Annotated in this window: 50 protein-coding genes; 22 read left to right on the top strand and 28 right to left on the bottom strand. The window is 63.5% G+C overall.

Features of this window, described 5'->3' with window-relative positions; translation table 11 throughout:
* The 6 genes from VFW93_RS12045 to VFW93_RS12020 all read left to right on the top strand — a co-directional run.
* A partial coding sequence (locus VFW93_RS12045; RefSeq protein WP_329694231.1) for an ABC transporter ATP-binding protein occupies window positions 1-579 on the top strand: 579 nt, incomplete at its 5' end.
* A 29-nt stretch (window positions 580-608) separates the two neighbouring features.
* The gene (cobO, locus tag VFW93_RS12040) at window positions 609-1,178 is read left to right on the top strand and encodes a cob(I)yrinic acid a,c-diamide adenosyltransferase (protein WP_329694230.1); all 570 of its coding nucleotides are present in this window, start codon (window positions 609-611) and stop codon (window positions 1,176-1,178) included.
* Window positions 1,179-1,190: 12 nt separating this feature from the next.
* Window positions 1,191-2,717, top strand: a complete 1,527-nt coding sequence (locus VFW93_RS12035) for a cobyric acid synthase (RefSeq protein ID WP_329694229.1) — start codon at window positions 1,191-1,193, stop codon at window positions 2,715-2,717.
* A 38-nt stretch (window positions 2,718-2,755) separates the two neighbouring features.
* Window positions 2,756-3,826, top strand: a complete 1,071-nt coding sequence (gene cobT / locus VFW93_RS12030) for a nicotinate-nucleotide--dimethylbenzimidazole phosphoribosyltransferase (protein WP_329694228.1) — start codon at window positions 2,756-2,758, stop codon at window positions 3,824-3,826.
* 7 nt (window positions 3,827-3,833) lie between these two features.
* Window positions 3,834-4,703: an adenosylcobinamide-GDP ribazoletransferase gene (locus VFW93_RS12025; protein WP_329694227.1), complete on the top strand. Its 870-nt coding sequence runs from the start codon at window positions 3,834-3,836 to the stop codon at window positions 4,701-4,703.
* Window positions 4,703-5,398: a histidine phosphatase family protein gene (locus tag VFW93_RS12020; protein WP_329694226.1), complete on the top strand. Its 696-nt coding sequence runs from the start codon at window positions 4,703-4,705 to the stop codon at window positions 5,396-5,398. The genes VFW93_RS12025 and VFW93_RS12020 overlap by 1 nt, the downstream gene beginning before the upstream one ends.
* On the opposite strand, the gene clsB is transcribed toward VFW93_RS12020, so the two are convergent.
* The 3 genes from clsB to nudB form a co-directional block, all read right to left on the bottom strand.
* On the bottom strand, window positions 5,306-6,625 hold the full coding sequence (gene clsB, locus VFW93_RS12015; protein ID WP_329694225.1) for a cardiolipin synthase ClsB: 1,320 nt from the start codon (window positions 6,623-6,625) through the stop codon (window positions 5,306-5,308). The genes VFW93_RS12020 and clsB overlap by 93 nt on opposite strands.
* Window positions 6,626-6,631: 6 nt before the next feature.
* Window positions 6,632-7,441, bottom strand: a complete 810-nt coding sequence (locus VFW93_RS12010) for an endonuclease/exonuclease/phosphatase family protein (RefSeq protein WP_329694235.1) — start codon at window positions 7,439-7,441, stop codon at window positions 6,632-6,634.
* 132 nt (window positions 7,442-7,573) lie between these two features.
* Window positions 7,574-8,047: a dihydroneopterin triphosphate diphosphatase gene (gene nudB / locus VFW93_RS12005; RefSeq protein ID WP_329694224.1), complete on the bottom strand. Its 474-nt coding sequence runs from the start codon at window positions 8,045-8,047 to the stop codon at window positions 7,574-7,576.
* 148 nt (window positions 8,048-8,195) lie between these two features.
* Here nudB and VFW93_RS12000 point away from each other — a divergent pair, with 148 nt between their 5' ends.
* The gene (locus VFW93_RS12000) at window positions 8,196-9,665 is read left to right on the top strand and encodes a methyl-accepting chemotaxis protein (RefSeq protein WP_329694223.1); all 1,470 of its coding nucleotides are present in this window, start codon (window positions 8,196-8,198) and stop codon (window positions 9,663-9,665) included.
* A 14-nt stretch (window positions 9,666-9,679) separates the two neighbouring features.
* On the opposite strand, the gene VFW93_RS11995 is transcribed toward VFW93_RS12000, so the two are convergent.
* A complete protein-coding gene (locus tag VFW93_RS11995; RefSeq protein WP_329694222.1) occupies window positions 9,680-10,504 on the bottom strand; it encodes a CsgG/HfaB family protein in 825 nt (274 codons plus the stop codon).
* Window positions 10,505-10,708: 204 nt separating this feature from the next.
* On the opposite strand from VFW93_RS11995, the gene VFW93_RS11990 reads away from it, so the two are divergent.
* Window positions 10,709-11,278: a hypothetical protein gene (locus VFW93_RS11990; RefSeq protein ID WP_329694221.1), complete on the top strand. Its 570-nt coding sequence runs from the start codon at window positions 10,709-10,711 to the stop codon at window positions 11,276-11,278.
* A 99-nt stretch (window positions 11,279-11,377) separates the two neighbouring features.
* Here VFW93_RS11990 and aspS read toward each other — a convergent pair whose 3' ends face one another.
* From aspS to VFW93_RS11960, 6 genes are all read right to left on the bottom strand, one after another.
* Entirely contained in the window at window positions 11,378-13,177 is a 1,800-nt protein-coding gene (gene aspS / locus VFW93_RS11985; protein WP_329694220.1) for an aspartate--tRNA ligase, read from the bottom strand.
* Window positions 13,178-13,249: 72 nt separating this feature from the next.
* Complete coding sequence (locus VFW93_RS11980; RefSeq protein WP_329694219.1) at window positions 13,250-13,912, bottom strand: DUF502 domain-containing protein; 663 nt, start codon at window positions 13,910-13,912, stop codon at window positions 13,250-13,252.
* Between the two features lie 35 nt (window positions 13,913-13,947).
* On the bottom strand, window positions 13,948-14,277 hold the full coding sequence (locus VFW93_RS11975; protein ID WP_329694218.1) for an FmdB family zinc ribbon protein: 330 nt from the start codon (window positions 14,275-14,277) through the stop codon (window positions 13,948-13,950).
* A 138-nt stretch (window positions 14,278-14,415) separates the two neighbouring features.
* Complete coding sequence (locus tag VFW93_RS11970; RefSeq protein ID WP_329694217.1) at window positions 14,416-15,864, bottom strand: sodium:solute symporter family protein; 1,449 nt, start codon at window positions 15,862-15,864, stop codon at window positions 14,416-14,418.
* A gap of 155 nt (window positions 15,865-16,019) precedes the next feature.
* Entirely contained in the window at window positions 16,020-17,582 is a 1,563-nt protein-coding gene (ubiB, locus tag VFW93_RS11965; RefSeq protein WP_329694216.1) for a ubiquinone biosynthesis regulatory protein kinase UbiB, read from the bottom strand.
* Window positions 17,583-17,599: 17 nt separating this feature from the next.
* The gene (locus VFW93_RS11960; RefSeq protein ID WP_329694215.1) at window positions 17,600-18,181 is read right to left on the bottom strand and encodes a hypothetical protein; all 582 of its coding nucleotides are present in this window, start codon (window positions 18,179-18,181) and stop codon (window positions 17,600-17,602) included.
* Window positions 18,182-18,395: 214 nt separating this feature from the next.
* On the opposite strand from VFW93_RS11960, the gene VFW93_RS11955 reads away from it, so the two are divergent.
* The 4 genes from VFW93_RS11955 to VFW93_RS11940 are packed head-to-tail and all read left to right on the top strand — an operon-like array spanning window position 18,396 to window position 23,672.
* Window positions 18,396-19,790: an undecaprenyl-phosphate glucose phosphotransferase gene (locus VFW93_RS11955; protein ID WP_329694214.1), complete on the top strand. Its 1,395-nt coding sequence runs from the start codon at window positions 18,396-18,398 to the stop codon at window positions 19,788-19,790.
* Window positions 19,791-19,822: 32 nt separating this feature from the next.
* Complete coding sequence (locus tag VFW93_RS11950; protein ID WP_329694213.1) at window positions 19,823-21,118, top strand: hypothetical protein; 1,296 nt, start codon at window positions 19,823-19,825, stop codon at window positions 21,116-21,118.
* Window positions 21,119-21,136: 18 nt separating this feature from the next.
* Window positions 21,137-22,168, top strand: coding sequence for a UDP-glucose 4-epimerase GalE (gene galE / locus VFW93_RS11945; RefSeq protein WP_329694212.1), 1,032 nt, complete (start codon window positions 21,137-21,139; stop codon window positions 22,166-22,168).
* Between the two features lie 49 nt (window positions 22,169-22,217).
* Entirely contained in the window at window positions 22,218-23,672 is a 1,455-nt protein-coding gene (locus VFW93_RS11940) for a mannose-1-phosphate guanylyltransferase/mannose-6-phosphate isomerase (RefSeq protein ID WP_329694211.1), read from the top strand.
* A gap of 86 nt (window positions 23,673-23,758) precedes the next feature.
* Here the strand turns inward: VFW93_RS11940 and VFW93_RS11935 are convergent, their stop codons facing one another.
* The 3 genes from VFW93_RS11935 to VFW93_RS11925 form a co-directional block, all read right to left on the bottom strand.
* The gene (locus VFW93_RS11935; protein ID WP_329694234.1) at window positions 23,759-24,460 is read right to left on the bottom strand and encodes an HAD-IA family hydrolase; all 702 of its coding nucleotides are present in this window, start codon (window positions 24,458-24,460) and stop codon (window positions 23,759-23,761) included.
* On the bottom strand, window positions 24,460-25,167 hold the full coding sequence (gene ubiG / locus VFW93_RS11930) for a bifunctional 2-polyprenyl-6-hydroxyphenol methylase/3-demethylubiquinol 3-O-methyltransferase UbiG (RefSeq protein ID WP_329694233.1): 708 nt from the start codon (window positions 25,165-25,167) through the stop codon (window positions 24,460-24,462). The genes VFW93_RS11935 and ubiG overlap by 1 nt, the downstream gene beginning before the upstream one ends.
* A gap of 132 nt (window positions 25,168-25,299) precedes the next feature.
* Window positions 25,300-27,285: a sigma-54-dependent Fis family transcriptional regulator gene (locus VFW93_RS11925; protein WP_329694210.1), complete on the bottom strand. Its 1,986-nt coding sequence runs from the start codon at window positions 27,283-27,285 to the stop codon at window positions 25,300-25,302.
* Between the two features lie 331 nt (window positions 27,286-27,616).
* On the opposite strand from VFW93_RS11925, the gene adh reads away from it, so the two are divergent.
* Both adh and VFW93_RS11915 read left to right on the top strand, forming a co-directional pair.
* Window positions 27,617-29,137, top strand: coding sequence for an aldehyde dehydrogenase (gene adh, locus VFW93_RS11920; RefSeq protein WP_329694209.1), 1,521 nt, complete (start codon window positions 27,617-27,619; stop codon window positions 29,135-29,137).
* A gap of 268 nt (window positions 29,138-29,405) precedes the next feature.
* Window positions 29,406-29,759 carry an ArsC family reductase gene (locus VFW93_RS11915; RefSeq protein WP_329694208.1) on the top strand — a complete coding sequence of 118 codons (354 nt, stop codon included), beginning with the start codon at window positions 29,406-29,408 and terminating at the stop codon, window positions 29,757-29,759.
* Between the two features lie 28 nt (window positions 29,760-29,787).
* On the opposite strand, the gene VFW93_RS11910 is transcribed toward VFW93_RS11915, so the two are convergent.
* Both VFW93_RS11910 and VFW93_RS11905 read right to left on the bottom strand, forming a co-directional pair.
* Window positions 29,788-30,693: a triacylglycerol lipase gene (locus tag VFW93_RS11910; RefSeq protein ID WP_329694207.1), complete on the bottom strand. Its 906-nt coding sequence runs from the start codon at window positions 30,691-30,693 to the stop codon at window positions 29,788-29,790.
* An 86-nt stretch (window positions 30,694-30,779) separates the two neighbouring features.
* Window positions 30,780-31,928, bottom strand: a complete 1,149-nt coding sequence (locus VFW93_RS11905; protein ID WP_329694206.1) for a DNA alkylation repair protein — start codon at window positions 31,926-31,928, stop codon at window positions 30,780-30,782.
* A gap of 91 nt (window positions 31,929-32,019) precedes the next feature.
* Here VFW93_RS11905 and VFW93_RS11900 point away from each other — a divergent pair, with 91 nt between their 5' ends.
* The gene (locus VFW93_RS11900) at window positions 32,020-33,429 is read left to right on the top strand and encodes a hypothetical protein (protein ID WP_329694205.1); all 1,410 of its coding nucleotides are present in this window, start codon (window positions 32,020-32,022) and stop codon (window positions 33,427-33,429) included.
* A 34-nt stretch (window positions 33,430-33,463) separates the two neighbouring features.
* Here the strand turns inward: VFW93_RS11900 and acnA are convergent, their stop codons facing one another.
* Window positions 33,464-36,187, bottom strand: a complete 2,724-nt coding sequence (acnA, locus tag VFW93_RS11895; RefSeq protein WP_329694204.1) for an aconitate hydratase AcnA — start codon at window positions 36,185-36,187, stop codon at window positions 33,464-33,466.
* Window positions 36,188-36,381: 194 nt separating this feature from the next.
* Between acnA and VFW93_RS11890 the strand changes: the two genes are divergently transcribed.
* Window positions 36,382-37,341 (top strand): bile acid:sodium symporter family protein, encoded by a 960-nt coding sequence (locus tag VFW93_RS11890; RefSeq protein WP_329694232.1) that lies wholly within the window; start codon window positions 36,382-36,384, stop codon window positions 37,339-37,341.
* A gap of 1 nt (window position 37,342) precedes the next feature.
* Here VFW93_RS11890 and VFW93_RS11885 read toward each other — a convergent pair whose 3' ends face one another.
* A complete protein-coding gene (locus VFW93_RS11885; protein WP_329694203.1) occupies window positions 37,343-38,902 on the bottom strand; it encodes a methyl-accepting chemotaxis protein in 1,560 nt (519 codons plus the stop codon).
* Window positions 38,903-39,025: 123 nt separating this feature from the next.
* Here VFW93_RS11885 and VFW93_RS11880 point away from each other — a divergent pair, with 123 nt between their 5' ends.
* On the top strand, window positions 39,026-39,724 hold the full coding sequence (locus VFW93_RS11880) for an RluA family pseudouridine synthase (protein WP_329694202.1): 699 nt from the start codon (window positions 39,026-39,028) through the stop codon (window positions 39,722-39,724).
* Between the two features lie 18 nt (window positions 39,725-39,742).
* On the opposite strand, the gene VFW93_RS11875 is transcribed toward VFW93_RS11880, so the two are convergent.
* From VFW93_RS11875 to VFW93_RS11865, 3 genes are read right to left on the bottom strand one after another with little or no spacing between them, the layout of a single operon-like run.
* Window positions 39,743-40,243, bottom strand: a complete 501-nt coding sequence (locus VFW93_RS11875; RefSeq protein ID WP_329694201.1) for a cytochrome b/b6 domain-containing protein — start codon at window positions 40,241-40,243, stop codon at window positions 39,743-39,745.
* Entirely contained in the window at window positions 40,243-40,515 is a 273-nt protein-coding gene (locus tag VFW93_RS11870) for a PepSY domain-containing protein (protein WP_329694200.1), read from the bottom strand. The genes VFW93_RS11875 and VFW93_RS11870 overlap by 1 nt, the downstream gene beginning before the upstream one ends.
* A gap of 26 nt (window positions 40,516-40,541) precedes the next feature.
* Complete coding sequence (locus tag VFW93_RS11865) at window positions 40,542-43,958, bottom strand: response regulator (protein ID WP_329694199.1); 3,417 nt, start codon at window positions 43,956-43,958, stop codon at window positions 40,542-40,544.
* A gap of 261 nt (window positions 43,959-44,219) precedes the next feature.
* On the opposite strand from VFW93_RS11865, the gene VFW93_RS11860 reads away from it, so the two are divergent.
* From VFW93_RS11860 to VFW93_RS11850, 3 genes are all read left to right on the top strand, one after another.
* Window positions 44,220-45,341, top strand: a complete 1,122-nt coding sequence (locus VFW93_RS11860) for a beta-ketoacyl-ACP synthase III (RefSeq protein ID WP_329694198.1) — start codon at window positions 44,220-44,222, stop codon at window positions 45,339-45,341.
* A gap of 132 nt (window positions 45,342-45,473) precedes the next feature.
* On the top strand, window positions 45,474-46,928 hold the full coding sequence (sbcB, locus tag VFW93_RS11855) for an exodeoxyribonuclease I (RefSeq protein WP_329694197.1): 1,455 nt from the start codon (window positions 45,474-45,476) through the stop codon (window positions 46,926-46,928).
* A gap of 23 nt (window positions 46,929-46,951) precedes the next feature.
* Window positions 46,952-47,575: a M48 family metallopeptidase gene (locus VFW93_RS11850; RefSeq protein ID WP_329694196.1), complete on the top strand. Its 624-nt coding sequence runs from the start codon at window positions 46,952-46,954 to the stop codon at window positions 47,573-47,575.
* On the opposite strand, the gene VFW93_RS11845 is transcribed toward VFW93_RS11850, so the two are convergent.
* Complete coding sequence (locus VFW93_RS11845) at window positions 47,572-48,354, bottom strand: alpha/beta hydrolase (RefSeq protein ID WP_329694195.1); 783 nt, start codon at window positions 48,352-48,354, stop codon at window positions 47,572-47,574. The two genes, VFW93_RS11850 and VFW93_RS11845, sit on opposite strands and share 4 nt — an antisense overlap.
* 116 nt (window positions 48,355-48,470) lie before the next feature.
* Here VFW93_RS11845 and VFW93_RS11840 point away from each other — a divergent pair, with 116 nt between their 5' ends.
* Window positions 48,471-48,989: a helix-turn-helix domain-containing protein gene (locus VFW93_RS11840; RefSeq protein WP_329694194.1), complete on the top strand. Its 519-nt coding sequence runs from the start codon at window positions 48,471-48,473 to the stop codon at window positions 48,987-48,989.
* A 12-nt stretch (window positions 48,990-49,001) separates the two neighbouring features.
* Here VFW93_RS11840 and VFW93_RS11835 read toward each other — a convergent pair whose 3' ends face one another.
* Genes VFW93_RS11835 through VFW93_RS11810 form a run of 6 tightly spaced genes read right to left on the bottom strand, consistent with a single transcriptional unit; the run spans window position 49,002 to window position 52,128 of the window.
* A complete protein-coding gene (locus tag VFW93_RS11835; RefSeq protein ID WP_329694193.1) occupies window positions 49,002-49,478 on the bottom strand; it encodes a DUF2269 domain-containing protein in 477 nt (158 codons plus the stop codon).
* The gene (locus tag VFW93_RS11830; protein WP_329694192.1) at window positions 49,475-49,843 is read right to left on the bottom strand and encodes a DoxX-like family protein; all 369 of its coding nucleotides are present in this window, start codon (window positions 49,841-49,843) and stop codon (window positions 49,475-49,477) included. Before VFW93_RS11830 ends, VFW93_RS11835 begins: the two co-directional genes overlap by 4 nt.
* Window positions 49,834-50,721: an NAD-dependent epimerase/dehydratase family protein gene (locus tag VFW93_RS11825; protein WP_329694191.1), complete on the bottom strand. Its 888-nt coding sequence runs from the start codon at window positions 50,719-50,721 to the stop codon at window positions 49,834-49,836. The genes VFW93_RS11830 and VFW93_RS11825 overlap by 10 nt, the downstream gene beginning before the upstream one ends.
* On the bottom strand, window positions 50,718-51,065 hold the full coding sequence (locus VFW93_RS11820; protein WP_329694190.1) for a hypothetical protein: 348 nt from the start codon (window positions 51,063-51,065) through the stop codon (window positions 50,718-50,720). Before VFW93_RS11820 ends, VFW93_RS11825 begins: the two co-directional genes overlap by 4 nt.
* A gap of 32 nt (window positions 51,066-51,097) precedes the next feature.
* Window positions 51,098-51,547 (bottom strand): DUF393 domain-containing protein, encoded by a 450-nt coding sequence (locus VFW93_RS11815; RefSeq protein ID WP_329694189.1) that lies wholly within the window; start codon window positions 51,545-51,547, stop codon window positions 51,098-51,100.
* A 59-nt stretch (window positions 51,548-51,606) separates the two neighbouring features.
* Window positions 51,607-52,128 (bottom strand): GbsR/MarR family transcriptional regulator, encoded by a 522-nt coding sequence (locus VFW93_RS11810; protein ID WP_329694188.1) that lies wholly within the window; start codon window positions 52,126-52,128, stop codon window positions 51,607-51,609.
* A gap of 123 nt (window positions 52,129-52,251) precedes the next feature.
* Here VFW93_RS11810 and VFW93_RS11805 point away from each other — a divergent pair, with 123 nt between their 5' ends.
* Complete coding sequence (locus VFW93_RS11805) at window positions 52,252-53,280, top strand: GGDEF domain-containing protein (protein ID WP_329694187.1); 1,029 nt, start codon at window positions 52,252-52,254, stop codon at window positions 53,278-53,280.
* Window positions 53,281-53,308: 28 nt separating this feature from the next.
* On the opposite strand, the gene VFW93_RS11800 is transcribed toward VFW93_RS11805, so the two are convergent.
* On the bottom strand, window positions 53,309-55,022 hold a 1,714-nt coding region (locus VFW93_RS11800; RefSeq protein ID WP_329694186.1), incomplete at its 5' end, for a penicillin-binding protein 1A.

Below are 55,022 nucleotides of genomic sequence, written 5' to 3'. Positions count from 1 at the left end.
CCGCTGCATCAATGGCCGGGCCGGGCCCGTGCGCAGCATCTGGCCTGGTTGGGGCAGGATGTATCGGGTGACCCGGCCATGGCCGTGCGCGATGTGGTCGCTTTGGGCCGCCTGCCGCATCAAGGCTGGCTGGGTCTGGCGGGCATGCGGGCGGCGGATCTGGGCGCGGTGTCTCAGGCCATGCAGGATACCGATACGGCCTGGGCAGCTGATCGGCGTATGGCGGCCCTGTCTGGTGGCGAGCGTCAACGTGTGCTGCTGGCGCGGGCCCTGGCCGTGCAGGCGCCGGTGATGCTGCTCGACGAGCCCGTGTCCCACCTGGATGCACCCCATCAGCGATTGCTGGCCCGTGTACTGCGCCGCGAAGCCGACAAGGGCCGATGCGTGATCAGCGTGCTGCATGAGTTGCCGCTGGCGCTGGCGGCCGACCGGATCGCCGTCATGCAGGCCGGCCGCATGGTGGCGCATGGCCATCGCGATGACCCGCACGTCCACCGCGCCATTGAACAAGTTTTTGAACAGGCCGTCACCATCGTGCGTGCCGATACGCGCTGGGTCGTGCTGCCCAGTTTTGGATGACGCCATCGCGCCAAGGAACACCATTCATCATGGATATTCAGAATCCCCCCACAGAAGCACCGCAACAGCGCGAACGTGCTGAACGACGTGGCCTGTTGATCGTCAACACGGGCGATGGCAAAGGCAAGAGCACGGCCGCGTTTGGCCTGGCCCTGCGAGCCCATGGTCGTGGCAAGTCCGTGAAGATCTACCAGTTCATGAAGGTGCCCAGCGCACGCTTCGGCGAACACCGTGCTTTCGAGCAACTGGGTGTACCCATTGAAGGTCTGGGCGATGGCTTCAGCTGGAAGAGCAAAGATCTGGAGCACTCGGCCGAACTGGCCCGCCAGGGTTGGGCGCGTGCCGCCGAGGCCATCCGCAGTGGCGATCACTTCCTGGTCGTGCTTGATGAGATGACCTACCCCTTGATCTATGGCTGGGTGCCCTTGCAAGAGGTGGTGGACACCTTGCGCAATCGGCCCGGCGAGGTGCATGTGGTCATCACCGGTCGTGATTGCCCGGCCGAGATCGTGGCCATTGCCGACACCGTCAGCGAAGTCCGCAAGATCAAGCACGCCTATGAGGCCGGCATTCCCGCACAGCGCGGCATTGAAGACTGAGCAGGCCAGACCATGACACATGCTCGCGCCGTGATGGTGCTGGGGACCAGCAGTGGCGCGGGCAAGAGCTGGCTGGCCACGGCCTTGTGCCGCTGGTACGCCCGCCAGGGCCTGAAGGTGGCGCCCTTCAAGGCGCAGAACATGAGCAACAACGCGCGTGTGGTGCCGGGGCCGGGTAGTGGGCTGGGCGAGATTGGCTCGGCCCAGTACTTTCAAGCACAGGCTGCCAGGGCCACGCCCGACGTGCGCATGAACCCTGTGCTGCTCAAGCCCGAGCATGACACGGCCAGCCAGGTGGTGGTGATGGGCCAGGTGCGCCGCGATTACTCGACCATGCCCTGGCGCTCGCGCAGCGAGTTGTTGTGGCCGCATGCGCAAGAGGCCCTGGCCTCGCTGATGAGCGAGCACGATGTGGTGGTGATCGAGGGCGCTGGCTCACCCGCCGAGATCAACCTGCACGACAACGACTTCGTCAACATGCGCACGGCCCTGGCCGCCAACGCAGCCTGCCTGCTGGTGACAGACATCGACCGCGGTGGCGCCTTTGCCCATCTGTATGGCACCCACCAGTTGCTGCCCCAGGCCGAACGCGCCTTGATCCGCGGCTTCGTGCTCAACCGCTTCAGGGGTGATGCCGCCTTGCTGGCCCCCGGTCCGGATCAGTTGCAGGCGCTGACGGGCGTGCCCACGATGGCCGTCATCCCCATGCAGCGCGGGCATGGCTTGCCCGAAGAAGACGGGCTGTATGAGGACGCGGGCGGTCTGGGTTCGGCCACCTCGGGTACGGCCACCCGCCGCATCGCCATCGTGGCTTATCCGCGCATCAGCAACCTCGACGAGTTACAGCCGCTTCGCAACCTGCCGGATGTCAAGCTGGTGTGGGCACGCCAGCCGCGTGACCTCGATGGCGCGGACTGGATCATCCTGCCCGGCTCCAAACACACGCGTGCCGATCTGCAGTGGCTGCATGATCAAGGCCTGGCAGCTGTGATTCAAGCCCACGCTGCGCAAGGCCGACCAGTGTTGGGCATATGTGGTGGCCTGCAGATGCTGGGTGACGAGGTGCAGGACCTGGATGGCATCGAGGGTGCGGGTGTCACATCACCTACGCCCACCAGCGTCGCTGGCCTGAAGCTCTTGCCCTTGCACACCCGCTTCGATGCAAGCAAGGCGCTGCGATCCACCCGCGCGATCTGGCGTACCAGCCGCGAGCCCGGCCGCTTTGGTGATCACAAGGTGTGGTCGGCCTTGCATGGCCACGTCATCGACGGCTATGAAATCCACCACGGCCGCACAAGCTGGGCAGACACAGCCCGGGCGCCCGACGCCATCCTGGTGGATGACGCGGGCCAAGCCATGGGCTGGCAGCGTGGCGCCGTGCTGGGTGTCTACCTGCATGGCCTGTTCGAGTCCAGCGCAGTCATGCAGGCCCTGTTCGGCCAGCAGGCCCGCACTCTCGACGGCGTTTTTGATGGTCTGGCCGATGTGCTGGATCAGACCTTTGCGCCCGGTTCCCTGATGCAGTTGCTGCAGCCCTGAAGCCGAGCCTGTTCCGCTTACCCCCTTCCAATCTGTTCATGTCCTTTGCCATCCCGACCATCGTTGACCTGTCCCAAGCTGAACTGACGGACCGACTTCAGCACCTCATAGACCACAAGACCAAGCCCTTGGGGGCCTTGGGCCAGATTGAATCCCTGGCGCGGCAGATCGGTCTGGTGCTGGGCAACGTGCAGCCGGTCCTGCAGTCGCCTCAGATGATCGTGTTTGCGGGCGACCATGGCCTGGCCGCGCGTGGTGTGTCAGCCTATCCAAGTGACGTGACCTGGCAGATGGTCGAGAACTTCCTGGCCGGCGGTGCTGCGGTCAGCGCGCTGGCTCGCCAGCATGGCCTGGCCCTGAACGTGGTGGATGCGGGCGTGGCCCATGACTTCAGCCCACGTGCCGGCTTGCAGATCCGCAAGATCGCGCCTGGCACGGCGGACTGCACCACTGAGCAGGCCATGAGCGCGGCGCAATGTGAGCAGGCCTTGCAAGCAGGTCAGGATGTGGTGCGTGGCTTGCCCGGCAACGTGATCCTGATGGGCGAGATGGGCATTGGCAATACATCGAGCGCGGCCTTGCTCATGGCTCGCCTGACCGGCGAGCCCATTGCGGCATGCACGGGCCGTGGCACCGGGCTGGACGATGCCGCCCTGGCACGCAAGCTGGACGTGTTGCGTGCGGCCCTGGCTCGCCATGTGGATGCCGTGGCGCCGCTGGAGGTGCTGGCCGCCTTTGGCGGCTTCGAGATCGCCATGATGGTGGGTGCCGTGTTGCAGGCCGCCAGCGAGCGTCGCGTGATCGTGGTGGATGGCTTCATTGCCAGCAGCGCCGTGCTCGTTGCCGCCGCCTTGCAGCCACTGGTCTTGCAGCGTTGCGTGTTCGCCCATCAATCCGATGAGTCCGGGCATGCACTGATGTTGCGCTACCTGCGTGTCAAGCCCTTGCTCAGGCTCGATCTGCGACTGGGTGAAGGCTCTGGCGCTGCCTTGGCGTGGCCTTTGCTGGAGTCTGCCTGCCGCATCCTGCGCGAGATGGCCAGCTTCGACGCAGCGGGCGTCAGCAGTTCGGATCAGGATGCCGGGCTTCGCGCTTCAGACAAGGCATGATGCGCGCATGAAAGCCTTGCTGCATGAACTCCGCCTGATGCTGATTGCCCTGCAGTTCCTGACGCGGGTGCCAGTGCCAGCCTGGGTGGGGTTCGAGCCCGCCTGGTTGCAGGGCTGCATGCGCTATTTCCCCTTGATCGGTGCCTTGGTGGGGCTGGCTGGCGCCCTGGTGCTGGCGGCCACTGCGTTCTGGTGGCCACCGCTGGTGGCCGTGGTGCTGAGCATGGCTTTCACCGTGTGGCTGACGGGCGGCTTTCACGAAGACGGGCTGGCAGATACCTGCGATGCCCTGGGTGGCTCGGTCAGTCGCGACCGCGCCTTGACCATCATGAAGGACTCTCGCATCGGCTCTTACGGTTCGCTGGGGCTGATCCTGGTGTTGATGCTGAAGGCGTCAGTCCTGGCTTCTCTGGCCTCGCCCTTGTTCAATGAGCTCGACAGTGCCGAGTCCAGCCATGTGCGGCAGGTGCTGCTGGCCTGGACCATGATGGCGATGATCTGGTGTCATGCGGCCTCACGCCTGGTGCCAGTCTGCCTGACCCGCGTCCTGCCTTACGCCGGGGACCTGGATCACGCCAAGGCCAAGCCGCTGGCCATGCAGGTGTCCTGGGCGAACGTGAGTGCCGCATGGCTGGTCACCGGCCTGGTCGCCGGTGCGATGGTGTTCTGGTGGAGCTACACGGCCTGGCCCGTGGGCACCCTGTTGTCGGCTTTGCTGAAGTCGTCTGTGGTGATGTTGCTGGGCGCCGCGGTCTGTGCACGTTGGTTCAACAAACGCCTGGGCGGCTTCACCGGCGACACGCTGGGCGCCAGCCAGCAGCTCACCGAGGTCATGGGGCTGCTGGCCTGGCTGGCAGTCGTGCACCCGGTGGCCTGATGGCCGAGACCACTGACATGTCATCGCATCAGGCGCTGTGCCAGGTCTGGCGTCATCCGCGCCCGCGGGGCGTTGCCGGCCGCTGCATTGGCCGCACCGATGTGCCTGTGGATCGGCGCAAGGCCAAACGTCTGGCCCATCGCATCAGGCAGCAGGCGCGGCGACATGGATGGCCACGTGTGGTGCACACATCGCCGCTTCAGCGTTGTGCCCTGGTCGGGCAGATCCTGCGCTCATGGGGCTGGCGCCATCTGGTGGACGAAGCCCTGCTTGAAATGGACTTTGGCCGATGGGATGGCCAGCGCTGGGCCGATATTCATCAGCCGCAGGTGGACGCCTGGTGCGCGGACTTTCTGCACCATCCACCTGGCGGTGCAGAGGCCCTGGCCGATGTGTTCCGGCGGGTGGCGCAATGGGTGGATCGCATCGGTCTGGACACGCAGGGTGACAACCATGTGCCACGCCTGGTGGTGGGGCATGCAGGCTGGATGCTGAGCTTGCAGTGGCAGCTCGAGCGTGGTGGGGCGCCCACGCTGGCCAGCCAATGGCCCGCGCCCCCGGGTTATGGGCAATGCCTGACGCTTGGGTGGCCTGCCTTGGCTTCAGTAGCGCCCGGCTGCGCCGGCCAGCCTGAGATAGGCCTTGGCCAGTTGCCGCACGAACATGCGGCGAAGGCGGGTGAACCAGCGCGATGAGCTGTCGGCTGATGCCAGGATCTCGCGGCTGTGCCCGAAGTCTTCGCTGAGCGCTTGAGACAGGCTGCGAACAAAGGCCCTGTCCTTGATGATCAGATTGGCCTCCAGGTTCAGCACCATGGACAAGGGGTCCAGATTGGATGAGCCCACGGTGGCCCATTCGTCGTCCACGCTCAGCACCTTGGCATGCAGGAAAGCCGGCTGGTATTCGAAAATGCGCACGCCATGCTGTTGCAACTCGCCATACAGCACGCGCGCTGCCAGGCCGGCGATCCGGAAGTCGAGCTTGCCTTGCAGCAGCAGGCGTACCTGTACCCCTCGTGCGGCGGCGGCCCGCAAGGCCAGCCTGAGTGCCCGGCGCGGGTAGAAGTAGGGCGTGACAATGTCGATGCGCTGGCGTGCCTGATGGATCGCCTGCAAGGCCGATTGCTCGATGGTGCGGCGTTGACGCAGGTTGTCTCTCAGCACGAAGGCGCTGCGCATGGGGGCGTGCAGTGCGGCCGCATGCGCCAGCTTGCCTTGCTCCCTGGGGTTCAGTCGCATGCGCGCCTGCTGCACCCAGTGCTTCAGGCGCTTGAGCTTGTGCTTGTCGGCCATGAGGTGGCTGAGGTCGTCTCGCCAGTCTCGACCGAACTGGGCACGTGTCCACACGGCTTTGATCGTGTGCAGCACGGGTGTGATCACGGGCCCCTGCACCTGCACCGCATAGTCCAGCCGTGGGCGTTCCGACCAGCCGTGGGTCAGGTCGAAGTGGTCGTCGATCAGGTTGATGCCACCCACGAAGGCGTGCGTCTCGTCCACCACGCACAGCTTCATGTGCATGCGACGCCATTGGCTGGTGTCCAGCAGTCCCCAGATGCGGTGCATGGGCCGGTAGATGGCCAGTTTCACGCCCGCCTTCTCGAGTTCCTGCCACAGCTCGTCTGGGGCCTCGCGTGAGCCGAATCCATCCACCACCAGGTGCACATGCACGCCTCGACGAGCCGCGCGCTTGAGCGCCTGCAGCACGCTGCCACTTTGCCCCAGCGGCGACACCATGTACAGCGCCAGCCACACACTGCGACTGGCGTGATCAATGCACTCGCTCAGGGCGGGAAAGAGTGCCTTGCCGCCTCGCAGCAGGGTGACCTGGTTGCCACCTGTGAAGACCGGCTTGCGCTGGGCATACCAGGCCAGCCGTTTCATCGACTCATCCGCGTCAACTTCCGGGGATGGTGTGTGCAGCATGGTCAATCAGGAAGCCAGGTCCAGCTCCACCACCAGCGGCAAATGGTCGGACAGGCGCGCCCAGGCCCCGCCGCGCGGCACCATGATCGACTGGCACTGCATGCCGCGTGTGTAGACGCGATCCAGCGCCAGGACCGGCACGATGGAGGGGAAGGTGGGGGTGCGCTCGTCGCTGCCCGTGGACGCACGCGTCAGGCCCTCGGCCTCCAGGATGTGGTCGAGCTTCTCGTTCCAGTCGTTGAAGTCGCCCGCGATCACGACAGGTGTGTGAGCCGGAATGTGCTCGCGCACCAGTTGGGCCAGGCGTTCGGCCTGGCGCACCCGGCTCGCGTGGATCAGGCCCAGGTGCACGACCACGACATGGATCTCCACGCCCCGCCAGTGCACCGAGACGTGCAGGAAGCCCCGCTGTTCGAAGCGGTGATCCGACACATCGTGGTGGCCGATGTGGCCCAGTGGCCAGCGCGCCAGCAAGGCATTGCCGTGCTCGCCGTTTTTCGTCACGGCGTTGGTGCGGTATGCCACCTCGTAGCCCTCGGGTGCCAGGTATTCCGCCTGCGGCACATTGGGCCAGCACAGGGGGCCGAAATCGGTTTTCGAGAAGTGCTGCGCATCGGTGTGATGGAAGCGCCGCACCTCCTGCAGGCAGACGATGTCGGCGTCCATGGCCTCCACGGCCAGCCCGAGATTGTGGATTTCCAGCCGCTTGGTGGGGCCGACGCCCCGCACACCCTTGTGGATGTTGTACGTGGCCACGCGAAGGCTTTTGGAAGACAGCGTGGACGGCGGCAGCAGCGATGACTGGAGGGGATTCAGCACGGCAATGTTCGACGGCGATGCAAGGGCAACCCTATGGTGTCAAAGATAACCGCATCTGCGGGGGGCAGAGTGAGGTTTCAAGCGGGGGCTTTCCCCGTCAGCTTGCCGGTTTGACCTGGCTCAGAAGCGTCAGCCCTGGCCGAGGCGCTGCGCCAGTTGCAGGATGGCCTCCGCGTTCGACGGTGAAAAACAACGGTCTGCGGCCTCCCGCCAGGGCAACCAGGCGTACTGCGTGTGTTCCCGAGGCGCCAGGGTGACCGGGATGCCCCGGGGCACGCACAAGCCGAATACCCGCTCGGTGTTGTGCGTGACGCCGGGCGCATAGCGGTGGCGCCAGACCGGGTAGATCTCGTAGATGTTTTCCACCGCCCAGTCGCTCAAGGCGCTCAAGGGCACCTCTGGCGAGCCCACGTCGATGCCCGTCTCCTCCTGAACCTCTCGGATGGCCGTGTCCGACCAGGGCTCATCCAACGCGTCCTTGGAGCCGGTCACGCTCTGCCAGAAGCCGGGCTGTTTGGCCCGCTCGATCAGCAGCACGTCCAGCTCCGGTGTGTAGATGACGACCAGGACGGATAAGGGGATCTTGTAGGACGGAGCGGACATGGTTGAAGTGTGACATGGCACACGAACGGAGGCGCCAAACGGCGAGGTAAGTCCTCAAGTCACGCGCGAATCCGGACGATCAAACGTATGGGGTGCCATGTGGCATCTCACGCAACACCTGTTTGCCGAGAAGGTAGCCGTTCAGGTCATGACGTCCTATTCTGCTTTTGCACTGGTTTCATCGCTGGCCTTGCTGACCGTCAGCTTGGCCTTTCTCGCCCTGTGGCGGGTGCTCAAGCAGGCCTACTGGGGCCAGTTTGCGCTGGTCTCCTTGATCGCTGGTACGGTTTACGCACTGGACATCTTCACGCGCCCTGTCGGCGATCGCCCGAATCTGCTGGCCAGCACCCTGGGTTTGAGCTGTATCTGCATTGTCATGTGGGCCATCGCCCGACAGCAGGCGTTCGGGCCCCGATACAGCCGTTGGCTGCTGTTCAGCCACGGTGCCGTGGCGTTGACCGGTCTGACCCTGGTGGCGCTGGGGCAAGTCACGCGGCTGCAGCTTTTTTCTCTTTACGTGCTCATCTATCTCAACCAGATGGCCGTGATCCTGCTCGCGGGCGGCGTCAACTGGCGCACGGTGCCTCTGGCAGCGTGCCTGGCCATCTTCCCCGTCACCGTGACCTACGTCTGGCTGATGCAGGTGGATGTCATGTACTTGCGCTACCTGGTTGGCCTCATGACCTTTCTGGTGTGCATGTGCATCCTGGTCGAGGGCATGCTGGACGCGCATACCCGGCTTGGCCAGACCGTTTCCCAGCTGGATTCCGCCAAGGATGAGCTTCAATCTTTGCTCGATACCATGCTGGCAGGTTCGACCAAGGTGGCCGATGCCGGTCAGGAGGTATCGCGCAGCGCTCAGGAACTGGCCATGCGCACCGATCAGCAGACCTACAACATCAGCACCGTGGCCGATGTGATCAGCGGGGTGGCCGATCAGGTCGAGAACACGACGGCCAATGTGATTGCCGTGGACGAACAGTGCAACCAGTTGCGCGAACGTGTACTGGCGGGCGACGAAGTGGTCAATGAAGCCGTGGCGTCCATTCAGCTCATCAGCCAGCGCTCATCGGAGATGAGTGAGGCCATTGCCCTGATCGAGTCGGTTGCCTTCCAGACCAATATCCTGGCGCTCAATGCTGCGATCGAGGCAGCCCGCGCCGGCGCCGCAGGCAGAGGCTTCGCCGTGGTGGCTACCGAGGTGCGGGCCTTGTCCAGGCGTACCGCCGAATCTGCGCAACAGGTCAAGCAGTTGATCGAGCGCACCGCCGGGCAGGTAGACGATGGCGTGGCGCGCATTCAAAGCGTCAAGCAGCGTCTGGGTGACATGACGGCGGATGTGGAGGCCGTGACTGGTCGCACCCAGCAGGTTGCCTCGGATGCCCTGACGCAAAGCCAGTCCTTGGCAGAGGTGAAGTCCAGGCTGGAAGAACTCAAGCAACTGACGGACGCGAACGCCCAACTGGTGGCCACGTCGGTGATGGCTGCCGATGGCATGAATGACAGTGCCAGTGCCCTGCGCAGCATGGTCGCGCAAGGCCGGGGCGACCTGGCCTCTGCTCCGATAGAGCATGAAGCCGTGCCGGTCGCACCCAAAGAGGCCGTCGAGTTCTTCTGATCGCGGCGTGTGGTTCAGGGACGTGCGCCGTGCTTGACCGCCACGGCCGGAGGCAGTGACTTGGCCTGCAGCTCGCGCACCTGCACCACCAGCTTGTTATGCGCATCCAGGAAGGCGGCGGCAATCACCTTGCCCTCGTTGGTGTTGCTCCAACCCAGCCCGGCGGCGCCACCCAGCTTGCTGGCAATCAGCCCACCCAGGCCCAGGTCGGTCGTGCGCGCCGAGCCGGTGGCTGCTGCCAGCTGCTCGGTGGTTTCGTTGTCGGTCAGCAGCAGGGCCACCTGGGCTTCCTTCAGCTTGACCTGCTCCAGCAGGCCGGCCAGCCCGGCGATGTCGCGCAGCACCGGGATGCTCGACAGGACGCCGGCGATGCCACGACCAGCCTCCTGCTCGCTGAAGGTCAGGCTGGGGATGACGGTGTATTGCGCCTCATAACCTTTGCCTTTGTGCACGGTGCTGTCGGCACGCACGATGCCGGCTTCCTTCAACTGGCTCTCCTGCATGGTGCTGCGCAGTCCGGCGGCGCGGTCGACCACGCGGAAGCAACCGCTTTGCTGCGCCAGCAGCTTGATCAGCGGCACGGGCGTGGCGGGCAACTGGTAATGGCTGCTCATGGTGTAGCCGTCAGGATTTTCGGCCAATGCCAGGGTGGCCACCGGGCTGTCGCATCGCACGAGCGAGGCATCGGCACCTTGCGCACCCTTGGGGCCCGCGGAGCCGCTGACCATGGAGCCGCCCTTGCCCAGCTCGGTGGAGGACTGGGGCGTCTTGTCGCCGCAACCCGTCAGGCAAGCAGACAGCAAGGACAACAGCAGGGTAGTGGCAAGTGTGAGTCGCATGGTGAGGAATCCTGATTTCAATCGACGTGGCCCGTGGGCTCGCCGAGTGTACAAAACGCTGGCCTCGTCGCAAGCGCCCTCATGGGTGGGATGCAGGCTTGGCCACGTGTGACTTTGGTGTGTTGACGCCTTCTGATGCCAGATCGTCCAATTTGCCCCAATCACAACTGTGCACCGAATGCAGCAGGAAAGGCAGGCATCAAGATGGCGAAGGACCGAGTTGTATTTGTGCCCTGGAACGACAACCAGGCAGGCAAGTTCGGCACCGATGGCGACTGGAGTAATCGCCAGAAGGACAACACGCACCACAAGCGCACCTGGACGACCTACTTTCTCAATACCGCCGGCAAGCCACTGGCGGATGTGGGCATGGGCATGTCAGCGCGCATTCACATTTTTGGCCATGGCGTGCCCCCTGGGCAGGACAATACCAAGACCTATCCCGATGTGGACACGGCCGCGCCAGTGACGGTCGAGGAACTCGCCGACATGCTGGTGGAGAAGGGTCTCAAGAAGAAGTATCTGGGCACGATCGTCTGCGACATCTGCTACAGCGCCTTGGGTACGCCGTCGTTTGCCAAGCAACTGGCACGAGAGTTGTACAAGCGCGGCTATGTCTGCGCGGTCATGGGGCACCAGGGCGCCATCTTCCCGGTCTACTTCCGCTATGACTCGGTGAAGGACAACAAGTACGAACACCGTATTGTCGAGAAGCTCGATGGCAGCCTGGTGAAGTCCAAACATGCTCAGGAGCGGTTCTGGGGCTTCACCTGATCCGGCTTGACCGTTCACGAGTCCAGTCGCCAAAAAAAAGCCACCTGCGATGGGTGGCTTTTTTTGTGGGGCCTCTCAGCCCCGGTGCGGCTTGATCGATCAGGCTGCAGGCGTGGCCGCCGCCGCGTTGCGCAGGCGGATGTGCAGTTCACGCAGTTGCTTCTCGTCGACGTTGGACGGTGCGCCGGTCAGCAGGCACTGGGCACGTTGCGTCTTGGGGAAGGCGATCACGTCACGGATGGACTCGGCCTTGGTCATCAGCGTGACCAGTCGGTCCAGACCGAAGGCCAGGCCACCGTGGGGAGGCGCACCGTATTGCAGCGCATCCAGCAGGAAGCCGAACTTGACCTTGGCGTCTTCGTCGGTGATGTTCAGGGCCTTGAAGACCTTGGACTGCACCTCGGCGCGGTGGATACGGATCGAGCCGCCACCCAGTTCCCAACCGTTCAGCACCATGTCATAGGCCTTGGCGATGCACTTGCCGGGATCGGTGTCCATGTAGTCTTCGTGACCATCCTTGGGGGCCGTGAAGGGGTGGTGCACGGCGTTCCAGCGCTCCGACTCGTCGTCGTACTCGAACATCGGGAAGTCCACCACCCACAGCGGGGCCCAGCGGTCTTCGAACAGGCCGGCCTTCTTGCCGAACTCCGAATGGCCCACCTTCAGGCGCAGCGCGCCGATGGCATCGTTGACGATCTTTTCCTTGTCGGCGCCGAAGAAGATCAGGTCGCCGTCCTTGGCGCCCGTGCGCTCCAGGATCTTGGCAATGGCGGCGTCGTGCAGGTTCTTGACGATGGGCGATTGCAGGCCGTCACGGCCCTTGGCCACTTCGTTGACCTTGATCCAGGCCAGGCCCTTGGCACCGTAGATCTTGACGAACTCGGTGTAGGCGTCGATTTCACCGCGGGACATGGTGCCGCCGCCGGGCACGCACAGGGCCACCACACGGCCGCCCTTGGTTGTGGCAGGCGTCGAGAAGACCTTGAAGTCCACATCGGCCATCACGTCTGTCAGTTCGGTGAACTCCAGCTTGACGCGCAGGTCAGGCTTGTCCGAACCGAAGCGGTGCATGGCGTCGGCGTACTTCATGACAGGGTAGGCACCCAGGTCCACGTTCAGGGCCTTCATGAAGACGTGGCGGATCATGCCTTCGAACATGTCACGGATTTCCTGCTCGGTCAGGAAGCTCGTTTCAATATCGATCTGGGTGAATTCAGGCTGGCGATCAGCGCGCAGGTCTTCGTCGCGGAAGCACTTGGTGATCTGGTAGTAGCGGTCGAAGCCCGCCACCATCAGCAGCTGCTTGAACAGCTGGGGCGACTGGGGCAGGGCGAAGAACTGGCCGTCGTGCACACGCGAAGGCACGAGGTAGTCGCGGGCGCCTTCCGGGGTGGATTTGGTCAGCATCGGGGTTTCGATGTCGACAAAGCCGTTTTCGTCCAGGAACTTGCGCGCTTCCATGGCCACGCGGTAGCGCAGCATCAGGTTCTTCTGCATGTAGGGACGACGCAGGTCCAGCACGCGGTGCGTCAGGCGGGTCGTCTCGGACAGGTTCTCGTCGTCGATCTGGAAGGGGGGTGTCACGGAAGCATTCAGCACTTCCAGGGTGTGGCCCAACACTTCGATCTTGCCGCTGGTCAGGCCGGCGTTTTCGGTACCGGCAGGGCGGGCGCGCACGACGCCGGTCACCTTCAGGCAGAACTCGTTGCGCACGTCTTCGGCGATCTTGAAGGAATCGGCACGGTCGGGGTCGAACACCACCTGCACCAGACCTTCACGGTCACGCATGTCGATGAAGATCACGCCGCCGTGGTCGCGGCGACGGTGGGCCCAGCCCATCAGCGTCACGGTCTGGCCCATCAGCGCTTCGCTGACCAGACCACAGTAAGTGGTGCGCATTGTTGGTTTTCTCCGAGATGAGGATCACGTGGCCCGCACATTTTGCGCAGGCCCGAAACCCTCCATTGTCGTTCAGGATTGGGTCGTTGGCGTGACCGGAGGCAAACTGCCCGTCGAAGCCGAGGGTGGCGGGGCCACCACGCCCATGGAAATGATGTACTTGAGCGCCTCGTCGACCGACATCTGCAGCTCCACCACATCCGCGCGCGGCACCATCAGCATGAAGCCGGATGTCGGGTTGGGCGTGGTGGGCACATACAGGGTCAGCATGTCGTGGGGCAGGTTGTCGGCCACTTCGCCATTGGGCTTGCCGGTGACAAAAGCAATGGTCCAGGCGCCCGCACGGGGGTATTGCACCAGCACGGCCTGACGGAAGGCCTGGCCGCTGCTGGAAAACAGCGTGTCCGACACCTGCTTGACCGATGAGTAGATGCTCTTGACGATGGGGATGTTGGAGAACATCCGGTTCGACTGGTTGAGCAACCACTGGCCGGCCATGTTGGTGACGGCCACGCCGGTCAGCCACAGGGCGGTGACAACGATGATCACGCTCAGGCCAGGCACCTCCCGCAATTGCTGCAGCAGGGGGCGCGCGCTTTCCGGCAGAACCGTTTGCGCTGCCACGACCAGGGTGGCAAACACGCCGTCGAGCGTGCCGACCACGTGCATCAGCACCCAGATCGTGATGGCCAGGGGCAACCAGACCAGCAGGCCGGTAAGGATGTATTTCTTCACGTGGTGCCTTGTGTGGGGTGCTTGGGGGCGAAATGTCAGTGGCAGGCGCAGGACGAGCCGCAGCCGCCAGCAGCCGTGTCGCCACCTGAAGAGCTGCTGTCGGACGAAGCCGCCGAGGCTGCGCTCGACTCAGTGGTGGCAGCCGCAGCTGCGCCGGTCGCAGGGGCGCTGGTGCCACCCGAGCCGCCACGGAAATCCGTGACGTACCAGCCCGAACCCTTGAGCTGGAAGCCGGCGGCAGTGATCTGTTTCTTGAAGGACTCGGCGCCACAGGACGGGCAGGTGGTCAGAACCGGGTCGGAAATCTTTTGCAAGACGTCCTTGGCATGGCCGCAGGACTCGCAGCGGTAGGCGTAAATCGGCATGTGAAAACCTCGGGCAATCCCGTAAAGACGCCATTCTAGATGGGGCGCCAGTGTGGCGTTTCAAGATCTGTGCAAGTCCTGCCCCGCAGATACGGGTTTCGGGCCCGTTCGAGCGGCGCAGAACCAAGGTGCCAGGGATCAGGCCATGTGGGCCTGGCGGGTGCGCTTGTCAGGAATGATCTGGGGCACCAGGGAGCCCAGCACCATGCCGATCAAGGCCGCAATCAGGCCGGCGAGCTGGCCGGGGAAGGCTTCGCCCCAGGCGCTGTTGGCCAGGAAGGCCCCCCAGACGCCGATGCCGCCCGCGATCGACAGGATGGCACCTTGCGTGGTGGCACGCGTCCAGTAAAGACCGAAAGTCAGCGGCACGAAGGCACCTACCAGTGTCACTTGGTAGGCAGACGACACCATGTCATAGATGGCCGTGCCCTGCATCTTGATGGCGTAGGTCAGTACCAGGCCGGTGAAAATGAAGATCGTGATCCGCAGGGACAGCAGCACTTGCTTGTCGCTCATGCCTGGGTGGATGTTTTTGAGGATGTTTTCGACAAAACTGGTCGACGGCGCCAGCAGCGTGGCGGACGAGGTGGATTTGATGGCCGAGACCAGTGCGCCGAAGAAGAAGATCTGCGCGATCAAGGGCATCTTGGAGAGGATGAGCGTGGGCAGGACCTTCTGCGGGTCATTGGCCAGCAATGCCTTGGTTTCGGCCGGCATGATGATCAGCGAGGACGCCACGATGAACATGGGCACGAAGGCAAAGGCGAGGTAGCTGAATCCGCCGATGATGGCACCCTTGCGTGCGGTGTCGCTGTCCTTGGCTGACATCACGCGCTGGAACACGTCCTGCTGCGGAATGGAGCCCAGCATCATGGTGACGGCCGCGGCGATGAAGGCGATCCAGCCATCGGGCGTGTGTTCGGGCAGGATCTTGAACCAGTCGTTGGCCACCGCCATGTCCAGCACCTTGTCGGCACCACCTGCCTGCTGGCTCGCCATCACGGCGATCAGCGACAGGCCCACCACCAGCACGATCATCTGGATGAAGTCCGTCCAGGCCACGGCCAACATCCCGCCGATCAGCACATAGATCAGCACCAGGGTGGTGCCAATGACCATGCCGATCCACGGTTCGATCGCGCCACCCGACAGCACGGAGAAAACCAGGCCCAGTGCGGTGATCTGCGCGGCCACCCAGCCCAGATAGCTCAGGATGATGGCGATCGAGCAGAACACTTCGACACCCTCGCCGAAACGATGGCGGTAGAAGTCGCCGATCGTCAGCAGGCTCATCTTGTAGAGGCGCGAGGCGAAGAAGGCGCCCACCAGCACCAGGCACATCGAGGCGCCAAACGGGTCTTCCACCACCGCATTGAGGCCGCCTTGCACGAACTTGGCCGGGATGCCCATCACCGTCTCGGCGCCGAACCAGGTGGCGAAGGTGGTGGTGATGACCATGGCCAGGGGCAGGCTGCGACCGGCGACAGCGAAGTCCGCTGTGTTCTTGATGCGGGTGCCCGCGTAAATGCCGATCCCCATCGTGCCCAGGAGATAGAGGATCACAAACGCAAGCAACGTGGTGTTCATGTCAGCAGTCTTCCGCTCGATGTGGTGGCGAGTTGGTCAATGCAAGGTGTGTGCGCAGTTGCGCGCGGGGCGCAGTTTAGTGCGAGTCAGGCGAGGCTTTACGCAAGGGGGTGTAACCGTGCGGCACCCCCCTCAGGCTGGGGGTGGGGTCGCGATCAGATCACACCCATGGCATACAGCCGGGTGATCAGTTGTGCCGCCAGCAAGCCCATCACGAAGCCGACAGCCACCCAGAGCATGGCCGCCAGCGTGCGGTTGGTGCGACGTTGTTCCAGCAGCATGGCGTGCAGATCGCGTCGCAAGGCCGAGTCGCCCTGTTCCAGGTTCTTGTGGATCAGGCGCGGCAGTTCTGGCAGCAGCTTGGCGTAGCGAGGGGCTTCGCGCTTGAGGCGCTCGAACAGGCCCCGCACGCCAACCTGCTCGTGCATCCAGCGTTCCAGGAAAGGCTTGGCCGTGCTCCACAGGTCCAGATCCGGGTCCAGTTCGCGACCCAGCCCCTCGACGTTGAGCAGCGTTTTTTGCAGCAGCACCAGCTGGGGCTGGATTTCAACGTTGAAGCGCCGCGAGATCTGGAACAGGCGCAGGAGCACCTGGCCCAGCGAGATTTCCTTGATCGGGCGATCGAAGTAGGGCTCGCACACGGTGCGCACGGCGCCTTCGAGTTCGTCGATGCGCGTGTTGGGGGGCACCCATCCGCTCTCGATGTGCAGTTCAGCCACACGCTTGTAGTCGCGGTGGAAGAAGGCCACGAAGTTTTGCGCCAGGTAGTCCTTGTCGACCTCGGTGAGCGTGCCGATGATGCCGAAGTCCAGGGCGATATAGCGCCCGAAGCTCACCGGATCCAGGCTGACCTGGATGTTGCCGGGGTGCATGTCGGCATGGAAGAAGCCATCTCGGAACACCTGCGTGAAGAAGATCGTGACCCCGTCACGCGCCAGCTTCTTGATGTCGACACCGGCTTCCCGCAGGCGCTGCATCTGGCTGATGGGCACGCCCTTCATGCGCTCCATCACCATCACGGTGGGCGTGCAGTAGTCCCAGATCATTTCGGGCACCAGCACCAGATCCAGCCCATGCATGTTGCGCCGCAGCTGCGCCGCGTTGGCGGCTTCGCGCACCAGATCGAGTTCGTCGTGCAGGTACTTGTCGAATTCTGCGACCACCTCGCGGGGCTTGAGGCGACGACCATCTGCCCACAGGCGCTCGACCCAGCTCGCCAGCGTGCGCATCAGGGCCAGATCGTCGTCGATGACATTGAGCATGCCGGGGCGCAGCACCTTGACGGCGACTTCGCGCCCGTCGTGCAACACGGCAAAGTGCACCTGGGCTACCGAGGCCGAGGCGACCGGGTCGGCATCGAATTGCTTGAACACCGCAGAGATGGGGCGCCCCAGCGCCTTTTCCACCAGGCGGACGGATTCGTCGCTGGGGAAGGGCGGGACACGGTCCTGCAGTCGGGCCAGTTCATCGGCCACATCCGGTGGCAGCAGGTCGCGTCGGGTGGACAGCATCTGCCCGAACTTCACGAAGATGGGCCCGAGGTGCTCCAGTGCCTCGCGCAGACGTTGACCGCGCGGGGCGTTCAGGCGCCTGCCGAAAGACAGCACGCGCGCCAGCGCGCTCAGGCCAGGGCGGCGCAGGCTGTCCAGAAAGAGGCCATCCAGGCCGTACCGCAGCGCGATCAGGCCAATGTAGGCTGGGCGAAACAGTGCACGCATCCGCGGTCAGCCGTTCTTCAGCGAGTGGCGCCAGGGCGGCTGCCTGGCTGAGGGCGCCAGCGTTGCAGGCTTTGCTTGATGCTCTCTCCGACGGTGCGCAGCAGTTCTGCCGGGGTGTTGCCCAGCCAGCGTGCGATGTCGTCCTGCACGTCCCAGCGCAGATTTTTCATCATCCAGGAGGCGACTTCTGCCAGCGCGGCATCACCTTCGATGTTCACCTCCGGGCGTTCGCCACGCAGGGCCTGGCGGGCCATGGTGAGCGGGTCGGCCAGGCGAACCGTGATGATCAGGCCGCTTGAAGGTGTGACACTTGTATCAGCTTGCGTGGCACCTGCCGCACCTTCCACCGCCTCGAACAGGCCCGCGGGGGTGATCACGAAGCGCCAGGGGGCGGGTTGCCATGCACCATTTTGGCCACCGGTCAGGAAGGCGGGCAGCGGCGGCTTGAACGACGACTCCCAGCGGAGATCGATCGTCCGCCCGGCGTGCGCCTGCAATTTGGCCGTGGCCACGGGTTCGCTCGACACGATGTGGTTGAGCAACAGAGTCAGCCTCGGCAAGGCGAGCTGACCGATCCAGGAAAGGGGATGAGGTGCCATGGGGCAATTGTAGGTGCGCCCCGACACCCCCCGGAAACTCGTGGCGCACAGGGGGGAATCCGGGGCAAGGTGTCACAGTTTTTGGTCCACAATGTCTGGCCGACCTTTTGCTTGAGGGTCCTTCATACGTCACGCGTTCTCCGATCACGACGTTTGCGCCAAAAGTGCAATCGTTGTGGCGTTTTCCGGGGCTTGGGGTGAGCCCCTGGTATACATGTTCAACAATCGAAACTACAACCGCACGTTCTTCAGCGCTCCGCAATCGGTGACATCGTTCGTGGCGGCTTTCCTGGAGCCGTCCATCACCGTTGCGTCCCTTCTGGGGGCGTTGGCCTATTTCAACGAGCCTGTGATGCGTGCGTCCATGGCCCTGTGCCTGCTGGTGTTCGCGCTCACCTTTCCGGGGCGCAACCGGTTCACGGACTCCAGGCTGGAAGCTGGGGTGGACATCGTCAGCTCCTGGGTGTCCATGCTGGCCATCCTGTGGTTGTGCGGGTACGCCACCAACAGCCTGCAGTTCTTCGATTTCGACGTCATGCTGACCTGGGCCGTGCTCACGCCGGTGTACCAGTGGGTGGCCGTCCTGATCGGCAAGGCCATCATCAAGCACCGGTCGTCTCTGCCTAACGCCAGGCGCAAGGCCATCGTGGTGGGCGCGGGCCCGCTGGGTGGCAAGGTGGCACGTGCGCTGCAGAGCAATCCTGATCAAAGCACCGAGTTCATCGGCTACTTCGACGACCGCACCGACAGCCGCGTGCTGCCCGAGGCGGTGAGCATGCGCCTGGGCGGCTTGCGCGATGTGGCCAACTATGTGTACGCACACGGCGTGCACGAGGTCTACATCACCTTGCCGCTGGGCTCGCAACCCCGCATCGTCGAGTTGCTGGAGGCCGTGCAGGGCACCACCGCTTCCCTGTACTTCGCACCAGACGTGTTCGGCATCAGCATCATCCAGGGTCGCCTGCAGGACATGAACGGCGTGCCGGTCGTGGGCATTTGCGAGACACCTTTCACCGGTACCAACGATCTGGTCAAGCGGGTGTCCGACATCGTGCTGGCCAGCATCATCCTGGTGCTGATCTCGCCCATCCTGATCGCCTTGTCGATTGGCGTGAAGCTCAGCTCGCCCGGGCCTGTCATCTTCAAGCAGCGCCGCAATGGGCTGGATGGCGAAGAGATCATCGTCTACAAGTTCCGGTCCATGCGCACGCAGGACAACGGTGCCGTGGTCAAGCAGGCTACCAAGGGTGATTCGCGCATCACGCCTTTTGGCGCCTTCATCCGCAAGACCTCGCTGGACGAACTGCCGCAGTTCATCAACGTGTTGCAGGGCCGCATGAGCATCGTGGGGCCACGCCCACATGCCGTGGCGCACAACGAAGAGTATCGCCGCCTGATCAAGGCCTATATGGTGCGTCACAAGGTGCGTCCCGGCATCACAGGCTGGGCTCAGGTCAATGGCCTGCGCGGTGAAACCGAAACCATCGAGAAGATGCAGGCGCGGGTCGAGTACGACCTGGAATACCTGCGCAACTGGTCATTGGGCCTTGATCTGCAGATCATCATCCGCACGATCCGTCTGATGATTTTTGACCGTAACGCATATTGATAACAGCTGAGGTGCACGTGAATCCAATCAACATGATGTCCTGGCGCCCTTCCTTGCGTCCTGTGGTGCTGGCCGTTGTTGTCGGCTTGTCCATGGGGGCTGCTGGTCTGGCACATGCAGATGAAGAAGACACGCCGCTGTACCTGAGCGTGGCGCATTCGATTACGCGTGACAGCAACTTCTCGCGCGACAGCCGCAGTCAGGGCGAGACGGTCAATGTCACTGCTTTGCAGGCGGGCATCGACAAAGCCTACGGTCGCCAGACCTACCGGGGCTCTGCCAAGGTTTCCAAGTACAACTATGCGTATTACGGTGACACGCTCAACAATGACGGCAAGGATCTGGATGGCACGTTCTCGTCGGAGTTCCTGCGCGACTGGCGTGTGACGGCAGATGGCACCTATACAGAAAACCTGAATCAGGTCACGGACAACAATGACGCCGCCAATCGCGTGGTGCGCAATATTCGCACCTATCGCGATGGCAACCTGGCCGTGCAGTACGGGATCGGTGGTTTGTATTCGCTGACGGCGCAATACGATGCCAACAAGCTGAAGTACTCGGCCCCTACGTATCGGGTCAATGACGCGAACCAGCACACTACGGGGCTTCGTGCCACGTACAACAGCACGGATATGTTGAATTTTGGTTTGGGATACCGTCTGGTGCGCACGCACTTCGTCAGTCGTGCTGACGATGAAAGCCAGAAGGACCGCAACATCGACTTCACGACGAACTGGCAGGTGTCCGGCCTGAGCAACCTCAATGCCACCCTGACGCGTCGAAACACGGTTTACAGCAGTGATCCTGATCGCACTGTGCGTGGATGGACTGGCGGCTTGAACTGGCTCTACACGCCCTCGGGCTTGATGACCTATGGCGTCGGTCTGCAGCGGGCCACCGGGGCGGACAGAACCAAGAATGACAAACTGATCAAGGGCACGCTGCTTTCCAGTTTGAACACCGACAACAACAATGTGTCGACCACGCTGGATCTGAGCGCCAGGATGAAAGTAACGGGTAAGGTGAATGCCTATGTGGCCTACAACCTGACGCGCTACGCCATTGACAACCAGAACGTTGGTACCGTGCCGCAATGTACGGTCAACGGTTCGGGTGTCATCGTGTCCTGTGTGGCGGTGCCTGGAGACTCGTCGGACCGGTCGAGCAGCATGTTCCACTCCACCACCCTGGGCATGAACTACGCGGCAACCCGTGCCATCAGCCTGGGCTGCTCGTACAAGCGATATGACCAGAGCCCTGGCGCCAACCGCATTGCCTACGACGGTCACTCGGTGGATTGCTCTGCCAGCCTGACCATCGATTGATCCTGGAGGCACATCAGCGTGGCTTGTATCTTGTTGACGGGCGGCACCGGCTACATCGGTTCGCATACCTGGCTGGCCTTGCAGGAGGCCGGGTTTGACGTGGTGGGCGTGGACAGCCATGTCAACAGTTCACCGCTCGTGCTGGACCGCCTGGAGCGGATCGGTGGCCGCAAGCCCGTTTTCGTGAAGGGTGATGTGCGTGACCAGGCTGTGCTGGACCGCTGCTTCGAGCTCGGCCAGGCGCAATTTGGCGGCATCAAGGCTGTGGTGCACTTTGCGGCGCTCAAGGCCGTGGGTGAGTCGATCGAACGCCCGCTGGATTACTTCGAGAACAACCTGGGCGGCATGCTGGCCGTGTGCCAGGCCATGAAGCGTCATGGCGTGCCCAACATCGTGTTCAGTTCTTCGGCGACGGTGTACGGCAAGCCTGAGACCTTGCCCATCACCGAAGATGCGCCGCTGCGTGTCACCAACCCCTACGGCCAGACCAAGCTGCTGGGTGAGGAAATGCTGCGCGAACTGGAGCGTTGTGATCCCTCCTGGCGGGTGGCCTACCTGCGTTATTTCAACCCGGTCGGAGCCCACCACAGCGGCCTGATCGGTGAAGATCCTCGCGGCATCCCCAACAACCTGATGCCTTATGTGGCTCAGGTGGCGGTGGGCAAGCGCCAGCATCTCAATGTGTTCGGCAACGACTACAACACGCCGGATGGCACGGGCGTGCGCGATTACATCCACGTGTGTGATCTGGCCGAAGGCCATGTGGCCGCACTGCGTTACCTGTTCGACAAGCAGCAGTCGCTGACGGTCAATCTGGGTACCGGTCAGGGCTACAGCGTGCTGGACCTGGCCAAGGCGTATGGCAAGGCGGCCGACCGCGAGATTCCACTGGTGTTTGCACCGCGTCGTCCCGGTGATGTGGACGCCTGTTATGCGGATCCTCGCCACGCGTTCGAGACCATGGGCTGGAAGGCCACACGTGGCCTCGAGCAGATGTGCGTGGATTCCTGGCGCTGGCAATCCACCAATCCGAATGGTTTTGAGGGTTAACCTCAGGTGAGGTGATTCAAATCACTCGCCGATTTGATATGGTTCAGGTATGAAACACTCTTTGCTTCCCGTGATCATGGCTGGGGGCTCCGGCACCCGCCTGTGGCCTCTGTCTCGCGCCTTGTACCCCAAGCAGTTCCTGGTGCTGCAGGGCAACCAGAGCCTCTTTCAGCAGGCGCATCTGCGTTTGCAGGCGCTGGGCTCTGACGACATCGAGGTCAGCAAGCCTTGCGTGGTGGGCAACGAAGAGCACCGCTTCCTGGTGCTGGATCAGTTGCGCGAGCTGAAGGGCGAGCCCTCGTCCCTGTTGCTTGAGCCCGTGGGCCGCAATACGGCGCCGGCCGTGACCCTGGCTGCCTTGCAAGCCACGGCCGATGGCGCCGATCCCATCCTGGTGGTGACACCCGCAGACCAGACGGTGACCAACGAAGCCGCCTACACCGAGGCCTTGCAAAAGGCTGTTCGGGCCGCCGCCAACGGTGACATCGTGATTCTGGGCATCACCCCTGATCGCCCCGAAACCGGCTTCGGCTACATCCGTACGGCTCAGGCCGATGCGGATGGCGTGCGCGCCGTGGCTGCCTTTGTGGAAAAGCCCAATCTGGAAACCGCGAAGTCGTACGTCGCCGATGGTGGCTACTTCTGGAACAGCGGCATGTTCGTGATGAAGGCCTCGCGCTGGCTGGCTGCGCTGGCGCACTTCCGTCCCGACATTGCCAAGGCCACGAGCGAGTCCTTTGCCGTGCGCACCACTGATGCCACGTTCGTGCGCCCGGGCAAGGCCGAGTTTGCCAATGTGCCATCCGAGTCGGTCGACTACGCCGTGATGGAGCAGTGCCCCTCCAAGCCTGACAGCGGCTTTGTGGTGCGCATGGTGCCGCTGGATGCCGGCTGGTCGGATCTGGGTGCCTGGGATGCCGTGTGGCAGGTCAGCGAGCACGATGCCAAGGGCAATGCATCGCAAGGTGATGCGCTGTTCCAGAACAGCAGCAACACGCTGGTGCACGCCACCAGCCGTCTGGTGGCCGCAGTCGGCCTGGACAACGTCGTGGTCGTGGAAACGCCTGACGCCGTGCTGGTCGCCGATCGCAACAGCAGCCAGGACGTGAAGAAGATCGTGGCGACGCTGGACAGTGCCTCGCGCACCGAAGGCACGCTGCACCGTCGTGTACACCGCCCATGGGGCTGGTACGACTCGATCGATTCGGGCCCGCGCTTTCAGGTCAAGCGCATCATGGTCAAGCCCAAGGCGTCCTTGAGCCTGCAGATGCACCACCATCGCGCCGAGCACTGGATCGTGGTGAGCGGCACGGCCGAGGTCACCAATGGCGACAAGGTGCTGATGCTGTCGGAGAACCAGTCGACCTACATCCCGCTGGGTACGGTGCACCGCCTGGTCAACCCGGGTACGATCCCGCTGGAGATCATCGAAGTGCAATCGGGCAGCTATCTGGGTGAGGACGACATCGTTCGCTTCCAGGACAACTACGGTCGTTCGGCTTGATGGCTGGTGTGACCCCATGAAAAAAGCCACCGTTGACCGGTGGCTTTTTCGTTTCTGAGGCGGGTGATTCCCGTGCAACCCGCACGTTACGCGGGCAGATGCAAAAGCAAGTCCATCGGATGCGCTGCGATCACGTCGGCCCCCCAATCACCGATGTCGCCGTTGTGACCGATGTAGCCCCACGCGGCGGCGGCGCTGGGCATGCCTGCTGCCTTGGCGGCCTGGATGTCGCGCAGGTCATCGCCCACATACAGCACCGAGGCGGGCGGCACGTCCATTTGCTCGCAGGCCGTGAGCAAGGGCAGCGGGTGGGGCTTGGCGTGGGCGGTGGAGTCGCCGCTGATGATGACGGCGGCGTCCTCCCGCAAGCCCAGGCCGTCCATGACCGGCAGGGTGAACCGGTGCGGCTTGTTGGTGACGATGCCCCATTTCAGGCCGCGTGAGGTCAGCTCATAAAGCAGATCCGACATGCCCTCGAACAAGGCCGTGGTGTCGGCCAGGCATGCCATGTATGCATCCAGGAAGGCCTGTCTGAGCGTGTCGAATTCGGGGTCGCCGGGATGGATGTCCAGGCCGACACCAATCAGGCCACGTGCCCCGGCCGACGCATAAGGACGCAGCACGTCCAGTGGCAGAGGTGGCAGCCCGCGCTGCACGCGCAATTGGTTGAGCGCCCCACCCAGGTCGCCGGCCGTATCGGCCAGCGTGCCGTCCAGATCGAACAGCACGGCGGTGGGCGGGCTGCGCCAGTGGATGCCGCCGGGCTTGAAGGTGGCGTCGATGCGCATCACGAGGCCAGCGGCTTGCGGCAGGCCACCATGTAGTTCACGCTCGTGTCGCCCGAGAGCCAGTAGCGACGGGTGATCGGGTTGTATTCCATGCCCTTGAACTGCACCAGATCCAGATGGGCCTCGCGGATCCAGCGCGCCAGCTCGGCCGGGCGAATGAAGCGCGCGAACTCGTGCGTGCCCTTGGGCAGCAGCTTGAGCAGGTACTCGGCACCCAGGATGGCGAACAGATAGGCCTTGGGGTTGCGGTTGATGGTCGAGAAGAAGACCCAGCCACCGGGGCGGGCCATCTCCATGCAGGCGCGCACCACCGACGAGGGATCAGGCACGTGCTCCAGCATCTCCATGCAGGTGACCACATCGAACTGGCCTGGCTGTTCGGCTGCCAGGGCTTCGGCGGCGATGCTGCGGTAGTCGATGTTGGCGATGCCGGCTTCCATGGCGTGCAGTTGCGCCACCTTCAGCGGCTTGTCGGCCAGGTCCACGCCCAGCACATTGGCACCTTTGCGGGCCATTGACTCGGCCAGGATGCCGCCGCCGCAACCGACGTCCACCACGTTCTTGCCCTTGATGGCCGCCAGCTGGTCGATCCAGTCCAGGCGCAGGGGGTTGATTTCGTGCAGGGGGCGGAATTCGCTCTCCGGATCCCACCACTTGTGGGCCAGGTCGCTGAATTTGGCGAGTTCTTGGGGGTCGGCGTTCGTCATCATGGGCGTGATGCTACCGAAATGGCGGGCCGGTTCCACGTTTCGCGCGCGATTCTTCGCTGTTTTTTGATGCTGACCAGCCTGTGTCGCTCCCGGCACCTGTCCGCCGCACCCCAGGAGGCTGCTGACGGATCAGTGCCCGATCTGCTTGAGGCGTCGGTAGAGCGTGTTGCGGCTGATGCCCAGGCGTCGCGCCGCTTCGGACATATTGCCTTGCGTGGCCTCCACCACCTGTTGGATGGCCTGATCGGACAGGCGACGCAGATTGGCGTCCGGGCTGGGCGTCATGCCGACAGGGGCTGCGGGCGATTCGGTCTGGCTCAGGGTGGCTGCGCGCACCTCGGCGGCCTCGGCCACCGGTGCGCGCAGATCCTGCACCATGTCCTCGGGGAGGTGATGCCAGTCCAAGGTGCGCTCATCGGGGTCGAGCAGGGCGCAGACCGTGCGCAGCAAGCCATGTAACTGGCGCAGGTTGCCGGGCCAGGGGTAGCGGCTCATGGCCTGCATCAGACCGGGGTGGATGCTGTCGACGGGCAGGCGTTTCATGTCGGTGCACAGTTGATCGAGCATCTGCCGCACGATGGCATCGAAGTCCTGGCGCTCACGCAAGGCGGGCAGGGACACTGTCAAGCCATTGAGCCGGTAGTACAGGTCTTCACGAAAGGCGCCTGCGGCAATGGCGTCGCGCAATTTGCGGTGGGTGGCGCACACGAGCACGAAGTCAACGGGCTGAGGTTTGCTGCCGCCCAAGGGCACGACCACCTTGTCTTGCAGCACGCGCAGCAGGCGGGCTTGCAGAGACAGGGGCATGTCGCCGATTTCGTCGAGGAAGAGGGTGCCACCATCGGCCTCGCGGATGCGGCCAGGCGAGCCTTCGCGGCGCGCACCGGTGAAGGCTCCGCCCACATAGCCGAACAGCTCGGCTTCGATCAATGTCTCGGGCAAGGCCGCGCAGTTGACGGCCACAAAGGGCTTGTGGGCGCGATCGCCATCCGCATGCAGGGCGCGCGCGAAGACCTCCTTGCCACTGCCCGATTCACCTTGCACCAGCACCGCGATGCCTTGTGCCTGAACCCGTCGGGCGCGCTGCAGGGCGTCGTGCAGGCGCGGATCAACAGGCTGCGCGCTGGCGGCTGGCTGCGTGAGGGGGGCCTTGGCTGCCGGCGGCCTGGCCTGCATGGGCGCCATGTTGAGCACAGGGCGCTGACGCACATCCATGCGCCCGAACAAGGCGCGGTCCCCTTGGGCATGCAGGCGCATCACACGGCCAGGCGGCATCAGCCGACTCTGGATGCCGGTGAGCTGGTCCAGTGTGCCGGTGCCGATGCGCGATTCGTCCAGGCCGAGCCATTGCTGTGCCAGCGCGTTGGCGCCCACCACCCAGCCGTCATCCGACAAGGCCACCAGGCCTTCCCCGACGGCGCCCAGGCCTTCTGGCAGGTGGTGCAGGCGCAGGATCTGGTCGCGGCTGTGTCGAGCGTGGAAGAGGCGATCTTCGATCATGCGGGCGGCAGAGCGCACCAGGGCGAAGGTGTGGGGATGGTGTGCGCGCTGATCGCCGGAGATGTCCAGCACGCCTTGCAGACGGCCGGCCGAGGTGCGCACGGGTGCTGCGGCACAGGTGAGGAAGCTGTTGCGCTCGAGATAGTGTTCGGCACCATGGATCACCACCGGGCATTGGTCGGCCAACGCGGTACCGATGGCGTTGGTGCCGCGGTCGGCCTCGTGCCACAGGGCGCCGGGGCGCAGGGCGACGCGGTCGGCGCGGTCAACAAAATCGGTGTCACCCAGGCTGTGCAGCAGCAGGCCGCGCGCGTCGGACAGGACCACCAGGTTGCCACTGCCTTGCATCTGGTCGAACACGAACTCCATCACAGGGCGCGCATGGGCCAGGAACTCGTGCTGGCGCTCCAGGGCCTGCTTCAGATCGGGGGCCGTGCAGATGGGTTGGTCGGCCAGCATGTCCACCGGGCTGAGCCCTGCGTGGTGGCTGCGCTGCCAGGAGCGGCTCAGGGATTCGCTGACCAGGCCTTGCGGCACTTCGCCGTGTTCCAGCATCCAGCGGCGGGCTTGCTGGAGCTCGGTCGCGGAAGGGTGGTGTTCAAGGCGATGGGGCATGAAACGCTGGTGCTGGTTGGAAGCAACCCGCGCAGTATCGCCCCGCGTTGGGGGTGACACACCCGTAGTCACCCTGTGTCATTTCGGGACAGTGTGACCTTGTGGCGCAGTGGCGCTGACACAGGGGTGACAGATTCGGACGGCAGACCAAAACCGGGCGTTCAGGTCGGGTAAAGCCAATGCTGGCGGGGGCTGCAGGCCATTTTTCAGTGGGCGCAAGGCCAGCATGGCATCGGGACGAACCCCAGATGGCACACGCCGTGCGCTGTAGAGGGCATGAGCCCGGTCGCACAACAGCCGGGGATCTGTGTGTGTGAACCAGGAGACTGACATGATCTACGCCCTCCCCGGAGCAGCCGGCGCCCCCGTGGCATTCAAGAAGTGCTACGACAACTTCATCAATGGCAAGTTCGTGCCGCCTGTGAGCGGGCAATACTTCGATGTGGTCACGCCCATCAATGGCCTGGTCTATACCCAGGCCGCACGTTCGCAGGAAGCCGACGTGGAGCTGGCACTGAATGCCGCGCATGCCGCTTCGGCCAAATGGGGCGCCACCTCGCCCACCGAGCGCGCCAACATCCTGCTCAAGATCGCCGACCGCCTGGAGCAGAACCTCGAGAAGCTGGCCTACGCCGAAACCATCGACAACGGCAAGCCCATCCGCGAAACGCTGAACGCCGATATCCCGCTGGCCGTGGACCACTTCCGCTACTTTGCGGGCTGCGTGCGTGCTCAGGAAGGCTCGCTCAGCGAGATCGACGGCAACACCATCGCCTATCACTTCCATGAGCCGCTGGGCGTGGTCGGCCAGATCATTCCCTGGAACTTCCCCATCCTGATGGCCGCCTGGAAGCTGGCGCCTGCGCTGGGTGCCGGCAACTGCGTGGTGCTCAAGCCGGCCGAATCGACGCCGGTGAGCATCATGGTGCTGGCCGAGCTGATTGCCGATCTGTTGCCACCCGGTGTGCTCAACATCATCAATGGTTATGGCCGTGAAGCCGGCATGCCCCTGGCCAACAGCAAGCGCATCGCCAAGATTGCCTTCACCGGCTCGACCGCGACAGGCCGCGTCATCGCACAAGCAGCGGCCAACAACCTGATTCCCGCCACGCTGGAGTTGGGTGGCAAGAGCCCCAACATCTTCTTTGACGATGTGATGGCCGAGGACGATGCCTTTCTGGACAAGGCCATTGAAGGCATGGTGCTGTTCGCTTTCAACCAGGGTGAAGTCTGTACTTGCCCCTCGCGTGCGCTGATCCAGGAATCGATCTACGACCGTTTCATCGAACGTGCCGTGAAGCGTGTGGCCGCGATCAAGCAAGGCAGCCCGCTGGACACCGACACCATGATGGGCGCGCAAGCCTCCTCCATGCAGATGGACAAGATCATGTCCTACCTCCAGGTGGGCAAGTCCGAGGGCGCGCAAGTGCTCATCGGTGGCGACAAGGCTGATCTGGGTGGCGAGCTGAGCGGCGGCTACTACATCCAGCCCACGCTGTTCAAGGGCCACAACAAGATGCGCATCTTCCAGGAAGAGATCTTTGGCCCTGTGCTGGCCGTGACCACGTTCAAGGATGAGCGCGAAGCGCTGGAGATTGCGAATGACACGCCTTATGGGCTCGGTGCTGGTGTTTGGACACGCGATGGCAGCCGCGCTTACCGATTTGGCCGGGGTATTCAGGCTGGCCGTGTGTGGACCAATTGCTACCACGCTTACCCGGCTCACGCCACGTTCGGTGGCTACAAGGAATCGGGCATCGGCCGGGAAACCCACAAGATGATGCTGGACCACTATCAGCAGACCAAGAACCTGCTGGTCAGCTACGACCCCAACAAGCTGGGCTTCTTCTGAAGCCAAGGGCTCAAGCCACAACGATTTGTTGTGCCGGGCCGGGATGTTCTGCCGCCTCCACAAGGGGCGTCGGGGCTTCCCGTGCAGGCCTGTGACACACGGGCCTGAGCCGGCGATGGAGGCGGGCAGATCCCCGCCGCATCCTTTTTCTGGTTATCCGCGACTTCAGTCTCCTCGACTGATTGGAGGGCCTGCGTGCCCTCCTTTTTTCCTGGGTACTCGACTTGTGACACAGTTCGGCCTGAGTCGAATCTGGAGTCTGTGAGACATGAGTACCGTCGTCGCCTACGGCATCCCCAACTGCAACACCGTCAAGAAGGCCCGCACCTGGCTGGACGAGCACGGCGTGGTCTATACCTTCCACGATTACAAGAAGCAGGGCGTGCCTGCCGATCGCCTGGATGCGTGGATCAAGTCTGTGGGCTGGGAAGTGCTGGTCAACCGCCAGGGCACGACCTGGCGCAAGTTCGATGACGCCACCAAGGCTGGCGTGGTGGATGCCGCCAGTGCCAAGGCGCTGATGCTGGCCAATGCCAGTGTCATCAAGCGCCCGGTGGTGGAAAAAGCCGGCAAGGTGGTCTGCGTGGGCTTTGATGAAGCCAAACTGGCCGTGCTGGGCTGAATCGCCCGAACGGATCGCGCTGGCCTGATCAGCGGCCCAGCAGCTTGAGTCGGTTGGCCTGGCTCACGTAGAACTGCACGGGGTCTGGCGCGCCTTTGCCGATCAGGCCGAAGACGTGGTTCATCTCGTCGATGTGGTTCCAGGGGTAGTCGTCGCGGATGACCTTGCCCAGGTGGGCCGCACAGGCGATCACGGCGCCATCGCTGGGCTCGGACGTCTGCTGCATGGCCAGGTCGGAGACATCCCAGGCATTGGTCTTGACACCCTGACCGGTGGCCGAGAAATAGTAGATGCCGTTGACGAGGTTGGCACCCTGGCCGCAATAGCGGGCGGGCAAGCCCGCTGGAAAGCGTCTGGCGAAGTCTGCCAGTTCCGTTTGCAGGTTCAAGGCCGAGGCGTCTTGTGGCAGGTCCTGATGACCGGAGATCCAGGCCACAAACGAGCCGGCGAACTTGACCATCGAGGCGTAGTTGGCCACGAAGGCGGTGATGTTGCTCTCGGCTGCCTGTGCGTCCGTCATCACGGTGGGGCCGGCCATGGTGGTCACGCTGGCAACCAGTTCAGGTGCCACGCCCGCGACATAGCGGCTGGTCGGGCCGCCCTGGCTGTGGCCGATCAGGTTGAACTTCTTGACGCCATCTGCGGCCGCCCATTGCTTCATCTGCTGCAGCAACTGTTCGCCCCGCACGGAACTGGCGTTCACTTCCGACACAGCCGCCACATAGACCTTGGCGCCGTTCTTGCGCAGCGCGTCTGGCACCTGGTAGAAGTAGTCCACCCCGAGGACGTCCTTGAAGCCCAGGAAGCCGTGCACCAGCACGATGGGGTACTTCGTGGCGGCGTAGGTGGTGGTCGTGGCTGCCTGAACACTCAGGCTGCTCAGGGCGCTGATGGCCCCGACGGCGGCAAACAGGATGGTGCGAAGAAAGTGCATGTTGTTACCCACATATATTGTTAATCAGGGTAACAAGTTTGCAAATGAAACGATGCTCGTTCAATGGTGAATACCATGGTGCGATTTCACGTCACCAGCGTGAACGAGGCTTGTCCGTGCAACTGGCCGTTGATCTGGATGTCCACAGCGTGCCGGCCGGGGTGGTAGCGCCGCGTGCTCACCGGCTTGAAGCTGTGCGCCTTGCGCCAGACCAGTTCTTCACCGGGCTGAAGGGTGAGCCGCTTGCCCTTGAAGGTCTTGGGTGAGGTTTCGCCATTGGCCTTGAGGTGATGGATGCGGTAGTCGAGCTCCAGGGTCTGCGGTGTCTTGCCGGCTGCCTTCAGTCTGACCTCCAGGGTGAGGCTGTCACCCACGGCAATGCTGTCCTGTCCGAGTGAAACGGTGACGCGGCCCTTGAAGGCCTCACCCAGCCCCCATGCCGACATCACGCCTGGGTGCGCCTGTTTGATCAGTGATCGGCATGCGTGCCTGAGCAGCTTGACACGGTGCGACGGCGCGTCGGGCAGATGTTGTTCCAGCCAGCGCACCAGCACGTCAGGGTGATCCTTGGCGATGTCGTTGAGGTGGTTGGCCACACTGCGCCGCACGTATTCGCTGGGGTCGTCCTGCAACTGCAGCAGCAGGGGCAGCGTTGGGCTCGGGTCACGCACCAGGGCTTGCAGACGTAACCCCCAGGGCAGGCGAGGGCGGCTGCCTTCACTCACCAGGCGGCGCACATGGGCGCTGGGGTCATGTGCCCACTGGTGCAAGGTGGCAAAGGTCAGTGCCGGGTGTTCAACGATGAAGGGGCGGATCGCGAACTCGGCTGTGAAGCGCTGGGTCAGGGCATGCAACGTCTGCAAGGCCCGCTCGGGATGCTGCAAGCCATGTCGAGCCACGTATTCGCCATAGGCCCAGAGCACCCAGCCTGCCACGCCGGTGTCATCGGTCTTCAGCGTGCCCAGTTCCTTGTCGGGGTCATGGTGGGCTTGCGGTGATGCCACCGGCTTGAGGCTGGCTTGAAGGATGTCCGCAGCTTGATCGAAACGGTTGGGCAGGCTGGCGTGCAGGGCTTTGCAGATGTGCACGGCCCTGTCCTTGAACTCGAGTTCGTCCAGGCCTTGCTTGGCCCCTTGTTCGAATGCGGCACGGTCAAAGAGAGGCGAGATCCGTTGCAGGTGGTGGCCCGTTTGGCTCACGACCTCGGCGTTGAGCAGGTTCTTGAAGGGTTCCATGATGCGATGTGTTGATCTAGGGATAGATGCTGCCATGTGAGCTGCCTAGACTGAAACTCATCCGCAACAGCAGGTCTATCCGAAACACATCATGGCAAGCACTTCAAAGAAGGCCGACAAGGCTGCCGATCCGCTCAAGCTCGCAGGCATGAAGGCGGTGATCGATGATGCCTGCCTGGCGGCCGTGTCCAACAGCAGCGGCCCGATTGATCCGACCAACCACACGGCCTTCGTGAAGCGGCTCAAGGCGGTACAGGGCAAGTTCCCGCCGGTCTACGAGCAGTATTACGTTCAGCCCTATATCAAGACCATCGTCGATCTGGGCCCGACCAAATTCAATCAGGTGCTCAAGCGTGACCCCAAGCGTGAAGGCGCTGCCGGGTTGATGATGGATCTGGGGCAGGCCATCCTGCAGCATGGCGAGGGCTATGCCAAGGCGCCCACCCGGGCCTTTCAGGAGTTCATCTCCGACTTGTATGACGGCTTCCTGAGTGCGGCAGACCGCCGTGGCGTCAAGCAGCCCGATCTGGGGGTGATCCCGCCGCTGGCCAAGTGGGGCAACCCGGATTTCGGTCCGTATACCTGGCCTATCGATGCGTCGGAGTCATTCGGGGTGGAGGCGGCCGTGGTCAACATGCCACCTGCCAATGCCGAGCATGGCCTGGTGGCCTGGGCCGCACTGGGGCATGAGACCGCGGGGCACGACATCCTGCATGCCGATACCGGATTGCAGGCCGAACTGGCCGACATGCTGCGGACCAACCTGGCTTCGCTGGGCCAGGGCCTGTCTGACTACTGGGCCGACCGCATTGACGAGACCGCATCGGATGTCATGGGCATCCTCAACCTGGGGCCGGCAGCGGGCATCGGTCTGATTGCCTACTTCCGGGGCTTGGGCAAGGCCTATGGGCAACCGGCTCGATTGGGCAGCATCGGTTATGAGGATGACCCTCATCCCGCCGACATCGTGCGGGGCTATCTGGCCGCCGAGGTGGTGGTCTTGCTCAGCTTTGCGGGGCACACGGCCTGGTCCAAACTGATCGCCGCCGAGACCGACAAGGACCGCGACACCATCGTGCTGGCGGGCAAGACCATCACCGCGGCCGTGGCGCGCAAGTCCGCACGCATCGTGGCGAAGACCTTGGTGAAAGGCAAGGCCAAGGCGCTGGAGAACCACGCGCTGGGCGATATCCAGGGCTGGGCCGATTCAGATGAGGCCATCCTGCAGGCCATGCGCGCGCCCTTGCGCGATGGCAAGCCTTTGCCACCCACGCCGGGAGGCAAGAAGCTGTATGCGGCGCACCTGGTGTCGGCGGCGGTCATGGAGGCCCTGGCCACCGGGCAGAACCTGGGCACCTTGCAGGCCAATCTGATCAAGGCACTCAATGATCTGCATGATGGCAACCCATCCTGGGGCCCTCTGTTCATCGCACACCCAGGGCAGATGCGGCGCGACTACTTTGTGCCAGCGGCCTTGCGTCGATTGCAGCGAGGCTGTTGAGGGGGGAGCAGTGGGGTACCGCTGCTCCTCACACTCAAGCCGCCAGCAACTGCCGGAGCACGAACGGCAGGATGCCACCGTGCTGGTAGTAGCTCACCTCGATCGGGGTGTCGATGCGCAGCAGCACGGTGACGGTCGTCTTGCTGCCATCTGCGCGTTCGATGATGAGCTTCGCATCGGCTTGCGGCTTGATCGCGTCACCCAGCTCGATGCTGATCAGCTCGTCGCCCTTGAGCCCGAGGGACTGCCATGAGTCGTCACCCTTGAACTGAAGTGGCAGCACGCCCATGCCGACCAGGTTGGAGCGGTGGATGCGCTCGAAGCTGCGCGCCACCACGGCCTTGATGCCCAGCAACTGCGTGCCCTTGGCCGCCCAGTCCCGGCTGGAGCCTGTGCCGTACTCCTCGCCGCCGAAGATCACCGTGGGCGTGCCTTCAGCGATGTACTGCATGGCCGCGTCATAGATGTACATCTGCTGGCCGTCTGGTTGATGCAAGGTCAGCCCGCCTTCTTCGCGGCTGCCGTCGGCCTTCACGGGCAGCATCAGGTTCTTGATGCGCACATTGGCAAAGGTGCCGCGCATCATCACCTCATGGTTGCCACGACGTGAGCCGTAGCTGTTGAAGTCCGCCTTGCTCACGCCATGTGCGATGAGGTACTGGCCGGCCGGCGAGGCCTCCTTGATGGAGCCGGCGGGCGAGATGTGGTCGGTGGTGATCGAGTCGCCAAACAGGGCCATGATGCGGGCCTTGTCGACGCCGAGTTTGGCGAGCCTGGGCGTCGTCTCGAAGCTGTCGAAGAAGGGGGGGCGGGCGATGTAGGTGCTCAATGGCCAGTTGTAGACCTGGCCCTTCACACCCTTGGTTTTCTCCCACAGCTTGCCCGGCTGGCTCTTGACCTTCTCATAGTTGGCCTTGAAGGCCTTGCCGTCCATGGCGTACTTCATGAGCTGGTAGATCTCGTCGCTGCTCGGCCAGATGTCACCCAGGTAGATGTCCTTGCCTCCCTTGCCTTGGCCGACGGGCTCGGTCATCAGGTCGCGCGTGACATTGCCGGCAATCGCATAGGCCACCACCAGCGGTGGGCTGGCCAGGAAGTTGGCCTTCAGGTTCGGGTGGATGCGAGCTTCGAAATTACGGTTGCCCGAGAGCACCGCCGCACACACCAGGTCGTTGCTGCTGATGGTCTCGTTGATCTCGGGTGTCAGATCGCCCGCGTTGCCGATACAGGTGGTGCAGCCATAGGCCGCCACGTTGAAGCCCAGCTTCTCCAGGTAGGGCAGCAGGCCGGCCTTTTCCAGGTACTCGGTGACGATGCGCGAGCCCGGGGCCAGCGAGGTCTTGACATGCGGCTTGACCTTCAGCCCGGCCTCCACGGCTTTTTTGGCGAGCAAGCCGGCTGCCAGCAGCACGCTGGGGTTGGAGGTGTTGGTACATGAGGTGATGGCCGCGATCAGCACGTCGCCGTTGCGGATGTCGACACCGTTGCTGGTCTTGAAGGTCTGGTTCAGTTTCTCGGCTGGCTGGTTGAAGCCGTTCTCGGCGGTGGGTTTGGCAAACAAGCTGCTGAAGGTCTGGCTCAAGGCGCCGATCTCGATGCGATCCTGCGGGCGCTTGGGGCCAGCCAGTGAGGGCGCCACCGTACCCAGGTCCAGCTTGACGACGCTGGAGAAGGCGATGTCGCCTGCCTTGGGGACGCCAAACAGGTTCTGCGCCTTGAAGTAGGCCTCGAAGGCTTCGATCTCGGCCTTGCTGCGGCCCGTGCCCTTGAAGTAATCGATCGTCTTGTCATCCACCGGGAAGAAGCCCATGGTGGCGCCGTATTCGGGGGCCATGTTGGCAATCGTGGCCCGGTCGGGCAGGGCCAGCGAGGCGGTGCCTTCGCCGAAGAACTCGACGAACTTGCCCACCACCTTCTGCTTGCGCAGGATCTCGGTGATGGTGAGCACCAGGTCGGTGGCGGTCACGCCTTCGCGCAGGCGGCCGGTCAGTTCCATCCCGACCACATCGGGCGTGAGGAAGTAAACGGGCTGGCCCAGCATGCCGGCTTCGGCTTCGATGCCACCCACGCCCCAGCCCACCACGCCGATACCGTTGATCATGGTGGTGTGGCTGTCGGTGCCCACCAGGGTGTCTGGGTAGGCCACGCCATCCTTGGTCTGGTGCACGCCGCGTGCGAGGTATTCGAGGTTCACCTGGTGCACGATGCCAAAGCCCGGCGGCACCACGCCAAAAGTGTCAAAGGCCTGCATGCCCCATTTCATGAACTCGTAGCGTTCGGCATTGCGCTCGAACTCGATCTTCATGTTGAGGTCGAGTGCCTTCTTGTTGCCGTAGTGGTCGATCATGACGGAGTGGTCCACCACCAGATCCACGGGCACCAGGGGTTCAATGCGCTTGGGGTCCTTGCCCTGCGCCTGGGCCACGTTGCGCATGGCGGCCAGGTCGGCCAGCAGGGGCACGCCAGTGAAGTCCTGCAGCACCACGCGGGCCACGACGAAGGGGATCTCGTCCGTGCGTTCGGCGTTCGGTTGCCAGTTGGCGAGTTGGGCCACGTGCTCGGCCGTGACCTTCTGGCCGTCGCAGTTGCGCAGCACCGATTCCAGCACGATGCGGATCGACACCGGCAGCTTGTGGACGTTGGGGTGCAGCCTGGCCAGTTCCGGCAGGGAGAACAGCTTGAGCGATTTGCCGGAGGCCGTCTTGAACGATTTCAGGGTCTGTGCAAAGGCGTGCGCAGGCTGGGAAGCTTTGGCCATGTAGATTGCTCCGTCTGAAATGGGTATGGGTTCTGAGGAAAGCTCATTTTGGCAGTGAGCCCGCTGAGGCGACAATACGCCCCTTCAGTGGCCATGTCACCCAAACAGGATCAGTTCCGGTGTTCAGCAAGCAGTTCAACCCCCAGCGTCCTCCTCGGTTCAGACGTCGACAGTCCGGCGCGGCCGACTGGTTCCTGATCGCCATGGTCGGGGCAGTCGTGCTGGCATCTGTCGTACCGCAGTGGGGGCGCAGTGAAGGGGCCTTGCATCTGGGGCGCGTCACGGACATCGGCGTGTTCATGCTGTTCTTCCTGCACGGCATGGGCCTGTCCACGGACAGCCTCAAGTCAGGGGCCACGCGCTGGAGGCTGCATGTGCTGGTGCAGGCCAGCACCTATGTCCTGTTTCCCTTGTGGTGGGCAGCCTTGTCCGCCTTGCTCGGTCGCTGGGTGCCGCACGATCTGCTGATGGGGTTCTTCTACCTGGCGGTGCTGCCGTCTACCGTGTCGTCGTCGGTCGCCATGACGGCACTGGCCCGCGGGCATGTGGCCGCAGCGGTGCTCAACGCGACCCTTTCCACCTTGCTGGGCGTGTTCCTCACGCCACTGCTGGTCAGCCTGGTCATGCAGGGCCAGGGGCATGATCTGGATGTGGGGCACACCATGGCCAAGGTCGCCCAGATGCTCTTGCTGCCTTTCGTGGCGGGGCACCTGCTGCGCCCGCTGTTGTTGAGCTGGTTCACGCGGATCAAGCCCGTGACCAATGTCTTCGACCGCGCTGTGATCGTGCTGCTGGTCTGGTCGGCCTTCAGTGACTCCGTGGCAGATGGGCTGTGGACGCGTCACGGCCCCTTGCTGCTGGCGCAGGCCATCCTGGGGGCGGTGCTCTTCCTGGCGCCCATGCTGTGGGTCACCCGCCGTCTGGCGCGCGCCATGGGCTTCGAAGTGGAGGATGAGATCGTGGCCGTGTTTTGCGGGTCAAAGAAGACACTGGCCTCCGGCATGCCGATGGCCAAGCTGCTGTTTGGCGGTAGTGCGGCCATGGGCGTGCTGATCCTGCCCATCATGCTGTATCACCAGCTGCAGCTGTTTGTCTGTGCGGTGATGGCGCGGCGTTACGCTGCCAGGGCGGCGAAATCCGTCGTCCGCGCTTGATTCAGTTGACGCGGAAGACCTGCGAGGCGCGTACCAGCGTCTGAGCCTGGCGCTGAAGGGATTCGGCTGCCGCAGCGGCCTCTTCCACCAGGCTGGCGTTCTGCTGCGTGGCGCTGTCGATCTGGCCGATGGACTGGTTCACGCTGGCGATGTCGTCCGACTGTTCGGCCGTGGCCACGGTGATGCCATGGATCAACTGCGTGACCTGGGCCACCGCATCCACCACGCGGTTGATGGTCTCGCCGGCGGCTTCCACCTGCCGCGTGCCATCGCCTACTTGTTCAACCGAGGCGCTGATCAGGTTGCGGATTTCCTTGGCGGCTTGCGAACTGCGGCGTGCCAGCGAACGCACTTCGGACGCCACCACGGCGAAGCCCCGGCCTTGTTCGCCGGCGCGAGCCGCTTCCACGGCCGCATTGAGCGCCAGGATGTTGGTCTGAAAGGCGATGCTCTCGATCAGCTGGGTGATTTCCGTCATCCGGTGTGAGGAGCCCTGAATGCCTTGCATGGCCTCGATCACCTGGCTGACGGCGGCGCCACCTTGTTCGGCGACGGCCGTGGTCTGTTCACTGACCTGCGCCACTTCGCGGGCCGTGTCGGCCGTCTGCTTCACATTGCTGGTCAGCATGGACATGGCGGCCGTGGTGCGCTCCAGGCTGCCGGCCTGGGTGTCCGTGCGGGTCGACAGGTTGCTGTTGCCCGCAGCGATGTTGGCGATCGCCTGCTGGATGCCATCGGTTTCGCAGCGCACATCGTTGACGAAGGCGCGCGTGTTCAGGTTGGCCTGGCGCAGGCCGCGCATCAGCATGCCCACCTGGTCGGTGCGATCGGACCAGATGCTCTGGGTCAGGTCACCGGCCGACATGTTGTTGATGAAGCGGATGGCTTCATTGAGTGGCTGTGTGACCGTCACGTCCAGCAACTTGACCATGGCGGCCGACAGCAAACCACCGACGACCAACTGCACCCAGGGCAGCACATGGGCAGGCAAGCCCAGCCAGGAAGGCAGCATGACCACGGGCAGTATCACAGCCATGCCCACGGCCACTCGGCCAGTCAGGTGCACGCGGCCGAACTTGCCAAACACATCGCGCAGCCCGAAATAGCGCACGCGCCCTGCATGCAGCTTGAAGGTGGGCTGAGGCAGCTTGCGCTCATCGATGATCTGTTTGTACAGATTGGCTGCGGCATCCACCTGTTCGCGGGTGGGTTTGGTCCGCACCGACAGGTAGCCGACGGGTTTGCCGTGGCTCATCAGCGGTGTCACATGGGCCTGCACCCAGTAGTGATCGCCGTTCTTGCGACGGTTCTTGACAACGGCCGTCCAGGCGCGCCCGAAACCGATCGTGCGCCACATGTCCTTGAAAGCCTCTTGCGGCATGTCCGGGTGGCGGATCAGGTTGTGAGGCTGGCCGATCAGCTCGTCCTGGGTATAGCCACTGACGCGGGTGAAGGCGGCGTTGCAATGCGTGATGACACCCTGGCGGTCCGTCATGGACACCAGCATCTCCTGCTCGGGGTAGTCATACTCTTGCCCCGTGACGGGCAGGTTGAGACGCATGGAACGAACTCCGGGACGCGCCGTGAGGCGATTAGACTTGGCCGATTCTGGCCGGATTCCCCTGACTTGCAGGTAGAAATCAGTTCGTCTTTTCGGCCGCATTTCTTGACTGTTGAGTGATTTATGCGTCCGTTGCCCGGCTCAGGCATCCCGTCCGCCACGCCAGATGTGATCTATTGCCCACCGCCGGACGAGGGGCTGGATGTGATTTATCACGATGACGCCATGGTGGTGGTCAACAAGCCCTCGGGCCTGTTGTCGGTGCCGGGGCGAGGCGAGGGCCGGGAGGACTGCATGGCCAGCCGCGTCGCGCAGGTTTTTGCCGATGCCTTGATCGTCCACCGGCTGGACATGGCCACGTCGGGCCTGCTGGTGCTGGGGCGCGGGGAGGCGATGCAGCGCCGTTTGAGCGTGCTGTTCCAGGATCGGCAGGTCGGCAAGCGCTATGTGGCGCTGGTGCACGGCTTGCTGGATGCTGATGCGGGTGAGGTGAACCTGCCACTCATCACCGACTGGCCCAACCGGCCCCGCCAGATGGTGTGCCACGAGCGCGGCAAGCCTTCCCTGACACGGTTTGCAGTGATATCGCGTGACGCCAAGATGGGGCAGACACGCGTGGCGCTGGAGCCCGTGACCGGTCGCTCCCACCAGTTGCGTGTGCACATGCTGGCCAGCGGGCACGCCATCGTGGGCGACCCCTTGTATGGCGATGACGCACTGCAGTCGGCCTGGCCCAGGTTGATGCTGCACGCCAGCCAGATCGCCTTGCCGCATCCCGTGACAGGGGCGGCCATCGAGCTGGTCAGCCCGGTGCCGTTCTGACCCGGCAGTGACAGGCGTTCAGGGCGCCTTGCGGCCTGTGATCATGGCGCGCAGCAGGTTTTCCTTCTGCAACCGGCTCATGATCAGGACGCCGGCCCAGTGAACCAGGACAGAGCCTTGCAGCACCCAGGCGATGGCTTCGTGGGTCTCGATCAGCCAGTCTTCGCCCCAGTAGGCATCGAGCTGGGTCATCCAGCCTGACACACCCAGGGCGAGCACGAGCAGCCACAGCAGCCATGCCATGAGCATGCCTGCAGGGTTGTGCCCCAGACTGCGATGTACCCGTCCAGTGCGCAGCTCGCGCAGATGCTGCATCAGCAGCGAGGGTGCAGGCAGACCGACATGGGCGAAGTCACCCCGCGATCTGCTCAAACCGTAGGCCAGGCGCAGCGCCACCGTCAGCGCCGCGACATAGCCGGCATAACGGTGCATGGGCCCGGTCTCATTGAACAGGTTGAACAGCACGAGCCCGGCCAGCAGCCAGTGGCTGAGCCTCACAGCCGCAGTCCAGACCAGCATCACTTCTCGATTTCAGCCTTGACGATGTCCAGCGTCTTGGTATCGAAATAGATCTCGACCTTCTTGCCGTCCTTGTTCCAGCCGTAGATCTCGTAACACTGGCCGTCAACCTTGAACTTGCGGATTTTGTAGCCATCGGCTTCCAGCTTGGCCTTGGCATCGCCTTCTTTCATCCATTCGGCCTTGGGGTGGGTTTCGCACTTGGCACCGGCTTGGGCGGCCAGGGGAAGGGCCAGTGCAGCGATCGACAACAGGGCGGCGGTAACTTTCATGAGGTTTCTCCAGGAATGATTCGCATTCAGGTTTCCATTCTGGCACGTTGTGCCACCCGAACCCAGCGCGAAATGACCTGGTACATCTGATTCACATCAAGTGGTTTGGGAATATGGTCGTTCATGCCGACTGCCAAGGCGCGATCCCGGTCGCTGACCAGGGCGCTGGCGGTCATGGCAATGATGGGCAGGTGGCGCCATTTGTCGTTGGCCCGGATGCGCTGGGTGGCGGTGTAGCCATCCATGCGAGGCATCTGGCAGTCCATGAGCACACAGTCGAACGACGGCTCGTCCTGGAGTTTCTGCAAGGCCTGGGCGCCATCGTCCGCGATGGCCACCTCGGCACCGGCACGTTGCAGCAACTCCTTCGCGAGCTCCTGATTCAAGGGCTGGTCCTCGACCAGCAGCACACGCACGCCTTTGAGATCGGGGGTACGGATGGGCGAGGGGGCCGGTGCCGTTGGGCTGGCCACCACCTGCAACCCGGCGCCCTGCGTCAAGGCGCGAGTCAGGCTGTCAAACAGGGTGGAGGGGGTCACAGGTTTGGTCAGAACGTCCGCCAGGGGGATGTCTCTGGCGGCCTTCAGGGCGTCGGCCTTGCTGAAAGCCGTGACCAGCAGGATGCAGGGGTTGGCATGCGGGAAGCGAGCCTGTGCGAGCTCGTGGACATGCCTTGCGCAGGTGACGCCGTCCATGCCTGGCATCTTCCAGTCCAGCAGGATCCAGTCGTATGGGTGTGATGCCTGCTGCACTTGCGCCAGCGCCTCGTCGCCACTGCTGGCGAAGTCCACCTTCAGCCCGAGCTTGCTGGTCATCTGGCCCAGAACCTGGCGCGCATCGGCGTTGTCATCCACCAGCAGGACTCGTTTGCCCTTCCAGTCGTCGGAGAGCAGGGCCATGGGGGCCTGGTGCTCCGGCAGGCGCATGCGCACGGTGAAATGGAACGTGGATCCTGCGTTGAGCTGGCTGTCCACCCACATGCGGCCATCCATGCGTTCGGCCAGTTGCCGGGAGATGGTGAGGCCCAGACCGGTGCCGCCGAAGCGCCGCGTGGTGGAGGCATCGACCTGGCTGAAAGCCTGAAACAGCTTGGTTTGTTGGTCAGGGCTCATGCCCATGCCGGTATCGCGCACCCAGCCATGCAGGACCACGTCCTGGCCATGGCGGTGCTGCACTTCCAGCCCGATGGTGACGCTGCCCTGATCGGTGAACTTGATGGCGTTGGACCCCAGGTTGACCAGGATCTGCCGCAGGCGGGTCGGGTCGCCCATCAGGTGGGCGGGCAGGTCAGGCGGGGCGGTGAACAGCAGCTCCAGGCCTTTACGTTCTGCAGGCAGGCCCAGCACATCGGTGACCTGGTCGAGCACCTCCTGCAAACTGAAGTCAATGCACTCCAGCTCCAGGTGGCCGGCCTCGATCTTGGACATGTCCAGCACGTCATTGATGATCTGCAGCAGGTTGTTGGCGGCCTGGTGGGCCTTGATCACGTAGTGGCGCAGTTTGTCGGGTGGTGCATCGTCCAGCGCCAGATGCGTCATGCCGATGATGGCGTTCATGGGCGTGCGGATCTCGTGGCTCATGTTGGCCAGAAAAGCCGATTTGGCACGGGTGGTCTCTTGCGCGGCCTTGCTGGCGGCGCGCAGGGCTTCCTCGGTCTGTTTGCGCGCCGAGACGTCATCCACGATGGCGAAGTACAGATCCTTGTCTTCGTGCGCCAGCGACAGCAGCATGACTTCAGCCTGGAAGGTGCTGCCATCCAGGCGCGTCAACTGCCAATCAATGCGTCCGGGCTGATTGCCTTCGCGGTAGCTGTCCAGCAGTTGTTCGGCCAGTTCTCGGCTGGACTCGCCATTGGGCTGTCGGGGCAGTGACAGGGGCGGCATCCAGGGGCGCAGGCCAGCCAGCTGGTCAAAGCTTTGCGCGCCAAACAAGGTCAGCGTGGCCGGGTTGCAGCGCAGGATGCCTTCCTGCCTGTGGAAGAACAGGAAGGCTGACGACGCATGCGCAAAAACGGCTTCAAAACGCAGTTCGGCCTGCCGGCGGGCCGTGACGTCCAGCCAGTAGCCATCGTAGATCTGCTCGCCGCTCTCGGTGGTGGCCATCGTGCTGTTGACGCTGATCCAGTGCTTGTGCCTGGCCTCATCCATGGCGAACTCGGTGGGCTCGGTAGGCGGTCGAGATTGAGCCTGGGCGCCAGGGCCCCACATCCTGGCAGGATCCGCCATGAGCGAGGTTTCGTCCATGCCGAACAACTGGCGCACGCCGGGCCCGATGTAGGCAAACTTGCCTCGCCCTTCGGGTGAGACCCGGTAGCGAAAGAGCGTGAGCGGCAGGCCACGTGTCATCTCAACGGTTTCTCGTCTGACCTGCTCGACCGCTTCGGCGCGCTCCATGCGCCTGAAGTAGGCCCAGATGACCAGCCAGCCGCATGCCATGGTGGCGGCGGTGGCCAGTGTGGTGGATGCCTGGATGCTGTTTTCGGCTGACAGGGGTGTCAGGACCCAGACGGTGTAGGGGTAGCCCTTGAGCTGGCTGCTCATGCTCAGGTAGCGATCTCGACCGATGGTGATGCCAGCCAGTCGCTGTTTGTCGACGTCGATGGCGACAGGCTTCCAGTTCAGTGGCCGAGGCAGGGTGGTGTAGGCGCCCTCCATTTCGGCATTTCGCCCCGCCAGCGAGGGCCCGTTGGGCACTTGTTGCAGCAGGTTGCCGCTTTGATTGCCTCCCACGACGACACCATTGCTGTCGACGATGTGCAGCAGTCGGCCTGTGGTGTCGGTGAACAACCTGGCCATGGAGGCGGGGTCGGTCTTGAGGATCAGCACGCCAAGGGCACGCGGGCCATCGTTGATGCGCGCCGAGAAGTTGAAGCCCGGTTTGTGGCTGACGCGCCCCATGACGAACTGAAAACCGGCACCCGTCTCCATGGCACCGGTGAAGTAGTCTCGGATGCGGAAGTTGTGGCCGATGGTGGAGTAGAGCTTGTCCTCGTAGCTGCTGTCGGCGACCGAGGTGGCATAGGCATTTTGCAGATAGGCCTGTCGGATCTGAAAGTCCTTGACGATGCCTTTGAGTTGCTCGCTCATCTGGCGCACGTCGGGTCTGGCGCTCAAGGCTGTGCGCAATTGGGCCGGGTCGGGCGATCGCGTGTTGGCTCTTTCAGGCGCAATGTCCTGGCGCAGGAAGGCCACGAAAGACGACTCCCTGGCGAGTACCTGCCCGAGCGCGGCCAGCGACCGGAAGTGGTTCTCGAGGTTGTCCTGCAGGCTGCTCAGGCGCACGTTGCCACTGACGAACACGTCGTGTCGATAGTTCTGCACTCGGTATTGCGCAACCCACAGCCCGGCCAGCAAGACGGCCAACGTCCATGCGAGGGCCGCCCACGTCAGCTTGCGGCGCAGGCTGCGCATGTTGGGCGGCGCTGGCGGGCATTCCTGATCCATCGAGGTCTCCAGCGTATCTGCGAGCCCTTGTTGCGACGGTACTGCCAGGCTCCAGCACCCCATTGCGGTGGTGCACCTGGTTTTCTATCAGAGGGGGGCAGTCGGGGCAACGACGATTGCCCGACCTCGTGATGTTTCCGTGCGTTCTGGCGTGGATTGACCACAAATCCCGCAAGCCTGCCTTTGGAGGGCAGGGCTGTCCGAAATTACTGGCCGTTTGCTCATGGCAGAATCATCGTTTTTCGTCAGAGACTCGATGCCATGACTGCAGTTGTCATCAGCGGTACTGGGCTGTACCAGCCGCCTTTCACGATCACCAACGCCGAGTTGGTCGAATCGTTCAACGCCTACGTTGATCAGTTCAATGCCGAGCACGCTGCCGAGATCGAAGCGGGCACCCTGGCGGCTTTGTCGCACTCCAGCGTCGAGTTCATTGAAAAGGCGTCTGGCATCAAGCAACGCTACGTGATGGAAAAGACGGGCATCCTGGATCCCAAGCGCATGTACCCGCGCTTCCAGGAGCGCTCGGACGAGCAGTTGTCGATGCTGGCCGAAATCGGTGTGGAAGCCGCCAAAAAGGCCCTGGCCGCAGCCGGCAAGACGGGCGCGGACGTGGATGCCGTGATCTGCTCGTGCTCCAACCTGCAGCGTGCCTACCCCGCCATCGCCATCGAGATCCAGAACGCCATTGGCGCCAAGGGCTTTGGCTATGACATGAACGTGGCCTGCTCGGCTGCCACCTTCGGTCTGGAGCAGGCTGTCAATGCCATCCGCGCGGGTTCGGCCAGTTGCGTGCTGGTGATCAACCCCGAAATCACATCCGGCCACCAGGAGTGGAAGGACCGCGACTGCCACTTCATCTTCGGTGACGTCGCCACGGCCACGGTGGTGGAGCGCGCGGACACGGCCACATCGGCTGAACAATGGGAAGTGCTGGGTACCAAGCTGGCCACCCAGTTCTCCAACAACATCCGCAACAACTTCGGCTACCTCAACCGCAGCGAAGATTCGGATCCCAAGGCCCGCGACAAGACTTTCCGCCAGGAAGGCCGCAAGGTGTTCAAGGAAGTGGTGCCCATCGCTGCCGCGCACATCGAATCGCAACTGGCGGCCCTGGGCCTGGAGCCCACCGCGGCACGCCGGTTCTGGCTGCACCAGGCCAACCTGGCCATGAACCAGTTCATCGTCAAGAAGCTGATCGGCGCTGAAGTCACGCCCGAAATCGCGCCCTTGATCCTGGACGAATTCGCCAACACCTCGTCTGCCGGGTCCATCATCGCTTTCCACAAATACCGCGCCGATCTGGCCAAGGGTGATGTGGGCGTGATCTGCTCTTTCGGCGCCGGTTATTCGGTGGGCAGTGTGGTGGTGCGCAAGCGCTGAGCCCGACCCCCATCGGACGGAGGCCGTGCCCGGCTTAGTGGGGGCACAATCTCCGCATCCCGACCACGGCCCGCCGGGTAGCCCCGCGGGCCGTTTCCATTTCTGGCGCTACCCGCGCCTTCATGTTCAGCCATGAGCACAGACTTCACCTTCTACTGGCACGACTACGAAACCTTCGGCAAGGTGGCCCGGCGTGATCGCCCCTCCCAGTTTGCCGGCGTGCGCACGGATGCCGATCTCAATGAGATCGGCGAGCCGCTCATGCAGTACTGCCAGCCCGCGCCGGATTACCTGCCGGACCCCGAGGCCTGTCTGCTCACGGGCATCTTGCCGCAGACCTGCCTGGAGCGCGGCGTGCCCGAGCATCGATTCGCCGATGCCATCGAGCGTGAACTGGGCAAGCCCAATACGGTGGGCGTGGGCTACAACACCATCCGCTTTGACGATGAGGTGACGCGCCACCTGTTCTGGCGCAACCTGATCGACCCGTATGGCCGCGAATGGCAGAACGGCTGTGGCCGCTGGGACTTGCTCGATGTGGTCCGTTGCACCTGGGCGCTTCGCCCTGAAGGCATCAACTGGCCGCAGCACGAAGATGGCCGCCCCTCCTTCAAGCTGGAGCACCTGACGGCCGCCAATGGCCTGAGCCACGAAGCCGCGCACGATGCCTTGTCCGACGTGCGCGCCACCATTGGCCTGGCCCGCCTGATCAAGAACGCGCAGCCCAAGCTGTGGGACTTCTGCCTGAAGCTGCGCAAGAAGGATGCGGTGCTGGCCGAAGCCGGCCTGGACAAGCCTCGCTCGGCCTGGCGCCCCTTCCTGCACATCTCGGGTATGTTCAGCCACGAGCGTGGCTGCATGGCCCTGGTCTATCCCCTGGCCCAGCATCCGAGCAACAAGAACGAGATCCTGGTGTGGGATCTGGCGCATGATCCCGGCGAGCTGTTTGGCATGAGCGCGGCCGATATCCGTTTGCGCATGTTCAGCAAGACGGCCGATCTGCCCGAGGGCGTGACGCGCCTGCCCGTCAAGAGCGTGCACATCAACAAGTCACCCATCGTGATTGGCAACCTCAAGATCCTGAGCCCGGCCTTGATCGCCAAGTGGGGCCTGGATCTGGACAAGGCCGCCGAGCACGCCGAGATGGTGGCCGAGCGCAGCGCCAGCATGGATGGCATCTGGGCCGAGCTGTACGCCCGCGATGACAAGCGCACCCCGGCTGATGTCGATGAAGACCTGTATGGCGGCTTCGTGGGCAATGAAGACCGCCGTGTGCTGCAACGCCTGCGTGGCCTGTCGCCCACCCAACTGGCCGAGCGCACGCCAGGCTTTGTGGACGAACGCCTGGAAGAGGTGCTGTTCCGCTACCGTGCCCGCAACTTCCCGGATACCCTGAGCGAAGCCGAGCAGGCACGCTGGCACGAGTTGCGCGTGGCTCGACTGCATGAAGGCGAAGGTGGCGGCTTGTCGCTGGCGGCCTTCTTCGAGCGCATCGATGCCCTGGGCGAGTCATTGAGTGAAGACGACGAGCGTGGCCAGGACATCCTGGGCGCGCTGTACGACTATGCCGAACAGATCGCGCCTTGAGTCGCTTTGGATGAAGATGCCTGATGACGTCTCACCGTAAACCCGCTCACCGCGATGGCGCCAGGCCAGGCGTGGCCACGCTGGTGCCGGTGATCCGCAGTGCACCACCGCACTTGCGCTACCTCACTGGCTATCCGCCGCATCTGCTGCAGCAGGTTCAGCAATTGATCGACGAGGGCAAGCTGGCCGACACGCTGGCGCGCCGTTATCCCGATCGGCACGACGTGAAATCCGACTCGGCCTTGTACGAGTATGTGATGGCGCTCAAGGGCCGCTACATGCGCAATGCCGATCAACTCAGCAAGGTGGCCTTTGACAGCAAGCTCAAGGTCATCACGCATGCCCTGGGCACACACACCGCGGTGTCACGCGTGCAGGGCGGCAAGCTCAAGGCCAAGCGCGAGATCCGGGTGGCCAGTCTGTTTCGTGAGGTGGCGCCCGAGTTCCTGCGCATGATCGTCGTGCACGAACTGGCCCACCTGAAGGAGAAGGACCATGACAAGGCCTTCTACCAGCTGTGCACACACATGGAGCCGAACTACCACCAGTACGAGTTCGATCTGCGCCTGTACCTGGTGGCGCAGGATCTGGCCGCCACAGAAGCCGCCGTACAGACGGCCGGCAAGCGGACCGACGCCGCGCCTTAGAGCCGGGCCCAGTGCGCCTGCAGGCTGGGTGCCACCTTGTCCGCATCGGTGACGACCGACATGTGCCCCAGCCCGGGCAGTGTCTCCAGCCTGGCATGGCTGTTGACCTTGGCCAGGCGACGTGACATGTCGCGTGCAGGCAGCGTGGTGTGCTCGCCGTGGATCAGGGTGAGGGGTGCCTTGACCAGGTAGTCGTCCATGGGCCTGAACAAGGTGCCGATGGCATGCACCTCCTGCGACATCTTCCAGCCCAGCACGCGCATGGGGGCGCGCACCTTGTCGGGCATGGCGGCCCAGGCCCCGGGGCCGTTCCAGTAGTCGATGAAGGCTTCCAGCCAGGCGTCATCCCCCCCGGTTTCGGATGTGGCAAACAGGCTGTCCGGGCCATACATGGCGGTGATGAGCGAGCCCACGTCGTCGTCGAGCTGAGCCTGGATGTGGCGCAGGGTGCCGAACATCACGGGCTCATACAGCCACAAGGACTTGATGGGCAACTGGCCTTCCAGCGTGAGCAGCAGGGCCAGCAAGCCGCCGTAGGAGTGGGCCACGATGTGCAGGCCGGTCGTGTCCGCCGGGATCTGTGCCTTGATGTGCGCCAGATCCATGTCCATGGTGAAGGGCGTGCCGCGCGGCATCAGATCGTTCGGGGCATAGCCTCGGTTGACGGCGGCGATGCTGCGCATGCCCTCGGGTACGGTGGCCATCAGGCGCTTCCACATGAAGGGGCCCATCCCGGTGGAGTGGATGAACAAGGCAGTGTCGGAACTGGCAAGGGGCATGAAATCGTCTCCGTCATTTACTTGCATAAAGCAAGTAGTTGGGGCAGTATAGGCAGGAAGTTGCCAGCCTGCAACCGAGCTGAATGGATCTTTCGCCGACATTGACTGGAGTCCCCATGCGTCGCACCTCGTTCGCCGACATGAGCTGTTCCATTGCCCGCACGCTGGAGCTGCTGGGCGACTGGTGGACGTTTCTGATCGTGCGCGAGGCGTTTTTCGGCAGCCGCAAGTTTGGCGAGTTCGAGCGGGCGCTGGGCATTGCGCCCAATGTGCTCACGCAGCGCCTGACCAAGCTGGTGGAGGGCGGCATCCTGGTGGTCGAGGCCACCAGCGCGAGTGGCAAGGCCTTGTCCTACCGCCTCAGCCCCAAGGGCCGGGATCTGTTTCCGGTGCTGGTGGCCATGCTGCAGTGGGGCGACAAGCACGCCAGCGCGCCCAAGGGGCCGCCTGTGCGCATCGTGGCGCGCCGCACGGGGCAGGAGATCGCGCCGATGGTCCTGCGTTCGGCCAATGGCGAGCCGCTGGATGTGTCCGAGGTGATGCCGGTGCCCGGGCCGGGGGCTGGCAACGCGGTGCGGCAACGGATGACCGAGATCGCCGAACGGTTCGCGGCTCGGCAGGCCAAGCTGGATTGAGTCAGGCCGGTCTCAAAGCCATAGGGTCGGCTTGTTCACCATCAGGTAGAACACGGCCAGCATGGCGATAAATGCCGGATAGCCCAGCCATTCCCATCTGCGAGCGTAGGTCCAGTACAGCGCAGGTAAGGACTGTTGCCGATCATGCGCCTGCTGGCTCAAGGCCGCCATGCGCAACTGCAGCCACACCACAGGCAACCAGCACAGGCCGGCCAGCACATACAGGCCGATGGCGCTCATCAACCAGGGGGCGTCCAGTGGCCAGCCTGCCAGATGGGCCATCCAGAAGCCGGACAAGGGCTGGATGATGGCCGTGGGGGTGGTGAACCACCAGTCGGCCCGTACCACCAGCTTGCACACCACGGTCTGGGCGGCCTGTGAGCCGCTGCGATTGGCAAAGAACATGTAGAAAGCCGATCCCAGCCCCGTGCCCACCATCAGCACGCTCGACAGGATGTGGATCCACTTGATGAGAAGGTAAGTGTTCATGGTTCGTCCCGTGCCACGATCCACAGCAAGGCGAGGATGGGCAGGTTCTTGCTCAAAGGCCCCAGTGGGTGCAGCCACAAGGCCGGGTCGACCCAGGTGCCGATCAAGGTCATGGTCAGCGTCATGCCCATTGCCGTGAGGTAAACCCAACTGGCAGGGCGCAGCCACATCAGCAGGCCCAGGAGCAGGTCAACGCCAGCGCCACCCCAGATGATCCAAGGATAGAGCGGGGCGGGGATGGCGCTGGCCTGCAGGAGTTGTGCGCTCAAGCCATGCGCTTGCTGCACACTGACCAGGGCCGTCCATATCCATACGGCGATGAGACCGAAGCGGGCCAGTTGCCGATCGACGGGCTTCAGTGCCATGAGCTCTTCACCAGATGCTGGTGTGCGATGGGCCGCCGCCCCAGCAGTTCCGTGAACGCCTGTGGCGGTGCCACATTGTCCTGATCCAGCAGGGACAGGGTGTCCGAGCAGAAGGGCATGGCCGGGATCTGGTCGCCGATGCGGGCGCTCAATGTGGTCATGAAACCGGGCAGGGGCATCACCAGGGCCTTGCCTTTGCCAAGCTGGGCTCGCAGACTGCCGACGAAATCGGCCATGCTCAGGGCTTCGGGGCCCACGCAGCAGACGATGCCCTTCACGGTGGCCGCTTCATTCAGCAGGCGTGTCACGGCCAGGGCCAGGTCGCCCACCGCGACGGGCTGGATCCTTGCCTTGATCATGGCCTGGGGCAACATCAGGGCGGGCAACTGGGCCAGGCCCATGAACAGCTTGCTGCTGTCGCCCTGGGCGCCGAACACGATGCTGGGGCGCAGTACCACCGCATCCAGCTGCCCCTGTGCCGTCAACGTGAGCAGGTGCTGGTCAGTGGCGAGCTTGGTCTGTGCATAGGCCGTGCTGCTGCCTTCGATGCCCAGTGCCGAAACGTGGATCACGCGCCGGATGCCAGCTTGCGCGCAGGCTGTGTACAAGGCCTTGGGCGTGTCGTTGTGCACGGCCTGGATGGGGCGCTTGCGGCTGTCGCGCAGCACACCCACGGCATTGACCACGGCGTCGATGCCTTGCAGTCGCGGCAGCCAGACGGCGGGATCGGTGTCGACATTGAAGTCGACAGGGATGGCCGATGCATCGCCACGATGGGCGGGTGAGCGTGTGGCGATCACCCGATGCCCGGCCGCCATCAGGGCCTTGGTGATGTTGCGGCCGATGAAGCCCGAGGCACCGCACAGCAGGACGTTCATGATTGTCGCTCCTTGTTGGCATCCAGTGTCTGGCGTACTTGTGCCCAGACTTCACGAGAAATCATGGCCACGGTGGTGAACACACCTGCGAAGACCAGCCAGAGCGCGCGTCGAAGGGTGTCAACCGTGCTGCTGCCTTCTCGGAACTCGCCGAAAGTCAGCATCAGAAGCAGGGTGCCACAAACGGCCAGCAAGTAGGCGCTGCGCACCCAGAACTCGGCGCCGCCTTCGGCATTGCACAGTGATTGCAGCACCTTGATCAGGATGGGCTTGAGGTAGCTGATGGCCAGCAGCGGGCCAACGATGGCGATCAGCAACGAAACCAGGAAGAGGCTTGTGTTCATGATGGACTCCTGTGTGCTTGATGGTGAGGCGCTCAGAGCTGGCAGGTCTTGTCGGTGCAGCGGGCGCGTTGCGCAGCCTGCTCGGCCGCGCGCCTGACCACGCCTTCAAATACGCTGGTGACGAGGCCGCGTGGGATGCGGTAGCGGTTGCGTGCCAGTACCGGGTAGGCCTTGTCTGCCAGCCACCCCAGCACGGGCCACGAAGTGGGGGCTGTGACCCAGCCGAGGCCGACCGCACCGTAGGCCAGCCTGAACACCTCCACGCCACTGACCACCTCGCCGTTGGCCTTGCGGGCGTGCAGCAGGCTCATCAGGTCTTCTCGCGAGATGCCGGCAAGTGGCGACACAAAGGTGGGTGGCGAGGCGTCAACGAAGGCCAGCAAGCCGTCCACATTGCGCAGCATCAGGTTGCTCATTTCGCCGTTGCACAAAGGGCAGGAGGCGTCGTAGTAGATCGTGAGCGGATAGGTGGCGGTGTTCATGTCGACTCCTTTTGAAATTTCAGTAAAGACAGAAATATCGAGCCAAAAAAGGGGATGGCTCATCCCCGTACGAATTTCTGGATGCTGGCGCCCATGCGCAGCACCTTCTCCAGGGTGTTGGGTGACAGGCGCAGCATCTCGTCAGACCAGGAGCCCAGGGCCTCCATCAGCCTGAGGGTTTCCAGCACCCGATCCTGGGCATCCGGCGCCTCATTGGCGAACTCGGCTTGTTTGACCAGGCCCTGCAGCATGCGGGTGGTCGGGTCGAACTCACGTTCCTTGCGTTCACGCACCACGGTGCGGAACAATTCCCACACGTCCTTGGACGTTTCGAAGTAATCGCGTCGATCCCCCAGCACCTGGGTGGTGTGGACCAATTTCCAGTTGATCAATTCCTTCAGGCTGGTGCTGACGTTGGAGCGGGCCACGCCCAGGGTCTCGGCGATCTCTTCGGCATGCAGGGGCTTGCCGTGAAAGAACAGCAGGGCGTGGATTTGCGACACCGTGCGGTTGACGCCCCAGGCTGAGCCCATTTCGCCCCAGTGCACCACGAATTTGCGAGCAACATCTGTCAGTTCCATGCCTTGCAGTTTATGACGTCTGAAATTTCTGTCAAGACTGAAATTAAAGATGTGCGCAATCTGACCGAAAAGCTCCCGAATGCCGAGTCGTTGCCCTGTGTCGTTGGAGTGTGGCGCCGCAACATGAACAAGTTGATCGAGGATTTCGCCGTTTTGAGCGGCTTGCGGGACCGTGAGGTTCTGGACATGTCGCTGGCGCAACTGGTGCACGATCTGGTGCGGCCTCAGAACGTGGTGATCCATCGCAGGGTGGGCGAAGGCGTCGATGTTCGCTGGCTGACCACGGCCAGTTGCTGCGCGGGTCGCGACCAGGAACTCGTGGATACCTCCAGCGTGCCTTTCGAGAGCCTGCCTGGCCTGGCCAGCCTGCCGTTTCACGCCCGCTGCCTCCACACCGGCGAAATGCTGGAGCTGCCTGATCCCTTGCCGACCTGTCTGTATCCCTTGAGTGCCGGCCGCGAGGTGATGGGCGTGCTGGAGGTGGCCGCCCTGCAGCCTTTCACGGCCGAGCAGCACCGCGTGCTGGCCAGCATGTCGCGCTTCTACCGCAATCTGCGCGGCCTGCTGGAAGAAAACGAATGTGATGCGCTGACCGGCTTGCGCAATCGCAAGACCTTTGACGAGGCCTTTGGCCGTCTGACCTATCAAAGCGCGCAGTTGTCGCTGCCTACAGGGGATGAACGGCGCGATGCACAAGCCGAGACCTTCGGTTGGCTGGCCGTGATTGACATCGATCACTTCAAGCGTGTGAATGACAACTTCGGGCACCTGATCGGTGACGAGGTCCTGCTGCTGATGGCGCGCCTGATGCGCGAGACCTTCCGGTTCAATGACCTGATCTACCGCTTCGGTGGCGAGGAGTTTGTCGTGCTCCTGCGCTCAGCCAGTGAGCATGATGCAGTGGGCGCTTTCGAGCGTTTGCGGCATCTGGTGGCGGGCTATCACTTTCCGCAGATCGAGCGCATCACCGTGAGCGTTGGCTTCACGCGTGTCTGCGAAGACGACACGCCGACCGATGCCTTCGACCGCGCGGACCAGGCCGTGTACTGGGTCAAGCAAAACGGGCGCAACCAGGTGATCTCGCACGACCAGCTCGTGCAGGGTGGGCACGTGGCCAGCAAGGAAGTCAAAGGCGGGATCGACTTCTTCTAGCCGCACCACCCGGTGGCGCTGGCCGGACTCACGGGTGAATGTCTGGAAAGGCCGAGACGTCTGAAGCCGCTGTGGCGGGCTCTGCTGCCGATGCGGCCGAAGCAGCATCAGGCGGCATCGGGATCAGCGAGCGGTCGATGGGCTGATCGTCCAGGCCCAGCGAGGTGATGAATCCGCCATTGGCCCACTCCGCATATCGCCAGTCGTGCTCACTGCGCACAATGCCTTCTTCCGGCGGGCTCAACTCTCGAACAGGTTCGCGTGCCAGGGCCGTGGCCATGAAGTTGATCCAGGTTGGCAGCGCCAATGAGGCACCGGAGCTGTGGCTTCCAAGTGATTGAGGCTTGTCATAACCGACCCATACAACGGCCACCAGATTGGGCTGGAAGCCAGCGAACCAGGCATCGACCACGTCGTTGGTCGTGCCGGTCTTGCCATACAGGTCTGGGCGTTTGAGCTGGCCCTGGGCCCGGGCGGCCGTGCCGCTGCGGGTCACCTCCTGCAACAGCGACGAGATCATGAAGGTGCTGCGCGTCGAGACGGTATGCTGGTTTTCATTCAGCACGGCCTTGGGCGCTTCGAACACCACCTTGCCATCGGCATCGGTGATGCGCTTGATCACCATGGGCGCGACCTTGTAGCCACCATTGGCGATCACGGCGTAGGCGCTGGCCAGTTGCATGGGCGTGGTCGAGCCGGCGCCAAGCGCCAGCGTCAGGTTGTCAGGCTGCTTGCTGACATCAAAACCGTATCGCCCCGTCCACTCGCGCGCGGCCTGCGGGCCCAGCAACTGCACCAGTCGGATGCTGACCAGGTTCTTGGAGCGGGCGAGGGCTTCACGCAAGGTGATGGGGCCGTCGGCGCTGCCATCCGAGTTCTGCGGGGACCAGTCTCCCAGGCCGGTCAAGGGCGCATCGTTGACGATGGTCTCCGGCATCACGCCGTTTTCCATGGCCGCGGCATACAGGAAGGGCTTGAAGCTGGAGCCCGGCTGGCGCCAGCCTTGTGTCACGTGATTGAACTGGTTGGAGCGGAAGTCGAACCCGCCCACCAGCGCATGCACTTCGCCGTCACGCGGGTTGAGCGCGACCAGCGCGCTTTCGGCTTCAGGCCACTGCGTGATGGTCCAGTCCTTGCCCTGCTGAAGCAGGCGCACCACGGAGCCGCGCTGGATCTTGAGTTTGGCACTGGCTTTGGCTGCCAGACCAGGCTGCACCTGGCGCAGGCCCTTGCCCGTGACCGTCACCACATCGCCGGAGGCCAGTACGGCCACGACCTTTTTGGGGCCAGCCTCCGTGACGATGGCGACCCGCAAGGTTTCGTCATCGTTGTAGTCCACGAGGGCCTGGGACACGAGCGGGTCGGTGTCGTCGAGGTTGTCGTCCAGCTCTTCATGGTCTTCGGGGCCACGCCAGGCCATCTGCAATTCCCGGTCGATCAGGGTCTTGCGCACGGCCTTGTAGGCGGCTTGCTGTTCGTTGGCGCGCAGGGTGGTGACCACCTTCATGCCGGTGCTGTAGGCCTCTTCGCCGTAGCGGGCATAGACCTGTGCGCGGGCCATCTCGGCCACGTATTCGGCGTGGACTTCCATGTCGCCGGGGGCGCGCACGCTCAGTTTCTCGGCCTTGGCCGATTCGTATTGCGCATCGTCGATCACGCCCTGGCCATGCATGCGCATCAGCACGACCAACTGACGGTTGCGGGCGCGCTCGGGGCTGCGTATCGGATTGGCGTTGGCCGGG

The organism is Aquabacterium sp. (assembly GCF_036279675.1).
Taxonomy (GTDB): domain Bacteria; phylum Pseudomonadota; class Gammaproteobacteria; order Burkholderiales; family Burkholderiaceae_C; genus Aquabacterium.
The sequence above is the reverse complement of the archived record's forward strand: the minus strand, read 5'-3'. Positions and strand labels throughout refer to the sequence as shown.

Bases quoted from the DNA above. Each gene is read 5' to 3' on its own strand.
- cobO (WP_329694230.1), top strand. From the start codon at position 609: ATGGATATTCAGAATCCCCCCACAGAAGCACCGCAACAGCGCGAACGT.
- VFW93_RS12035 (WP_329694229.1), top strand. From the start codon at position 1,191: ATGACACATGCTCGCGCCGTGATGGTGCTGGGGACCAGCAGTGGCGCG.
- cobT (WP_329694228.1), top strand. From the start codon at position 2,756: ATGTCCTTTGCCATCCCGACCATCGTTGACCTGTCCCAAGCTGAACTG.
- VFW93_RS12025 (WP_329694227.1), top strand. From the start codon at position 3,834: ATGAAAGCCTTGCTGCATGAACTCCGCCTGATGCTGATTGCCCTGCAG.
- VFW93_RS12020 (WP_329694226.1), top strand. From the start codon at position 4,703: ATGGCCGAGACCACTGACATGTCATCGCATCAGGCGCTGTGCCAGGTC.
- clsB (WP_329694225.1), bottom strand. From the start codon at position 6,625: ATGCTGCACACACCATCCCCGGAAGTTGACGCGGATGAGTCGATGAAA.
- nudB (WP_329694224.1), bottom strand. From the start codon at position 8,047: ATGTCCGCTCCGTCCTACAAGATCCCCTTATCCGTCCTGGTCGTCATC.
- VFW93_RS12000 (WP_329694223.1), top strand. From the start codon at position 8,196: ATGACGTCCTATTCTGCTTTTGCACTGGTTTCATCGCTGGCCTTGCTG.
- VFW93_RS11995 (WP_329694222.1), bottom strand. From the start codon at position 10,504: ATGCGACTCACACTTGCCACTACCCTGCTGTTGTCCTTGCTGTCTGCT.
- VFW93_RS11990 (WP_329694221.1), top strand. From the start codon at position 10,709: ATGGCGAAGGACCGAGTTGTATTTGTGCCCTGGAACGACAACCAGGCA.
- aspS (WP_329694220.1), bottom strand. From the start codon at position 13,177: ATGCGCACCACTTACTGTGGTCTGGTCAGCGAAGCGCTGATGGGCCAG.
- VFW93_RS11975 (WP_329694218.1), bottom strand. From the start codon at position 14,277: ATGCCGATTTACGCCTACCGCTGCGAGTCCTGCGGCCATGCCAAGGAC.
- VFW93_RS11970 (WP_329694217.1), bottom strand. From the start codon at position 15,864: ATGAACACCACGTTGCTTGCGTTTGTGATCCTCTATCTCCTGGGCACG.
- ubiB (WP_329694216.1), bottom strand. From the start codon at position 17,582: ATGCGTGCACTGTTTCGCCCAGCCTACATTGGCCTGATCGCGCTGCGG.
- VFW93_RS11960 (WP_329694215.1), bottom strand. From the start codon at position 18,181: ATGGCACCTCATCCCCTTTCCTGGATCGGTCAGCTCGCCTTGCCGAGG.
- VFW93_RS11955 (WP_329694214.1), top strand. From the start codon at position 18,396: ATGTTCAACAATCGAAACTACAACCGCACGTTCTTCAGCGCTCCGCAA.
- VFW93_RS11950 (WP_329694213.1), top strand. From the start codon at position 19,823: ATGATGTCCTGGCGCCCTTCCTTGCGTCCTGTGGTGCTGGCCGTTGTT.
- VFW93_RS11940 (WP_329694211.1), top strand. From the start codon at position 22,218: ATGAAACACTCTTTGCTTCCCGTGATCATGGCTGGGGGCTCCGGCACC.
- VFW93_RS11935 (WP_329694234.1), bottom strand. From the start codon at position 24,460: ATGCGCATCGACGCCACCTTCAAGCCCGGCGGCATCCACTGGCGCAGC.
- ubiG (WP_329694233.1), bottom strand. From the start codon at position 25,167: ATGACGAACGCCGACCCCCAAGAACTCGCCAAATTCAGCGACCTGGCC.
- VFW93_RS11925 (WP_329694210.1), bottom strand. From the start codon at position 27,285: ATGCCCCATCGCCTTGAACACCACCCTTCCGCGACCGAGCTCCAGCAA.
- adh (WP_329694209.1), top strand. From the start codon at position 27,617: ATGATCTACGCCCTCCCCGGAGCAGCCGGCGCCCCCGTGGCATTCAAG.
- VFW93_RS11915 (WP_329694208.1), top strand. From the start codon at position 29,406: ATGAGTACCGTCGTCGCCTACGGCATCCCCAACTGCAACACCGTCAAG.
- VFW93_RS11910 (WP_329694207.1), bottom strand. From the start codon at position 30,693: ATGCACTTTCTTCGCACCATCCTGTTTGCCGCCGTCGGGGCCATCAGC.
- VFW93_RS11905 (WP_329694206.1), bottom strand. From the start codon at position 31,928: ATGGAACCCTTCAAGAACCTGCTCAACGCCGAGGTCGTGAGCCAAACG.
- VFW93_RS11900 (WP_329694205.1), top strand. From the start codon at position 32,020: ATGGCAAGCACTTCAAAGAAGGCCGACAAGGCTGCCGATCCGCTCAAG.
- acnA (WP_329694204.1), bottom strand. From the start codon at position 36,187: ATGGCCAAAGCTTCCCAGCCTGCGCACGCCTTTGCACAGACCCTGAAA.
- VFW93_RS11885 (WP_329694203.1), bottom strand. From the start codon at position 38,902: ATGCGTCTCAACCTGCCCGTCACGGGGCAAGAGTATGACTACCCCGAG.
- VFW93_RS11880 (WP_329694202.1), top strand. From the start codon at position 39,026: ATGCGTCCGTTGCCCGGCTCAGGCATCCCGTCCGCCACGCCAGATGTG.
- VFW93_RS11875 (WP_329694201.1), bottom strand. From the start codon at position 40,243: ATGCTGGTCTGGACTGCGGCTGTGAGGCTCAGCCACTGGCTGCTGGCC.
- VFW93_RS11870 (WP_329694200.1), bottom strand. From the start codon at position 40,515: ATGAAAGTTACCGCCGCCCTGTTGTCGATCGCTGCACTGGCCCTTCCC.
- VFW93_RS11865 (WP_329694199.1), bottom strand. From the start codon at position 43,958: ATGGATCAGGAATGCCCGCCAGCGCCGCCCAACATGCGCAGCCTGCGC.
- VFW93_RS11860 (WP_329694198.1), top strand. From the start codon at position 44,220: ATGACTGCAGTTGTCATCAGCGGTACTGGGCTGTACCAGCCGCCTTTC.
- sbcB (WP_329694197.1), top strand. From the start codon at position 45,474: ATGAGCACAGACTTCACCTTCTACTGGCACGACTACGAAACCTTCGGC.
- VFW93_RS11850 (WP_329694196.1), top strand. From the start codon at position 46,952: ATGACGTCTCACCGTAAACCCGCTCACCGCGATGGCGCCAGGCCAGGC.
- VFW93_RS11845 (WP_329694195.1), bottom strand. From the start codon at position 48,354: ATGCCCCTTGCCAGTTCCGACACTGCCTTGTTCATCCACTCCACCGGG.
- VFW93_RS11840 (WP_329694194.1), top strand. From the start codon at position 48,471: ATGCGTCGCACCTCGTTCGCCGACATGAGCTGTTCCATTGCCCGCACG.
- VFW93_RS11835 (WP_329694193.1), bottom strand. From the start codon at position 49,478: ATGAACACTTACCTTCTCATCAAGTGGATCCACATCCTGTCGAGCGTG.
- VFW93_RS11830 (WP_329694192.1), bottom strand. From the start codon at position 49,843: ATGGCACTGAAGCCCGTCGATCGGCAACTGGCCCGCTTCGGTCTCATC.
- VFW93_RS11825 (WP_329694191.1), bottom strand. From the start codon at position 50,721: ATGAACGTCCTGCTGTGCGGTGCCTCGGGCTTCATCGGCCGCAACATC.
- VFW93_RS11820 (WP_329694190.1), bottom strand. From the start codon at position 51,065: ATGAACACAAGCCTCTTCCTGGTTTCGTTGCTGATCGCCATCGTTGGC.
- VFW93_RS11815 (WP_329694189.1), bottom strand. From the start codon at position 51,547: ATGAACACCGCCACCTATCCGCTCACGATCTACTACGACGCCTCCTGC.
- VFW93_RS11810 (WP_329694188.1), bottom strand. From the start codon at position 52,128: ATGGAACTGACAGATGTTGCTCGCAAATTCGTGGTGCACTGGGGCGAA.
- VFW93_RS11805 (WP_329694187.1), top strand. From the start codon at position 52,252: ATGAACAAGTTGATCGAGGATTTCGCCGTTTTGAGCGGCTTGCGGGAC.